Source organism: Bradyrhizobium roseum (assembly GCF_030413175.1).
Taxonomy (GTDB): Bacteria; Pseudomonadota; Alphaproteobacteria; order Rhizobiales; family Xanthobacteraceae; genus Bradyrhizobium; species Bradyrhizobium roseum.
The window spans coordinates 3956374-4014044 of sequence record NZ_CP129212.1; the positions used below are offsets into that span (position 1 = coordinate 3956374).

Sequence of the window (57671 nt, forward strand, 5' to 3'; positions counted from 1 at the left end):
ACCTCTCCGCGATCAGCTCAAGGTGCCGCCTTCCGATCTCACCATATTGGCCAGGAACAACAACGGGACTTTTCCCGCGACCGCGCTCTACGAAACCATCGATGGATCGAGAGCCGTGCCCGCCCACGGCAGTCGCGAAATGCCGATTTGGGGCGAACGGTTCAACCCCATTGTCAACCTGCCCCACTCTGTGGACCCGTCCTATTGGAAGCTGGCCGGGCCGGAGCAGAGCCCGGAAGTCGTGGTGCGGAAACGCATCCTCGCCGTGATCGACTATCTCGGGCGTATCCAGCAGAAGTAGTGGCGACAGGCAACGGCTTCTGCTGCATCAAGCGAACTGCTCGGGCAGTCCGGCTTTCCGCATGGCCTCGACGGACCTCTCCATGTGCTCCGGCCGGTGGGCGGTCGGACGTGCCATCACTGGCAGAGGCGATCGTGACACACGCGAAGTCAGGCGAGACGGCCGCAGATATCCAGGCGATCATCGACGACGGAATCGCGCACCTCTACTGAACGGCGATGGCTGCCCCGGAGGATCCACCTCGTGCTGGATCACGCAGACTCTTCCGGGCCTGCGCGGAATCGGCCGGGCGGCGCGCGCGAGCGGCCATGCCGCCGGCGACGCCGACGCCCAGAACGTAGACCCACCCCTCGTGGAAGTCGAACAGATGGGAATTCAGCAGCGAACTGATGAAGTTCTGCACCACGACCACCAGCCCGACCCATGATGCGAAACCTGTCCCGAGAAACAGCTTCAAGTGAAAGTACCACATCGCATAGAGGACGAGGCAGCCGAGCACGCCCCACTGGATCGCAACGTACAGCGTCTGGTTATGTGGATTGCGAACGATATTGGCCCATTCGCCGCTCTTGCCTTCGGCTTCGCTTCTGAAGAGCTGCTGGGTCGATCCGGTGCCGTGGCCGAGCACCGGCGCCTCCGACATCGCCCGCAAGGAAACCCGCCAATACGCCAGCCGCAAGCCGTTCGAAGTGGCGGTAGCCGTGGTGGTTGCCGTGGCGGTGGCGGCGGTGGTGGTGGCGACGGTGGTGGTGGTAGTAGTGGTAGTGGTCGCCGCGGCGGCATTGGCATCGCGAACCGCTCTGGTCTCGCGATCGACCTTGTAGTCCTCCACCGTGCGCACGACCCGGTCGCGCAGATAGGGCGATGAAAGCAGAACGGCGCACTCGACGGCCGCCGCAAGCAGCAGGAAGCAGATGGCGCGCCGCCGGTTCAGATATTTGACCGCGAACAGGATCAACAGGATCGGGAAGTAGACCAAGGCGGTGCGCGAACTCGCGACAAATCGCATGTCGAGATAGAAGCCGACCATCACGGCCGCGAAGGCCAGGGTCCACGCGCGATTGCCCTTGGCGGCCAGCGACAGCAGCAGCGGCGCCATGACGAACAGGCACAGCGCGAATTCGTGGCTTTGATCGATGTAGTTTCTGACGGGTACGCCGGCCATTCCGCCCGGCTGCATCTTCCAGTCGGCGAAATACGTCACCCAAGACACTCCCATGAGGAGAGCACAGGCAGCCAGGAACGCGAGCAGCACCCAATGCCCGCGTTCGGAGCGTTCGAAGTGATAGAGCAACAGCGGGACGGCCAGTAGCTTCACCACCGGCAGGATGCCTTGAATGCCGGCCGGCCAGCTTTCCCGGGTCCAGAGCAGGCCCGCCAGCGCCAACGCGAAGAAGGCCAGCGGCAGATAGCTCGCCGGCGCGCGCAGCGCCTCGAAGAACGCCGGCCAGCGGATCGTGGGGAGCAACACGATCAGCCACAGCACCATGAACACGGAAACCGCCGTCGTCGACCACGGCAGAGAGGCAGCGGCCAATGCAGGGTAGAGATCGACACTCAACCGCCAGAGCTGCGCTTGCGGCCACGAAGCGATCTGCGCGGGGATCGCCAGCCGTACGGCGGGAGCGGCAGTCAGGTCAGACATTGTGCGGCCCGGCCGGGAAGACGATCTGGACGGAAGTGCCGCGGCGGCGCGGCGATTGGCCGGGATCGAACGTCCGAGATACGCACATACACCTACACCTGCCCGAATACATACTTCAGGTTGCGCGCCTTCGCCTCCCGGCTCGCGCCCCCCTTAAAACCCTCCCATTATCATTAGGCACAGACGGCGATTTAGTGAATAATTTCAGGCAGATTTTGGTCATCCAGCGCTGGGGGCCAAATTATTCCAAATACCCCACCTTCGGAGTGCCGCATCCAATAGTTGCGTCAACGCCCGTACGCATGGTGAGGGCGATCAGCGCCGGAAACTCTTGATCTCCGACACGCTGCCGTCGCGGTAGGTCAATTCCACCGAAACCGACCTCGTCTGTGGCGCGAGCTTTAGATAGGGCGTCGCTTCATGCGGGATCGCGCTGGGGTCGCGCATATCGCAGGGCGGCATTTTCAACACCTTGTCGGGCACCGTGGAATCGATGCCGACGCGCACTTCGCGGATCGCGCAGCGATACGACATCAGATGCGTGTAGTAGACCAGAAGACCGTTGAACTCGCGGAACGACAGCCAGCTCGTGGCGGTCATGTCGAGGATCTTGCGCTGGTCGCGGATCAGCGCAGCTTCAGGGTCGAACCGGATCGGGAACGGCCCCTGCAGCTCGCCATTGGTGTCGACATAGCGCACCTGGATCATGGCGGCCGGGGCATCCGCCGGCAGTTCAATCGAGGGGTTGGGCATCCGCTTGCGGGTCCGCGGGTCGAGCGTGTCCATGAAGCCGGTCTCGCGAAAATCACCGGCCTCCCCCATCCGCCAGGAAATGCCGAGGGTCGGATCGGCGATCGAGAACACCACCGTCCAGCCGCCATTGTGGCGCGAGAACATCGCGATCGGCGCGTTGACGGAATCGTTCTGCGGCTTGAGCTGCTGCACCGGCGGCAGCGCCGCCAGCTTCGGCTGCGGCTCGGCCGGCTTCATCGCGGCTTCCGGCGGCCCCTTCGAAACACCGTTGAGGAAGACGTCGTCGACCATCTGGTCGAAATAAACCGGGATCTGCTTGTGGCGGACCGTCTCGGCCAGTTCGTTGACCAGCCTGCGCGTGCGCTGCGCGACCTGAACCAGATTGGCGCCGGGCTGCGTCAGCTCCTTGGCGAAGGTGCGCGTGAACACCGAATTGGGATTGGCGTCGTCGTTGGAGAGCCGATCCAGCGCGGTCTGTCGCGGCCCCGCCGAGAAGATCGAGAACACGCCTTCCGGCAGTTGCGTCATCGGCGCCAGGCCGCCGCCGCCGGCGACCGCGCGCGTGCCCGAACGCTCGAACGGATTGTTGCGGCAGGCATCGAACACCAGGATCGCGGTGCGCACCTTGCGGTTCTGCAGCCGCTCGATGATGCGATCGGCGAGCACCGAGGCGTCGCGCACCAGTTCTTCCTGGCCTTCGGTCGCCGCCGGCACGTCGGTCGGCAGCAGGAAATTCTGGCCGGCGATCTCAAAACCGTGGCCGGCATAGAAGAAGAACGCGGTGTCGCCGGCCTCGACCGCCTTGTCGAAGGCAAGCAGCGTCTGGCTGAACGCCTGCCGGTTCTGGTTTTCCGCCACCATCACGGTGAAGCCGAGCTGCTTGAGCGTATCGCCCATGGTGCGGGCGTCGTTGACCGCCTTCTGCAGCTTGGGCACGTTGCGGTAGTCGTTGTTGCCGACCACCAGCGCGACGCGCTTTGCCGCGCAAGCGGGCGCGGCTGACAGCACGAGCGCGATAGCCATTCCGGCCACCACCAAAAAGCTCGAAATCAAAGGCCTCATCGAAGTTCCCCCGGCACGACAAATCCGCCTGCTGCGGCCGTTTCATGACATAGTCGACATCGCCGAAGCGACGGTTCAATCCCCAGTTCCGCCGCTGCGCCAGGCGCTGCCCGCGGCGGCCGCGCTACCACGGATCCGCTCATTTGACCGGCAAATGACAGTTTCGGGTTTATTCGTTCGAAAACATTAAGGCTTTTCGGCCATTGGGGCCGTTCCCAGATTGACTTTGGCCATTTCGACCCTATGTTCCCCTGCAATGCGGCCTTCGATCGAACACGATTCCCAAGGTTAGCCGCTCGTCTGCGTAAGTCAGAGCCCCCAGCTTTTCGAAAGCGCGCCGTTTCGGGGCAAAACGCGACAGCCTTTTTACCCTCGATTCCGAACGGCGGTGTCGACTAGAGGCTCAATGTCTTTTTCCCATCTCGGCCTTTCCGATAAGGTCCTCGCCGCTGTTGCGGCCACCGGTTACACGACCCCCACCCCGATCCAGGAACAGGCGATCCCCCACGTTCTGGCCCGCCGCGACGTTCTCGGCATCGCCCAGACCGGCACCGGCAAGACCGCGGCCTTCGTCCTGCCCATGCTCACGCTGCTGGAAAAGGGCCGCGCCCGGGCACGAATGCCCCGCACCCTGATCCTCGAACCGACCCGCGAACTCGCGGCGCAGGTCAAAGAGAATTTCGACAAATACGGCGTCGGCCAGAAACTCAACGTCGCCCTCCTGATCGGCGGCGTCTCGTTCGGCGACCAGGACTCCAAGCTCACCCGCGGCGTCGACGTCCTGATCGCAACCCCCGGCCGCCTGCTCGACCACACCGAACGCGGCGGCTTGCTGCTCACCGGCGTCGAGCTCCTGGTCATCGACGAAGCCGACCGCATGCTGGACATGGGCTTCATCCCCGACATCGAACGCATCTGCAAGCTGGTGCCGTTCACGCGGCAGACATTGTTCTTCACCGCGACGATGCCGCCGGAAATCAGCCGCATCAGCCAGGACTTCCTGCACAATCCCGAGCGGATCGAGGTTTCCAAGCCTGCCACGACCGCGGTGGGCGTATCCCAGTTCCAGGTTCGCGGCGGACGCGAGGCACACGAGAAGCGCGACATCCTTCGCCGTCTGCTGCGTGACGCCAAGGATCTTCAGAACGCGATCATCTTCTGCAACCGCAAGCGCGAAGTCGCCGTCGTGTACAAGTCGCTGCAGAAGCACGGCTTCAGCGTCGGCGCCCTACACGGCGACATGGACCAGTCGGCGCGCACGGCAGCACTGGATCAATTCCGCAAGGGCGAGATTCCGCTGCTGGTCGCCTCCGACGTCGCCGCCCGCGGCCTCGACATTCCCGCCGTCAGCCACGTCTTCAATTTCGACGTGCCGCATCATGCCGACGACTATGTGCACCGCATCGGCCGCACCGGCCGCGCCGGTCGCGCCGGAACCGCAATATCGATCGTCAGCCCGCTCGACAGCAAATCGATCGCCGCGATCGAACGGCTGATCGGACAGAACATTCCCCCCGCCGAAGGCGATTATTCCGTCGCGGCCGATTCGTCCGGCGAAAGCGATCAGCCGCGCGAACATCGCTCGCGCGAGGGTTCACGGGAAGGTTCGCGCGGTGGCCGCAAGCCGCGCCGTGAGCGCGAGCCGCGCGCTGCCAACGTCGGTGACAAGGGCGCTGAACGCGAGCCGCGTGCAGCCAGGGGCGACGAGCGCGAACCGCGTGCAGCCAAGGGCGGTGAGCGCGAACCGCGGCATCCGAGGGGCGCAGGCCGCAATGTACCTGCAAAGCCCGAGGCAGCGACAGCGACGTTCAAGCCGCCGGGCGCAGCCCAGCCGTCGCGCGTGCCCTCGATCGGTCGCCCCGAGCCGCGCCGTCCCCAGCGCGAGGTTGAATCGGAGCCCGCCGATCACTCGCATCTGCCGGCCTTCCTGCTGCGACCTGTCCGCGCCCGCGTCTGAACCGGCGCGCCCCACGACGCAACGGCCGGAAGCGTTTACCGGCCGTTCATCATCCTCCCCTAACCTGCCCGCTATAATTTAGTCATTGCGGTAAAGGCTACGAGCGGCGCTGCTCGATTTTGGGGACGGATCAGTGGTCAATCTGCTGGACGAACACGAGCGCACTTTGGCGTTTGCCGAAGTAGCCTTGGGCCAGATCAAGTCCCTTCAGCAGACCGCCGTCCCGCGCAACTACGAAATCTGGTACGTCTACGCGACCGGATACAACGCGCCCCTCAACAAGATCATCAACGAGACGCTGGCGCGCAACGGCAGGCTGAGCGAGTCCGATCTCGAACAGGTCTACGAAACCTATCTCTCCCACATCAAGGCTTCCGACCGCATCGACAAGGTCGGGGCGCGCGTGATCGGCGAAATCGATGACGTCATGGGCCTGATCGTCGATGCGTTCGGCATGTCGCGGACCTACGACGCCCAGCTCGACGGCGCCAACGAGAAACTGCGGAGCGCCAAGAATCCCGATCAGATCAAGGTCATCGTCGACGGCCTGCTGAAGTCTACCCACGAGATGCAGAAGACCAACAAGGCGCTGGAAGACCGGCTGGCGCAGTCGAAGACCGAGATCTGCAACCTGCAGCACAGCCTCGAGGCGATCCGCGCGGAGAGCCTGACCGATCCGCTGACCGGCCTCGGCAACCGAAAATATTTCGACCGCTCGGTCGAGATGGCGGTGCGCACCGCGCAGGCGAACGGAGAGCCGCTGTCGCTGCTGATGTTCGACATCGATCATTTCAAGTCGTTCAACGATTCCTACGGCCATCTCACCGGCGACCAGGTGCTGCGGCTGGTGGCGATGTCGCTGAAGCAGAGCATCAAGGGCCAGGACATCACCGCCCGCTACGGCGGGGAGGAATTCGTGGTGGTGCTGCCGACCACTGCGCTGCGCCAGGCGCTGACGGTCGCCGACCAAATCCGCCGCGCCGTGATGGCGAAGGAACTGAAGAAGAAATCCACCGGCGAAATTCTCGGCCGCGTCACCCTCTCGGTCGGCGTCGCCATGCTGAAGCCGGACGACAGCACGGATTCGCTGATCGAACGCGCCGACGCCTGCCTCTACGTCGCCAAGCGAAACGGCCGCAATCGCGTCGTCGGCGAGGTCGATCCCGAATACGCCGCCGAGACGCACAGCCGGGTGGCCTGATCTCATCTCGTCATGGTGAGGAGGCGCGCCAGCGCCGTCTCGAACCATGCAGATTCGTGCTCGCCTGCGGCCATCCTGCGAGACGCCCGCTTCGCGGGCTCCTTCAGGATGACGACCGTTTTCTTGGCTGCGGCTTTTTCTTCGAAATGGCCTTTTTAGTGGCTGGCTTCTTCACAGCCTTTGTCGCGACCTTCTTCGCGACTTTTGCCTTCGCGGCCTTCCGCGCCTTCGGCCGCTTGCGCAACGCCGCACGCTGTGCCGCCGCCAATGCGGCTCTCGCCCAGTCCGACAACGCCTCGGAATCGTCGAACAGACGCGCCGGCAATTCCCAGTACGAGTTCACGGTCACCGTCTTGGCGCGTGTCTGGTATTGAAACGGTTTCGACCCCTCCGCCTCGAACTGCGGGATGGTCTGCTCGTCAGCACGGAAGAACAACCCGGCGCGCAGCGCCAGCGCGAAGTTGACGCCGTCGGCGGAAATGCCGTAGCCGGAAAACATTTTGCGGATGGTGACGGGGCCGAAATCGGCGAACAGGTCGATCAGGAAATCGCGGTCCATATCGCCTCAGCCCCAGTGTGAGTCCCTCATCATCCTCCCCTGGAGGGGTCCGAGACGCGAAGCTCGCTCGTGGATCGGTTCGCATGCAATGCAAACCGAGGTGGGGTGACGGTCTCTCCACTCGGAACACTGTTGGATGTGGAGAGACCGTCACCCCACCCCGTCACGCATCTTGCGATGCGTGCCGACCCGCCCCCTCAAGGGGCGGGTGAAGTTCTAAACCTTCGCGGCCGTCAGTTGTACCGACTCGCCGCAGCCGCAGGCGGAAATCTGGTTCGGGTTGTTGAAGATGAACTGGGCCTGCATCTTGTCGGCCTTGTAGTCCATTTCGGTGCCGAGCAGGAACAGTACGGCTTTGGGATCGACCAGGATCTTCACACCCTTGTCCTCGACCACCTCGTCGGTGGGGCGGACCTCATGGGCGTATTCCACCGTGTAGGACTGCCCGGCGCAGCCGCCGTTCTTGATGCCGACGCGCAAGCCGACGATCTCGGAATCGGCACGCTGGGTCAGTTCGGTGATGCGCTGCGCCGCCGCCTCGGTCAGCTTCATGACCTGCGGACGTGGCCGCGGCTTGGCAATCGTGGGTGAAGGAGAGTTCATGCTAGACATGTCGTCATTCCCAACGGCAAATCAATGCCTGTCATCTTTCCGTAAATCGGTTAAGCCCGCACGCACTCACCACATATTGAGGACGAGGCGCGCCTCGTCGGACATCCGGTCCGGCGTCCAGGCCGGATCCCACACCAGGTTGACATTGACCACGCCGACGCCGGGTACGCTGGCGACCGCGTTCTCCACCATCGTCGGCAGTTCGCCGGCTGCAGGGCAGTTCGGTGTGGTCAGCGTCATCAACACGTCGACGCTGCGGTCATCCTTGAGGTCGACCTTGTAGATCAGGCCGAGCTCGTAGATGTCGGCCGGAATTTCCGGATCGAACACCGTCTTCAGCGCGGCGACGATTTCGCCTCCCAGCCGTTCGGTCTCCTCGGGCGGCAGCGCCGACTGGGTTTCCATATTGGCTGACTTGACTTCGGCCGTGTCACTCATGCGAACAATTCCCGCGCCTTGAGCAGCGCCTGTGCCAGATGGTCGACTTCTTCACGTGTATTATACATGCCGAACGAGGCCCGGCAGGTAGCTGTGACATTGAACCGCTCTAAAAGCGGCATCACGCAATGGGTGCCGGCGCGCACCGCGATGCCCTGGCGGTCGATCACGGTCGCGACGTCATGGGCATGCGCCCCCTTCATCTCGAACGAGATCACCGGTCCCTTGCCGCGCGCGGTGCCGATCAGGCGCAGCGAATTGATCTCGCGCAGCCGGTCCTGGGCGTAGTTCAGAAGGTCGTGCTCGTGCGCGGCAATGCGCTCCTTGCCGATCGAATTGACGTAGTCGATCGCCGCTCCCAGCCCGATCGATTCCACGATCGCCGGCGTGCCGGCTTCGAACTTGTGCGGGGGATCGCCATAGGTGACCCGGTCCTGTGCAACTTCGCGGATCATCTCGCCGCCGCCGTTGAAGGGACGCATCGCAACGAGATGCTCATGCTTGGCGTAGAGCACGCCGATGCCGGTCGGGCCGTAGAGTTTGTGACCGGTGAAGACGTAGAAGTCGGCGTCGATGTCCTGGACGTCGATCGCCATATGCACCGCGGCCTGGCTGCCGTCGACCAGCACCGGGATGCCGCGGGCGTGCGCCAGCTTCACCACGTCCTTGACCGGCACGATGGTGCCGAGCGCGTTCGACATCTGCGTGATCGCGACGATTTTGGTGCGATCGGTGAGGAGCTTTTCGAACTCATCGATCAGAAAATTGCCCTCATCGTCGACCGGCGCCCATTTGATCACGGCGCCATGCCGTTCGCGCAGAAAGTGCCAGGGCACGATGTTGGAGTGATGCTCCATGATGGAGATCACGATCTCATCGCCGGCCTTGATGTTAGGCTCGCCCCAGGACGACGCCACGAGGTTGATCGCCTCGGTGGCGTTGCGGGTGAAGACGATCTCCTCGGTACGCGCCGCGTTGAGGAATTTTGCGACTTTGACGCGGCCGCCTTCGTAAGCCTCGGTCGCGGCATTGGCGAGGTAATGCAGGCCGCGATGCACGTTGGCGTATTCGGTCTTGTAGGCTTCCGTCATACGGTCGAGGACGGCAGTCGGCTTCTGCGCGGAAGCGGCGTTGTCGAGATAGACCAGCGGCTTTCCATAGACCTTCATCGCCAGCGCCGGAAAATCCTCGCGCACGCGGGCAACATCATAAGTGCCATTCCTGACGGCCGGATGCTGGGTCATGCACGTGCCTCCAGCCAGCGCTGCGCGGCCGAGATCGCAAGCTCACGCAGATCGTCATTGACGATCGATTCAATCGCTTCGCCGACAAACGCCTGGATCAGCAGCGCCTGGGCCTGCTTCTCGGACAGGCCGCGGGCGCGCAGGTAGAACAGCAGGCTCTCGTCGAGCGCACCGGTGGTCGCGCCGTGACCGCAGGTGACGTCGTCGGCAAAGATTTCCAGCTCCGGCTTGTTGTCGGCCTCGGCCTCGTCGGACAATAGCAGCGCCCGCGTCATCATCTTGGCATCGGTCTTCTGCGCGTGGGGACGCACGATGATGCGACCCTGGAACACCGAGTGGCCGCGGTCGTCGGCGACCGCGCGAAACACCTCGCGGCTGGCGCAGTTCGGCACCGCATGGTCCATGAACAGCGTGGTATCGGCGTGCTGACGGCCATTGAGCAGATTGACGCCGTTGGTCTCGACCTTGGAATGCTCACCGGCGAATGCGATGGTCGCCTGATAGCGGCTGACGGCGGCGCCGGAGGTCATGCCAAAGGTGTTGTAATGCGCATGCGCGCCCAGCGTGATCACGGCAGAGGAAATGTTGAAGGCCTCGCGGGCATCCTCGACCAGGCGGACATGGTCGAGCCGCGCATTGTCGCCGATCGAAACAATCAGGGCATCGTGGACCTGATAGGCCGTCGCGCCCTCGGCCGCGATATAGCTCTCGATCAGCGTCGCGCCGGCGTTCTTGCCGAGGCGCAGCAGCGAGCGGGTGAACATCGCCGCGGGAACGGTGCCCGTCGCGACATGAATGATCTGCACCGGCTGCGTCAGCACGACGCCATCGGCGATCTCGATCACCACGCCGTCGGTCATCATCGACGTGTTGAGCGCGACCATCGGATTGGCGTTGTCGGGCGCGAGCAGTTGCGCCTGCGGGCCGGCGTCGCCGCCCTCCAGCACATCCCGCAACGTGCGGATCGTCAGGCCCTTCTCAAGGCCGTCCAGTTCGGAATGCTTTGGCGCGAACACGCCATCCACCAGCACCAGCCGGCGCGCACCCTTGACCGCCTGAAGCTTCAACGCGGCTGCGGCCAGCGTCAGCGCGGCAGCATCCGGCGCAGGCGCGAGCGGCAGCACGTCGCGCATCAGCGCGCGCAGATCGGTGTATTTCCAGTCCTCGATCCGGCGGTGCGGCAGGCCCATACGCTCATAGGCTTCGAAGGCAGCGCTTCGCGCCTCGGCGACTTTCCCGGTGCCCGGCAGCCGGTCGCGAGCGACGGCAAAACTGTCGCTCAGCCCGCGCCCGGTTTCGTTCTTTGCCAACGCCAAATTCATCACACTACCTGTCAGGCCGCGTCTTCGAACTGCGCGTAGCCGGAAGCTTCCAGCTCCAGCGCCAGCTCCTTGCCGCCGCTCTTCACCACCCGGCCCTTCGACATCACGTGCACAAAGTCGGGCACAATGTAATTGAGCAGCCGCTGGTAGTGGGTGATCACCACCATGGCCCGCTCGGGCGAACGCAGCGCGTTGACGCCGTCCGCGGCAACCCGCAGCGCGTCGATGTCGAGGCCGGAATCCATCTCGTCGAGGATGCAGATGGCCGGCTCGAACAGCGCCATCTGCAACACCTCGTTGCGCTTCTTCTCGCCGCCGGAGAAGCCGACATTGACGCCGCGCTTGAGCATGTCCTGCGGAATGTTCAGCGATTTGGCGACCTCGCGAACCTTCTTGAGAAAGTCCGGCGTGGAGAATTCGCTCTCGCCGCGCGCCTTGCGCTGCGCGTTCAGCGCGGTGCGCAGAAAGTTCATGGTGGCGACGCCGGGGATTTCGACCGGGTACTGGAACGCCAGGAACACGCCCTTGGCGGCGCGCTCGTTGGGCTCCATCTCCAGCAGATCCTCGCCCTTGAACAGGATCTCGCCGCCGGTGACTTCATAGCCCGGCTTACCGGCGATGACGTGCGAGAGCGTCGATTTCCCGGAGCCGTTCGGCCCCATGATCGCGTGCACCTCGCCCGCGTTCACGGTGAGCGTCAGTCCGTGGAGAATCTCGCGTTCCTCGACACGAACCTTCAGGTCTTTCACTTCAAGCAACGCAGTCATGTTGTTTCCTTGTGGGCCTAGATCGCCGCCCGAATTAATCCCGGAAGAAGTAGCCAGGCGAAGAAGCCGAGAGCACCGCCGCCAGCAGCCAATTTTCCGAATTCTGTTACCTCAACCCATCCCGACAAACCGCCGATCAGCGCAGCAACAGCCCCAGCGAGCGCAACAAACAAGAAGATCGCAAGTGGCGCAAACCGAACAACTGCGAAAATGTTGCGGATCATCTGGCCTATCCGACGCTGCCTTCCAACGAGATCGAGATCAGCTTCTGCGCTTCCACCGCAAACTCCATCGGCAGTTGCTGCAGCACGTCCTTCACAAAGCCGTTGACGACCAAGCCGACAGCCTCCTCCTGCGAAAGACCGCGCTGGATGCAGTAGAACAGCACGTCCTCGGAGATCTTCGACGTCGTCGCTTCGTGCTCGAACTGCGCCGTCGAGTTCTTGGCCTCGACATAAGGCACGGTATGCGCGCCGCACTTGTCGCCGATCAGCAGCGAGTCGCAGGCCGTAAAATTGCGCGCGCCGGTGGCCTTGCGATGGGCGGTGACGAGGCCGCGATAGGTGTTTTGCGACACGCCGGCGGCGATGCCCTTGGAGATGATCCGGCTCGTCGTGTTCTTGCCGAGATGGATCATCTTGGTGCCGCTATCGACCTGCTGGTGACCGTTCGAGATCGCGATCGAATAGAACTCGCCGCGCGAATTGTCCCCGCGCAAAATGCAGCTCGGATATTTCCAGGTGATCGCCGACCCGGTTTCGACCTGGGTCCAGGAGATTTTTGAGTTGTTGCCGCGACAGTCGCCGCGCTTGGTGACGAAATTGTAGATGCCGCCGACACCCTCGGAGTTGCCGGGGTACCAGTTCTGCACCGTCGAGTATTTGATCTCGGCGTCGTCGAGCGTGACCAGTTCGACCACGGCGGCATGCAGCTGGTTCTCGTCGCGCTGCGGTGCGGTGCAGCCTTCGAGGTAGCTGACATAAGCGCCCTTGTCGGCGATGATCAGCGTGCGCTCGAACTGGCCGGTGTTGCGCTCGTTGATGCGGAAATAGGTCGACAATTCCATCGGGCAGCGCACGCCCGGCGGCACGTAGACGAACGAGCCGTCGGAGAACACCGCCGAATTCAGCGTTGCGTAGTAATTGTCCGAGGTCGGCACGACCGTGCCGAGATATTTCTGCACCAGCTCGGGATGCTCGCGGATCGCCTCCGAGATCGGCATGAAGATCACGCCGGCCGCCTTCAATTCCTTCTGGAACGTGGTCGCCACCGAAACCGAATCGAACACGGCATCGACCGCGATCTTGCGCTCGCCTTCCGGCCTGACGACGCCTTCCAGCAGTTCGACTTCCCGCAGGGGGATGCCGAGCTTCTCGTAGGTCTTGAGGATTTCCGGATCGATCTCGTCCAGCGAGCCGATCTGCTTCTTCGGCTTCGGCGCCGAGTAATAATAGAGATCCTGGTAGTCGATCCTGGGATAGCTGACGCGGGCCCAGGTCGGCTCGGTCATGGTCAGCCAGCGGCGATAGGCCTCCAGCCGCCATTCCAGCATCCAGGCCGGCTCGTTCTTCTTGGCGGAGATGAAGCGGACGGTATCTTCCGACAGCCCCTTGGGGGCCTTGTCCGATTCGATCAGGGTCTCAAACCCATATCGATACTGGTCGACGTCGATACGCTTCACGCGCTCGACCGTCTCTTGTACGGCTGGCATTCACATCCTCCGCTCGCGGTTTCAAGGACCGCGGTGGAATAATTCAAAGTCGGTGACGAAGCGTTCCGGCGAAACGGACTTAGAACGTTTCAAGCCGTGTTTCGTCGTCCCTTAAGTAAGGCATCGGCAAGCTTTCGCCAAGCCTGAAGGGCCAAATCAATCCCCGCCTCCGACGTAGACCAGCCCAGACTGAGCCGCACCGCTCCCTGGGCCAGTTCCCGGTCGAAGCCCATGGCCTCCAGCACGTGCGACGGCTGGACCTTGCCGGACGAGCAGGCCGAGCCGGAAGACACTGAAACTCCACCTAAATCGAAGCCAATCACGGCCGTTTCGGCCTTGATCCCGGGAACCGTGAACAGCGTGGTATTGGGTAGCCGCGGCACGTCCCCGGAGAACACGATCATACCTGGCGTCTCCCGCAGGCCCGCCTCAAGCCGGTCCCGCAACGCCCGAATCCGGGCCGCGTCTCCTTCCAGAGCAGCCATGGCAGCCCGCACGGCCGCACCGAAGGCGGCTATTCCTGCGACATTCTCGGTGCCGGCCCGGCGGCCCAGCTCCTGGCCGCCGCCCCGCAGCAGCGGCGCCAGCCCCTGCACTCCGTCAGCCAGAACCAGCGCCCCGACGCCCTTGGGGCCGCCGATCTTGTGCGCGGAAAGCGTGACCAGATCGGCTCCTATCATGCTGATATCAAATGGTATTTTTCCAAGCGCCTGGATCGCATCGACGTGCAGCAGCCCGTTGGCTTCATGCACGATGTCAGCGACCTCGCCGACCGGCTGAAGCGCCCCGGTTTCGTTGTTGGCCAGCATGACCGAAACCAGCGCGGGCGGCCCATCCGCAACCAGCCTTCGGAGGTCGTCGAGGTCGATCAGGCCAGACCCGGTAACCCGGATGGTACCGATCGCCTCCGGGAAGAAACGGCCGCCCGACAGCACCGATGGATGTTCGATGGCCGAGAGCAGCAGGCGCCGGACCGGTTCGCCGGAGCCCCGGCGCAATCCCGGCATCAGCGCCAGCGCGTTCGCCTCGGTCCCGCCCGACGTGAACACCACGTCCGGCGCGCGGGCGCCGACGGCCGCCGCGACCGCGGCGCGAGCATCCTCGACCAGCCGGCGCGCCTGACGTCCCTCGGTGTGGACGGACGACGGATTGCCCGCCGCCTCCCACGCAGCCGCCATCGCCTGCCGCGCCTCGGGGCGCAGCGGCGTCGTCGCATTCCAGTCGAGATAGACCCGCTCGGGCATCCGTACAATATTACCTGAATCGGCTGGCGACGATCACCGGCCTCGGCCTCGGGCTAACGCCAGACGCCTTATGCCAATTGGGGATCGCGCCGTCTCTTGCAATCATGGCCTAACGCCTTGAACCACCTTCCAGATGTTCAAGATGCTTGCTTTTTGCCCCTTGCCTCATGCTAGAAGGCCGCGACCAGTTCACGGGAGCGCCCGTCCGCGCATCGCCCAACGACGCATGATCGCATTCTTCTCGCCGCCAGATCACGTCCGTTGCCCAAGGAAGCCTTCCAAGGATCATCAATGCCTGAAGTCATTTTCACCGGCCCCGCTGGCCGCCTCGAGGGCCGCTATCACCCGGCCAAGCAGAAGAACGCGCCGATCGCGATGATCCTGCACCCGCATCCGCAGTTTCACGGCACGATGAATCACCAGATCGTCTACCAGTGCTACTACGCGTTTGCGCATCGCGGCTTCTCGGTGCTGCGTTTCAATTTCCGCGGCGTCGGCCGCAGCCAGGGCTCGTTCGACCACGGCACCGGCGAACTCTCCGACGCGGCGTCCGCGCTCGACTGGGCTCAGACCATCAACCCGGAAGCGCGCGCCTGCTGGGTCGCCGGCTTCTCGTTCGGCGCCTGGATCGGCATGCAGCTGCTGATGCGCCGCCCCGAAGTCGAAGGTTTCATCTCGATCGCACCGCCCGCCAACCTCTACGACTTCTCGTTCCTCGCGCCCTGCCCGTCCTCGGGCCTGATCGTGCACGGCGAGAAGGATGCGGTGGTGCCGCCCAAGGACGTCAACACGCTGGTCGAAAAGCTCAAGACGCAAAAAGGCATCGTGATCGACCAGCAGATCATCCCCGGCGCCAACCACTTCTTCGACGGCAAGCTCGAGCCGCTGATGGAGACGGTGACGGGCTATCTGGATATGCGGCTCGCCAACGTGCGGTAAGGGTCGGGTGGGATGGGGTGAATTCGTGCGGTCACCCCTGAGGCTTGCTTTTTCTGGCGAGTTGCTCCGAAAACGTTCCAGGCTCTGGCCTGGTTGGCAGCTACGCTATCAATCACCGCGGAGACACCGCGACCCTGACCTTGAGGGCTGACCACACTTACACGCACACCGTCCTCGTGAATGGCAACAAGGTCGAGGAACAAAATTCAACGTGGAGCGCCAACCAGTCGAAATTTGGGACGGACCTCCGTTTTGAGAAGTTCGTCGCGGCGCCATCGTATCGAAGAAACCAGGGCGAGGATGACGTGCCTTCAACCAGGACCCCCACCGCCGACCGCAGTTGGTTGGGGAAGATAGAACTCTGCTTCAATTCGGATGTTGGATACTGCTACGCTAAGCAACGTTAGCAAGCGTAGAGCGTGAGAAGAAATTGTAGCCCGCATGAGCGTTTGCGACATGCGGGATGCCGCTGGCGCCGGTCCCGCATATCGCTGCGCTCATGCGGGCTACAGAATTTGATGGGTTTCGCAAGAGCTAATTCACCCTATACCGCTACAACTCGCCTCATGAATAAATTCACCTACGACAGTTCGGTACGAGTCAAGATGGGCGCGCCCGATCATCTGCGTCCCGGGCAACCCGCTTCAGTGTTCGGAGTTTTCCTTCCGCCGGATCGGGAGGGATCATATTTCGACCAGTTCGCACCCGGCGTGGTGTATTCCATCGAATACGAAGACGGTGAAGCTGCAGACGTTCACGAGGATCTCCTCGAGAGCCTGTAGCCACCTGCCATCCGTCGACTACGCCGCCAGCTTCAGCATGTGCGCGTCATGGCGCACCAGGAACGCGTGCAGCAATTGCGGATAGTCTGGGCTGACCGCCGTGCGCACGCTCGGCCGTTGCGCCAGCGCCTTGCGCCAAGCGCGCACCTTGGGTGTGTCGGCGAAGACCGAAAGATCAGTGAGTTCGTCGAACACGTCGAAATAGCGGAAGATCGGTGCGAACACCGCGTCCACCAGGCTGAAATCCGCGCCCGCAAAGAACGGCCCCGCCCCGAGCGTCTTCTCGACCTGCGCGAATTTGGCGGCGACCGCCTGGCGCTTGGTTTCAAACATCACGGGATCGCCCGTCGTTTCCAGCCCCCAAAGCTCGCCCAGAATCGTCGAGCCGAACTCCATCCAGGCGCGGTGCTGCGCACGCTGCAGTGGATCCTGCGGATGAAGTTTTGCCCCGCCTTGCGTGTCCTCGATGTACTCGCAGATCACGTTGCTCTCGAACAGCGCCACCTCGCCGTCCCCAGTCTCAACCAGCAGCACCGGCACCTTGCCGAGCGGCGAAACCTTCAGGAACCAGTCCGGCTTGTTGGCCAAGTCGATATCGACCCGCTCGAACGGGATGCCCTTTTCGGTCAGCGCGATCACCGCGCGCTGCACATAGGGACACAACGTGTGACTGATCAGTTTCAGGGCACCGGCCATAGTATCCTCCGATTAATGCATCTGCATCCACTTAGATGCAAATGCATCAACCTGTCAACCATTGCCGCCCGTGGTCGAACAACAGGGCGTGCGTGCGCCGTCCCCCGGACGCAAGCGGCGCGGACGGCGCAAACGGGCGCGTGATTCCTACTGTGCATGGGGTTGTTTTCGATATTTTGGTTTAGAGCCCAACGGGCACCTGCCCTCAAGGCCGCGCGATCATACCGCCGGTCATGGGAAACGGTACCCCGGTCGTGGCGGGATAGCTCAGCGGCAGGCCCTTCAGGCCCCGCGCCGCCAGGAAGCCGAACGCTTGCGCCTCGATGGCATCCGACGCCCAGCCGAGCGTGTCGGCGGCGCGGACGGTCGCGGGTTGCAGGCATTCGCGCAGCATCCGCAGCATGGTCAGGTTGCGGGCGCCGCCACCGGCCACGATCCAGTTCTTCGGCTCCTTCGGCAGATGCGGCACCACGCGGGCAATCGCGGCGGCGGTGAAGGCGGTCAGCGTCGCTGCGCCGTCCTCCGGCGGCACGTCGCCGAGCTTGAGGCCGGCGAACTCGTTGCGGTCGAGCGACTTCGGCGGCGGCAGCGCGAAGAACGGCAGCTGCAGCGCCCGGTTGATCCAGGCCGCATCGACCCGGCCCAGCGCCGCGGTGCGGCCCTCGGCGTCGAAACGCTGGTTCAGCCAGCGAAACATGTGGTCGTCGAGCAGCGCATTGCCCGGGCCGGTGTCGCACGCGATCAGGGTGTCGCCGTCGATATAGGTGATGTTGGCGACCCCGCCGATATTGACCACCACCGTCGGCCCTTCCCAGTCCAGCGACTGCGCCAGCGCGCGGTGATAGACCGGCACGAACGGCGCGCCCTGCCCGCCGGCATCGACGTCGGCGGCGCGGAAATCGTACATCACGGGAATGTGGAGCGTCTTGGCGAGCGAGGCCGCGTCGCCGATCTGGACGGTCAGTCTCTTCTCCGGGCGATGCAGCACGGTCTGGCCGTGGAAGCCGATGATGTCGATGTCGTCCAAGCGTAGGCGGTTTTGCGCGGTAAAGGCCGCCACCGCTTCCGCATGGGCTGACGTCACGATCCGTTCGGCCTCGCGCAGGCAACCGGGCCGCGCGGTGCGATCCGGCAGGTCGGCGGCCTCGTACAGCGCCTGGCGCAGCACGCCGCGCTCCGCGTCGGTATAGGCGCGGTAGCCGGACGGCCCAAGCGCATTCACCTTGCGGCCGTCGGTCTCGATCAAAGCGACATCGACCCCGTCAAGCGAGGTGCCACTCATCAGACCCAGTGCCGTCAACATCATGTTAGATCGTGCCTCTGCAACACCCTGCTCGAACCGTCCCGCCGACGACGATCAGCTTGTGCCAAACACGGACATCTTATAATGCCACAGCGCCCGGTTTTGCGGCAGCCTGTTTCATCCGGGTTCCGCAAACTGTTACAATTACAGTGAAAAGAGAATGATCAGAGTCCCCCGCCCATGACCGCATTTAAATCGGATTTCCTGAACATTTTAAGCGAACGCGGCTTCATCCACCAATGTTCCGATTTCGACGGACTCGACGCGCTCGCCGCCAAGGGCCAGGCGACCGCCTATGTCGGCTACGACTGCACTGCACCCTCGCTCCATATCGGCAACTACCTCACCATGATGATGCTGCACTGGCTGCAGCAGAGCGGCAACAAGCCGATCACGCTGATGGGTGGCGGCACCACCATGGTCGGCGACCCCTCGGGCAAGGACGAGTCGCGCGCCATCCGCTCGATTTCCGAAATCGAGGCCAACAAGGCGTCGATCCGCGGCGTTTTTTCGAAGGTATTGCGCTATGGCGACGGCGCCAGCGATGCTATCATGCTCGACAACGCCGAGTGGCTGACCAGGCTGAACTGGATCGAGATGCTGCGCGATATCGGCCGGCATTTCTCCGTCAACCGCATGCTGACGATGGACTCCGTCCGCCTCCGCCTCGAGCGCGAGCAGGAGATGAGCTTCATCGAGTTCAACTACATGGTCTGCCAGGCCTACGACTTCGTCGAGCTGGCGCGGCGCACCGGCTGCCGGCTGCAGATGGGCGGCTCCGACCAGTGGGGCAACATCGTCAACGGCGTCGATCTCGGCCGCCGCATGGGCACGGAGCAACTGTATGCGCTGACCACACCGCTGTTGACCACGGCCTCGGGCGCCAAGATGGGCAAGACCGCGCAGGGCGCGGTGTGGCTCAACGCCGACCAGTTCAGCCCTTACGATTTCTGGCAATACTGGCGCAACGTCGAGGACGCCGACGTCGTCAAATTCCTGAAACTGTTCACGATCCTGCCGATGGCCGAAATCGCCAAACTGGCTGCGCTGCAGGGCGGCGAGATCAACGAAGCCAAGAAGGTGCTGGCGACGGAGGCGACCGCGCTGCTCCACGGCCGCGACGCCGCCAATACCGCGGCCGAAACCGCCCGGCAGACCTTTGAGCAAGGCGCGATCGCCGAAAACCTGCCGACAGTGGAAATTTCTTCCGGCGAACTGGAATCCGGCGCCGCCGTGCTGGGCCTGTTCGTGAAGGCGGGCCTCGTCGCATCGAACGGCGAGGCGCGGCGCCAGATCAAGGGCGGTGGTTTGCGCGTCAACGATGCAGCCGTCACCGACGAAAAAATGGTCCTGACTCCGTCCAACCTCACCCCGGAAGGCGTCATCAAGCTTTCCATGGGCAAGAAAAAGCACGTGCTGCTCAAGCCGGCATAGAGCATGATCCCGGAAAAGTGGACACCGGTTTTCCGACGAGATCATGCTAAAATCAAAATCCAGCGCCCGTCCGCATAGGCGCATTCATTTTTCACGCTTGCAGGGATGGGCGGAAGCGCGCTCCCTGCTGGCATGAACGAAAAGACGCCAGCGGCAGACGCGGTAGCCAAGGCGCCTAAACCGGCGCACACCGCGCTCAGCGTGCTGGCGCTGTGCTTCGTGATGCAGATGGTCGGTCGCGGCCTCGGCGACAGCTTTACGGTTTTCCTGAAGCCAATCGCGGAAAGCTTTTCGTGGGACCGCGCCGAGGTGGTCTCGGTCTACTCGCTGACCTGGCTCGCCGGCGGATTGATGGCGCCGTTCGTCGGCCGGCTGTTCGACCGCTCCGGTCCCCGCCTCACCTATTCGCTCGGGCTGTTGCTGCTCGCCGGCGCTTTCCTGGTGTCGTCACGCGCGCAAACGCTCTGGCAGTTCCAGCTGTCGACGGGACTGTGCGTCGGGATCGGCATTGCGCTGACCGGTAACGTGCCGAATTCGATCCTGCTCGGTCGCTGGTTCGGCCGGCGGTTGCCGACGGCGATGGCGGTTCTCTACTCCGCCGCGGGCATCGGTACCCTTTTGCTGTTGCCGGCCTCGCAGCTTTTGATCGACCGCATCGGCTGGCGCGACGCCTATCATTGGTTCGGCATCGCAGCGCTATGCACTCTGGCGCCGCTATTGCTGCTGCCGTGGCGGACGATCGCCATGGGTTCGCTGCAGGTGGCGCAGAAAACGGACGCCGGTTTCGTCGACAATGGCTGGACGTTGACGAGCGCGATGCGCCACCACACCTTCTGGGCGCTGTTCTCGACCTTCTTCTTCACGGCGATTGCGATGTACGCCGTCACGGCCCAGATCGTCGCCTATCTCATCGATGCCGGATTTGCGCCGTTGCAGGCCGCGACCGCCTGGGGCTTTTCCGGCGTGGTGCTGCTGTTCGGCATGCTCGGCATCTCGACGCTCGACGGCATCATCGGCCGCCGGCCGTCGGTGCTGTTCAGCTACGGCGTCTCGATCGTCGGAATCATTCTGCTCTGGTTGCTGCAATATTATCCGAGCTACTGGCTGCTGACGGGGTTCGTCATCACCTTCGGCAGCATGATCGGTTCGCGGGGCCCGCTGATCACCGCGACTGCGCTGAACATCTTTCGCGGCAAACGCGTCGGCACCATCTACGGCACCATCTCGATCGGCAGCGGCCTCGGATCCGGCTTGGGGTCGTGGGCCGGCGGCCTGATCCACGACTGGACGCATAGTTATGACGCGCTGTTCGTGTTCGCGCTGATCAATCTTGTGCTGGGATTGATTCCGTTTCTGGTGGTGCCGGCGCTGCGGCGTTAGTTGTTCGGCGGCAATTCCACCGGGCCGTTGTTCTGCTTGCCGGTGTTGAATTCCATGATCTTGCGCGTCACGCCGGGGAACATCGCCGAGATCGGATTGACGCGCAGCACGGGCTGCCCCGGCGTACCGACCACCTCGTAGGTCACGCCGATCAGGCCCTCGTTGCTGCCCGCGCCGAGTATCGGGCCCAGCAGGGGAATCTGACCGAACATGTTGTTCAGCCCGTACATCGGAATGAAGGTGCCGCTCATGCGGACCTGATTGGCGGCCGTATCGATATTGCCCTCGATGGTCGCGCCGATCATCGGCCCCTTCACGACGCCGTCCCTGATCGAAAGCACGCCGCTCTGCCGGGTGAACTCGGCGCGCAACGCCGAAAACGAAACGCCGCCTTGATTGCCGGTGGAATTGCCCGCCGCGACGCGGTCCAGCGAGGCCTCACCGCGGATGGTGAAGTCGCGGACATTGATCAGGCCTTCCTTGGCGGTGGGTTCGACCGTCGGCGGCTCCAGGGCGAGCGACAATTGTCCGCCGACCACCTTGGAATACATGTCGGTGAAGCGGAAGAAGGCGCCGGCATCGTTGGTCTGCAGCATGATGACTTCGCGCCCCTGACCCGCGCTGCGGCCGCGCAGATCGGCGGTCAGCGGCGTATCACGACCGACCTTGCCGGACAGGGCGAAGGCCCTCACGACGCCGTTGCGCCGCGAGAACTTGCTGTCGATGCTGCGCAACGCCTCGCCGTTGAAGCCGGCGACGGCGCCGAGCTTGAGGTCGACATCGAGATCAATGCCCCTGGTCTTGCTCTTGGGATCGGAATCCTTGCCTGAGATCGCCGATTTCAGGAAGCCGCGGCCGTCGAACACCTCACCGCGCATTGTGACCTTGACGACGCCATCGGCGCCGCGTTCCGCCTTCAGCGTGGTCTTGTCGCCATCCGACGGTGCGTAGGTCGGGAAATTCGCGCTCATCAGGTCGCCGTTCTGGTCGACTTCCAGCGAGCCCTTGATCGACACGCCGCCGCCTTCGACCACGATGTCCTGGAACAGCGTCGACTGTTCCTTCTTCACCACGATGAACGTCGCCTTGCCCGACTTGCCAGGTACCTTGACCCAGCCCGGCAGGATGTTGTCGAGCCTCAACGAAGTGAGATCGGCTTCGATACCGACGCGGCTGTCGTTCTCGCCTATCTTGCCGATCACCTTGACCGGAATAGAGCCGGTCACCGCGGATCCCAGATCGATCCCGAGCCGCGCGCGGCTGGCATCGTCCAGCGTCGCCTGCAGGCGAATATCGGCATCTCCCGCGCTCGGCTTGCGATAGTCCAGCGAGGCCGGCTGGCCGTTGATCTTGACGTCGCCCTTGACCTGATAGCCGGCATTGTTGGCCACCACCTTCAGCGTGTTGGCTTCCAGCTTCTGGTTCATCACCAGCTTGTCGGCGGAAAATCCGGAAAGATCGGCCGTGACGGCGTAGATGGTTTCCGCTTTGGTCATCGAGCCCTTGACCGGCATGCCCATTGAAATTGAGGCCGTGATGTTGCCCTTGCTGGAATTCGGGTCGATCAGGGTGCCGGAGACGTCGCTGAGGCGGTCGGAGGCCAGAATCTCGGCGGCCGCCGCCACCGGCGCATCGACCCTGAACTTGACCTTCGACGGCGACGGCTTTGGCGCCATGTCCGGCACCTCGAACGTGAAGTCCGAGATATTGATCTTGCGGCCGGCCGGCGTGTCGGCGATCCCTTGCCCGATCGTCACAAGCGCGGTTCGCCCGGTGACCCGCGCCTTCAGGTCGGCGTCGCGAACCGACGGCATTTCGTCTACCGGACGCACCGTGACGCCCGACGCCACGATGTTGACGGCCAGGCCATCATCCGGAATCGGCGGTCCCTTGCGCGACAGGTTGCGCACCGGCGAGTTGACGCCGACCTCGATACGCTGGAGCGTGCCCTTCTCGATCCGGTCGATCACCCATTCGCGCACTTCCGGCACGATCAGGATCGGCCACATCCGCTTCAGCGCCGCCGCCGACATCGGCGTGCCGGCAAAACCGAGCTGAAGCCGTGCTTCATTCGCATAGTCGACGCTGCCGGTGCCCGCGATACCGATCTCGCCATTGCTGATATCGGCCTGGGTGAGCAGCACGCGCTTGCGGTCGGTGTCGAATTTCATCCCGATCGAGATGCGGTTGAAGATCAGCGGCGCCTCGTTGCCGGTGCCGGCCAGCAAAATCGTGCCGCCGCTGAAGCCGGCCTGCCATTCGTTTGTGGCGCCGTTCGGCGGTTCGAGATGGGCCAGCAGCGTGATCCGGTTTGCGCCGGACACGACCTTGAAGGGCGCGACCAGCACGCGCCGTCCGGCGTCCCATTCGACGCTCAACTCGGCCGAATCGATCGGCATCGGATAGTCGGGCGTGTCGGTGTCGATCAGGTTGCCGGCGCCGGCCAGAACCTTGCCGCGGAAATAGGTCGGCAGGCCGTCGCGGCCCAGTTCGCCCTTCAGTTCGCCGGACAGCGGCAGGTCGGCGCTGTAAGTGAGATCCTTGACCCGCATCGCCAACAGGATGTTGGCGGCCGGCACCTTGTCCGCGCGAAGGTCGACCGAGCGCACGCCGTTCTGCGGCGGTCCGATCACGACCTTCAGCGACCACGGCCGCGCGCCCTCCTCGCCAAGGCTCACCGCGACGCCGCCGCCGCTCGGCCGGCGCATGCTCAGGCTGATATTTTCAAACGTCCATTTGTTGCCGCGCTGCTGGTCGTCGACGATGAGATTGCCGTTCTTGAGGCCGATCTCGTTGAGGTTCTGCCCGTCGAGGCCGGTCAGGCTGAGACTGTCGAGCCAGTCGAGGCCGGCCAGCAATCCGCTCTGCGCCGTTTCTGACGCCGTCGCTCCCGGCGCGGGAGCAGGCGCCGAACGGGGGAACGTCGGCGCCAAGCCGGCATCGCGCTTGGAAGCGACGCCGGTCGCGAGCGGTTTGGCGGTGTCGCCGGCAGACACCGAAACCTGACCGTCCGGCGTGATCTTCACTGCCAGTTCTGCATCGACCAGATTGAGGCTTTCGGCGCGCAGCCGCCCCATCATGAGCGCCATGCCCGACAGTTTCACCTCGGCCTTCGGCGCGGTGGCGACGACGACCTGATCGCGGTCGCGCACCACGATGTCGCGGATTCGCACCGCGATCCTAATCCGCCCGGCACGCTCGATCTGCGTGCCGCCGACTTCGACCGTATTGCCGTGACCGATATTGTCCTCGATCGCGGCGGCCAGCCAGGGCGTCGCCATATCGAGGTTGATCGGCCCGGCGCCGAGCCGCATCCACAGGCCGCCGAAGCAGGTCGTGAAGATGAACGCGAGTACCCCAACCACGATGGCGAGACGCTTGACCCAGCGTTCTGTCAGCCGCCGCTGCAGCGCCTCGAACCGACCGCCCAGCCGATGAAATCTGGAACTTGGACGGGACAATAGTCGGCGCGCGCGATAGCGCCCCGCCTCATCGGGCTCCTGATCCCAGCCGGCCGCATCATCCCATTGCGAGATGTGGACCTCGGCGCGCGGATTCGACCCCTTGGGCGAAGTATTCCTAGCCATTGCCTCTCGGTGCCGGCGCTGAGGTTGACCGCCGCCAGAGGCGCGCTCTTCGATTCTGATCGAACGCTCCCGTGCCGGCATCGCTGCCATTCCTCGATTAATACTGTTACTCGTGGTCGGGCCCAAGGACTCATTGGGCGTTCCCATCGACGAGCGGACGGGGGTAGCGTCGAATTCCTTGTAACCGTACTCCCGGGTCATCAAACTTGCCCAGCGGCCGGAGCGAATCCGACGGTCCGAGACACGACCCGCAATACCCTAATGGTTGATCTGCGGAAAGCGACGAAAGGAAGGCGTATGTCCAAGAAAACGCGCAAGAAATCCTCCAAGCCAGCCCCCAAAAGCCGCAAGACGCCCGCCCGAAAACCACCCGTCGCCAAGACCGCAAGCAAGACCGCCCGCACCGCGGCCAAAAAGCCTGCTGCCAAAACCTCTGCCAAGCCAGCTGCAAAGACCGCCGGCAAGCCCGCCCGGCCCGCCGCCAAGGCGACTGTCAGCAAGCCGGTCAAAGCGGCCAAATCCGCTTCCATTCAATCGTCGCACAAGCCGACATCGAAAAAGTTAATAAAATCCAACCAATCGGCTCCGCCGGCGCCGGTTGCGGGAACCGAGATGGTCGTGGGCGCTGTCGCTTGGCCCTTCAGCCTGCCGCGCAATGGCGGCGGCCATGTCTCGCTGGCCGACCATGCGGGCAAAAAACTGGTGCTGTTCTTCTATCCCCGCGCCGACACCCCCGGTTGCACCCGCGAAGCAATCGATTTCACCCGGCTCGAGAGCGCCTTTGCCGACGCCGGAGCGGCCGTGCTGGGGATCTCCGCGGACACCGTAAAGGCACAGGAGTCGTTTTCCGCCAAGCATCAGCTTTCGGTTCCTCTGATCTCGGATGAACAGCATGAGATGCTGGAGGCGTATGGCGCCTGGGGCGAAAAATCCATGTACGGCAGGAGTTTCATGGGAATCATTCGAACAACGGTTCTGATCGGGGCCGACGGACGGGTAGCCAGAATCTGGCGCAACGTTCGGGTCGACGGCCATGCCGAGGAGGTGCTGGCCGCAGTCCAGGCCATGTGAGCGGAGGCATTCCATTTCCCAAAAATTAACCATGAGAGGGTCAAATCGGCGGGTAAATTGAGCCGTACGGAACTCGCGTCCGACCGGCGCGGGAGTGCCGATGTCGTACCGTTCCGGTCACCACTATTCCGACCATCACCATCCTCACGATCACGGCCGGACCCCGCCGCGCCGGCCCGCCGCCTATGCGGCAAAGGCGGCTGCGATCGACGGCGACGGCTACACCATCGCGCATGCCGGCAAGCAGGTTCGGCTCGGCCCGATCGTGTTCTGGATCGTGGTCGGCACGATCGTGCTGCTTGGCATGTGGTCGGCTGCGACCGCGACTTATTTCGCGTTCCGCGACGACGTCCTGACCCGGCTGATCGCGCGCCAGGCCGAGATGCAATATGCCTATGAGGACCGAATCGCGGAACTGCGCGCCAAGGTCGACCGCACCACCAGCCGCCAGTTGCTCGACCAGGAACAGTTCGACCAGAAGCTCGACCAGATCATGCGCCGCCAGACCGCGCTGGAATCGCGGGCCACGGCGCTCGGCGCGATCCCGGATGTCGCGGCGACCGGCTCGATCAGGCCTCCTGGACGCGGCGCGGCTGTGGAGACGCCGGCGGCGGCCGGTCCGCTAAAACCCTCCCCGATCAGCGACACCGTGATCTTCGTGGCGCCGCCGGATCGCGAGGCGCGGCTGGAGTCGCGCACGCCGCTCGTCGCCAAGCCGCAGCCGAATCAATTCGCCAAGGTTCAGGGCGTCGACAACGTGCTGGTCCGCCTGCAGAGCTCGCTCGATTCGATCGAGCGACGCCAGATGGCGGCCTTGAGCTCGGTCGAGGACGGCATGGAATCGCGCCTGCGCCGGATGCGCGGCGTGTTCACCGATCTCGGCCTCGACTTGGCGCAGCTCGAAGCGGCGACGCCGCGCTCCGCCATCGGCGGGCCGTTCGTGCCGGTGAAGCTTTCAGCCGATTCCGGCGCGTTCGAGCGCCAGCTCTACCGGATCAACATCACCCGCAGCCAGATGCAGCGCCTCAACGCGACACTGGCGTTGGTGCCCTATCGCAAGCCCGTCGTCGGCGCGGTCGAGTTCACTTCGGGTTTCGGCGTGCGCAGCGATCCCTTCCTCGGCCGTCCGGCCATGCACACCGGCCTCGACTTCCGCGCCGCCACCGGCGATCCCGTCCGCGCCACCGCCAACGGCAAGGTGGTGTCATCGGGATGGATGGGCGGCTATGGCCGCATGGTGGAGATCGACCACGGCAACGGGCTCTCGACTCGCTACGGCCATCTCTCCGAAATCCACGTCAGGGTCGGCGACGTCGTCAAGATCGGTCAAGTAGTCGGCGCCGTGGGCTCCACCGGCCGCTCCACCGGACCGCATCTGCACTATGAAACCCGGATCGACGGCGAGGCCGTCGACCCGCAGAAGTTTTTGCGCGCGGGCGTCAGGCTCAGCGCGGGATAGGGCCGTTTCCCAGCTGCCGTTTATTCGCCATTCTGCGTGGAACCGACGCGCGCTCTGCGTCGGAAAATCTTTAAATCCCGTGTCGGATCGCGGACAGCCCCGCCGTCCTTGTGACAGAGCCTGAGCTAATCTGACCCAACTCTGCGAGATGCTCCGCTCAGTCATGGAGAACCAGCGTCATGTCCGAAGGCAATACCGTTCGTCTGCACCGCGTCTTCGCCACCAAGCCCGAAAAGGTCTTTCGCGCCTTCCTCGATGCGGACGCGATGGCCAAGTGGCTGCCACCCTACGGCTTCACCTGCAAGGTTCATCATTTCGAGCCGAAGGTCGGCGGCACCTTCAACATGTCGTTCTCGAACTTCACCACCAACACGGGCCATGGGTTCGGCGGCGAATATCTCGAAATCGTGCCCAACGAGCGGATTCGCTACACCGACACTTTCGACGACCCCAATCTTCCCGGAGTCATCGAGGTCACCGTCACGCTGAAAGCGGTCTCCTGCGGCACCGAGGTCAACATCGAGCAAACGAACCTGCCGACGGTGATTCCGGTCGAATCCTGCTATCTCGGCTGGCAGCAATCGCTCGCCCAGCTTGCACTGCTCGTCGAGCCTGACATTCCCGGATAGCGCCACCAGTTGCAGGATGGTTGAGCCCTTCGCGAAACCCATCACCTTCCGAGCAAGGATTTGATGGCTTACGCAAGAGCTCCACCCATCTTGCGAAACTGCGCGTTGGTTCAGTGCCCGACCTCGCCGGTGATGATGTCGCCGAACAGCTCCCAGCTTTCGCCGTTGAACTTCATCAACTGCATCTGCTCGATCGGGAAGAAGTCCTTCGCCGCCGTATTGATCTTGATGCCGGGCAACAGCACGTCGCTGGTAAAATCCTTCAAGCTTGAGGCCTGCTTCATCACGTTCTCGCGCGTGAGATTGTCGCCGCACTGCTTCAACACCTGAACCATGGTTTGCGCCGTCGCATAGCCGTAGACGTTGTTGTTATTGGTCTTGTCGCCGTCCGGAAAATACTTGTCCATGAACGCGAGCCAGGCCTTGATCCCGGGATCGTCCTTCCACAGCGGATCGGTTGGGTCCTTGATGTAGGCCGTCGAGATGATGCCCTTGGCATTTTCGAGGCCAGCCGGCTTGAGCACGGTTGCGACCGATGTAGAGACATTGCCCAAGAGATAGACCGGCTTCCAACCGAGTTCCGCGACTTTCCGGATTGCCTGCGCCGCTCCCTTGGGCGCTGCCCATGTCATGAAGATATCAGCGCCGGAATCCTTCAGCGCGACGATCTGCGAATCGATGGTGGGATCGGACACCTCGTAGGATTTGTCCGAGATGATCATGCCGGCCTTGTCGCCGAGGCCGTCGCGCAGTCCCTTCATCTGGTCCTTGCCGGCGTCGTCGTTCTGCCAGAGCGCCGCGATCTTGCCCTTTGGAAAATTCTTCAGGATATAGGCGGCGTAGATGCGCCCCTCGCTCTGGTAGTTCGGCTGCCAGCCCATGGTCCACGGAAAATTCTGCGGATCGCCGAACTTGGTCGCGCCGGTCGCGACGAACAGTTGCGGCACTTTCTTTGAATTCATGTATTTCTGGGTAGCCGAGTTGGACTGCGTGCCGAGCGGCTGGAAGATCAGCAGTACCTCGTCGCTTTCGACCAGCTTGCGCGCCTGCTCGACCGCCTTCGGAGGGCTGAACGCGTCGTCATAACTGACGAAGTTGATCTTGCGGCCGTTGATGCCGCCCTCGGCGTTGATCTTGTTGAAATAGGCCGCCTGCGCCTTTCCGATCGTGCCATAGGCCGACGCCGGGCCGCTATAGGGCATGATGTTGCCGATCTTGATTTCGGTATCGCTGGCGCCGGGATCGTATTTCTTCTGCGCCTGGGCTGTGGTCGCGACCATTGCGGCGACGGCGAACGCCATCACGGCCGCCAGGTTGGGCATGCGAACCGGCATCGTTTTCTCCCTTGTTTTTCTTGTTCTGACGCAGTCTTGGAAGGGAGTGTCGCAAGCGGATTCGCCTGTGGCAAGCACGCGCTTATTCCGCATGACGAAACGGCATTGTTGCCCGGCGCCAATTGTGATTGATGCAGGGTCACGTCATTACCAAGCGTGCAAAACCATGCGCGCGAGGCCCCGAGGTTGGACACGTTGAAACCAGGCATACGAATTGGCCCGCGGCATCCTAGACTCGCCGCCGCAGGCTTCCGCTTCGCGCGCTGGCTGGCGGCGAAGACCATGGGGGCTGCGGGATTCCACCAGCTCGGCTCGGCTTTTTGCGACGAGCGGATTGCACAGGTGCGTGCAAAGCTCGCGCGCGGCGAGACCGTCTATCTCGCCGGCCTCGGCGCGCCCGGCACGCATAACTCGGGTGTTGCGCTGATCGAGGTGACGCAGGCGAACGGGCCGCGGTTGATCGTCAACAACGAGGAAGAGCGCTTTTCCGGCAACAAGCACACGACCGAATATCCAAGACTGTCGATCGACGCTGCGGTGGCGACGCTGCGTGGCATGGGCCGCGATGTCGGCGATATCGATGCCTGGCTCACGAGCTGGGATTATCCGACCCTCGCCGGCACGCTGGCGCGTTCGGTGCTCGAGGAACTGCCGCAGAGCATCAAACTGGTGCGCACCACGGAGGCCGCCGGCTTCGACGGCCGCCGCCTCGACCAGATGACGCGAACGCCAAAAATCCTCGCCCGCCAGCTCGGGCTTGCCGAGCGCGTGCCGCTGATATGTTTGCCGCATCACGACAACCACGCCTGGTTTTCGTATGCCGCCTCGCCCTTCGCCGACGACGGCGAGCCTGTGGCAATTGCCGTGCTCGACGGCACTGGCGATCGGGGCTCGATCTCGCTTTACGTCGTCGAGCGTGGCGCGATGCGCCGGCTCTATTGCAACGACAGCATGTTCGATTCACTCGGCGCTTTCTACAGCGTGATCTCCTCCACGCAGGGCGGCTGGACCTGGCTGTCCAGCGAAGGCCGCTATATGGGCGCCGCCGCGTGGGGCGACATGGACCGCGCCAGCAATTCGTATTACGCGCGGCTGCGGGAGGTGCTGCATTTCGGCAGCGATGGCGAAGTCCGCCTCAACCGCGCGATGGCCAACTGGTACTGCGACCCGTTCGATCATCCCTACAAGCAGGCGCTGACGGACATCCTCGGCGAACCGCTGCGGCCGGACCAGCTTTGGAATCCCGATGCGGTGCTGCGGGCCGAGGACATCCATCACCGGCCCGACACCAAGGACCGCCTCGACAAGGCGGCCGCAACGCAACTGGTGTTCGAGGACGCGATGATACATGTCGTCGATCACCTGCTGCGCTCCACGGGCGCTAGCCGGCTGGTGCTGACCGGCGGCGTCGCGTTGAACGCGGTCGGCAACATGCGGTTGCTCGAACATTTCGATGAGGCCTGGTTTGGCAAGGCGCAGCAGCGCAACGCGCGCCTGCAGCTGTGGGTGCCGCCAGTCCCCGGCGATCCCGGCGTCACCATCGGCGCGGCCTGGCTGTTCGCGCATCTGGCCGGCGCCCCGCGCGGTGCGCCGATGACCCACGCGTTCTATTGCGGCACGGCGCCAACACAGAGCGATATCGCCAACGCGCTTGCGGCCGACGACATCGCCTCGCAACGTATCGGCGACATCTCGACCGCGGAGGGCCGCGATGCGGTCGCCGATCTGATGGCGTTCATGGTGGCGCAAGGCGGCGTCATCGCGCTCTATCAGGGCGCGGCGGAGACGGGCCCCCGCGCGCTCGGCCACCGCTCGATCCTTGCGAACCCCTGCGATCCCCTCGCGCGCGAGCGGCTCAACGAACGCGTCAAGTACCGCGAAGCGATCCGCCCGCTGGCGCCGATGGCGACGCTGGAGGCGGCACAGCAATATTTCGACCTGCTGCCCGGCGCCTCGGACGCCGACTACAACGCCTATAATTACATGGTGCTGACGGCGCGCTCAAAACCGCACGCCCGCGAACAAATCCCGGCGGTCATCCACGCCGACGGCACCGGCCGGATTCAGATCGTGCGTACCGAAGACGATCCCCTCACCTACGCCTATCTCAAGGCGCTCGGCCGCCACATCGGCGTCGAACTGTCCGTCAACACGTCGTTCAATGTCGCGGGCCCCATCGCGCAGACCCCGCAACAGGCGATCGATACGCTGCGCCGCTCCAAGGGGCTCGATGTTGTCGTGCTGGTGGCAGGCGACGGCGAGGTCCATGCGGCCTGGCACGGCGGCGAACGCGACAGCGGAAGATTCACCGGCTGGTATTCCGATTGGGCGACCTGAAATCACGACGTCGTCCCGGCGAACGCCGGGACGACGTCAACTTCTTCAGCGCTGAAAGGATCTCAGTACGCGCCCGTCGATCAGCAGTAACGCGCTGCCGATCACCAGCGCGCCCGCAATCTCCCGCGGTGAGATTGTTTCGCCGAGCACCAGGCCCCCGAGCAGGATCGCGGTCACCGGGATCAGCAACGTCACCAGCATGACATTGGTGGCGCCGGAGCGCCGCAGGATCTGAAAGAACACGATATAGGCGAGCGCCGTCGACAGCCCGGCAAGCCCGATCACAGCGAGCCATGTCGTGGCTCCCGGCATCGGCAATTGCCAGGGACGCTCGACGAATCCTGCGACCACCGTCATCATCGCGGCCGAGGCCAGCATCTGGAACGTCGCGGTACCCAGCGCAGGCGAATTCGACAGCAGCCGTCGCGCCAGCAGCGCTGACACACCATAAGAAAAGGCAGCCGCCAGACACAGCAGAATGCCGAGCCCCTGGCCGCGCTCCAGCCCCACGCTATCACCGTACAGAATGACAACGCCGATCAGGCCCGCGACGACGCCGCCGATCCGCCGCGCGGACAGATTTTCCGCGCCGGCCACCGCTATCACGACCACCGTGAACAGCGGCGTCGTGGCATTCAGGATCGAAGCCAGCCCGCCCGGGATATAAGTCTGTCCGACCACGATCAGCGAGAACGGCAGCACGTTGTTGAACAGCCCGATCGCGATGAACGGCATCCATCCGGACAGGCCAGATGGAAAGCGGATGCGATAGAGCCAGAGCAACGGCAGCAGCATCAGCGCCGCGAGCGCCACGCGCAAAAACACCAGCGTGAAAGGCGGCAATTCCTTCAGCACCACGCCGTTGAAGAAGAACGACCCGCCCCACAGGATCGAGAGCAGGCCGAGCAGCCACCAGTCGCGGGCGTCGATCGAAGCGTCTTTGGCGATCATGTCATTTGATATCTGCGATCTCGCAGATTTATTCCGACGCGCCCGGCTTTCCCACCCGATTTCCGGAAATGGACTTGCGGCGGGCTATTTCGGCCGCGAGACCAGTTCGATCATCCGGCCCTCGTCGTCGTCGGGCATCTCGGCCTTCGCCTTCGCATAGGCCTCGACGGCGGCTTGCCCGACCAGCGGGGGTTCTGCCAGCAGGCTCTCGGCCAGTCTCACCGCGTACGCCGCATCCTTGTAGCGAAGCGCTGTGGTGAACGATGCGCCGGAGAAATCGCGCGCCACCATGCGTTTGGAATGCCGGATCACCTGCGGACTGGCCACCGCGCCGGTCGCCAGCGCTTCCGCCACCAGCTTCATGTCGAGACCGGCCTGCTCGGCCATAGCGACGCCTTCGGCGAGGCTCGCGATCTGCACCGCGCCCATCAGATTGTTGATGAGCTTGAAGACGGTGCCGGTGCCGACAGCACCGAAGTGCCTGATCACGTCGCCGATCGGCGCGAGGAAGGGCTTTGCGGAAGCGAGATCGGCGGGTTCGGCGCCGACCAGCAAGGTCAGTTTTCCAGAGGCTGCCGCCTGCGGCAGGCCGGTGACGGGACAGTCGATATAGACGAGACCGCGGCCGCGCAGTTCGCGCGCTATGTCGAGCACATGCTGATGCGAGACGGTCGAGCATTCGATGACGAGGCTGCCTGCCTTCATCGATGCCGCCGCGCCCTCCTTGCCGAGCCAGACGTTGCGCGACGCCTCGTCGTCCGCGACCATGGTCACGACGGCGTCGGCGCCATCGGCAGCATCCGCAGGCGACCCCGCCCAGCGCGCGCCGCGCGCGATCAAATCTTCCGCCTTGGCTTGGCTGCGATTCCATACCGCGACGTCAAAACCCGCCTCGAGATAGCGGCCGGCCATGCCATGGCCCATGCGGCCGAGCCCGATGAACCCGACCTTCGTCATGCGCTAGTCCACATCCTCGACCGCGCCGGGCGAGGTGCCGAAGGCGCGCTGCGCCAGCGTCGCCGCCATGAACTCGTCGAGGTCGCCGTTCAGCACGCCCGACGTGTCCGAGGTCTGCACGCCGGTGCGCAGGTCCTTCACCATCTGGTAGGGCTGCAGCACATAGGAGCGGATCTGGTGGCCCCAGCCGATGTCGGTCTTGGCGGCCTGGTCGGCGGCGGCCTGTTCCTCGCGCTTCTTCAGCTCGATCTCGTACAGCCGCGCCCGCAACATGTCCCAGGCCTGCGCACGGTTCTTGTGCTGCGAACGGCCGGCCTGGCAGACCACGGCGACGCCGGTCGGGATATGCGTCAGGCGCACCGCGGATTCGGTCTTGTTGACGTGCTGGCCGCCGGCGCCGCCCGAACGCATCGTGTCTGTGCGGACGTCGGATTCCTTGATGTCGATCTTGATCGAGTCGTCGACGACCGGAAAGATCGCCACGGAAGAGAACGACGTATGCCGCCGTGCGTTGGAATCGAACGGCGATATCCGCACCAGGCGGTGCACACCCGCCTCGGTCTTCAGCCAGCCATAGGCATTGTGCCCGCTGATCTGGACGGTCGCCGATTTGATGCCGGCTTCTTCGCCGGGGGTTTCTTCCAGATACTCGACCTTGAAACCGTGCTCCTCGGCCCAGCGCGTGTACATGCGCAGCAGCATCGCGGCCCAGTCCTGGCTTTCGGTGCCGCCGGCGCCGGCATGCACTTCGAGGTAGGAATCGAACCGGTCGGCCTCGCCCGACAGCAGCGCTTCGAGTTCGCGGCGCGCGACTTCCTTCTTCAGCGCCTTCAGGGCGTTCTCGGCCTCGACCACGACGCCTTCGTCGTTTTCGGACTCGCCGAGCGCAATCATCTCGACATTGTCGTCGAGTTCGCGTTCGACCTTGCCGATGCCCTCGAGCGCATCCACCAGCGAGGTGCGCTCCTGCATCAGCTTCTGGGCCTTCTGGGGATCGTTCCAGAGATTGGGATCTTCGGCGAGCTTGTTCAGCTCGGCGAGGCGCGCCGTGGATGCATCGACGTCAAAGATGCCTCCTCAGCAGCCCGACCGACTGCTTGATCTCTTCTACGAGGCGTTCGACTTCGGCGCGCATGATGCCTTCTGTCTGCGGTCAAAACCGCGGCTGGATCGATATTCAACGGGCGGGATGTAGCGACGTACGCAACAAAGCGCAATCCGCTAATAGATCCTGCCGGTGCCGGGCCGCATGATGCTGCCGGCATCAGGAGATCCTCCCTGAATGCTGGCGGCTTCCGGCGGATATCCCTGCGGCACGCGTCCATCGCCCTCGACGACGCCGACGGCGGCGGCCGGCATGTAATTCTCCGGCGGCGCAGTGCCCGGCTTGAAGGCTTCCAGAACGGTACGGCCGGTATCGCCGGGTGCGGGGCGCATGCCGCTCTTCGAATCGATGCGAACCAGCCTGATCCCGGGAGGCACCTTGAAGGGGGTCGGCGGCTTGTCGGCCAGTGCGAGCTTCATGAAGTCCTTGGCGATCGGTGCGGCGATTCGGCCGCCCTGCGCGGACCTGCCCAGGCTACGCGGCTTGTCATAGCCCATATAGAGACCGACGACGAGATCGGGCGAAAAGCCGACGAACCAGACGTCTTTTCCGTCGCTGGTGGTGCCGGTCTTGCCGGCGATCGGCTTGCCGACCTCGCGCAGGATCGTCGCCGTCCCACCCTGCACCACGCTCTCCAGCATCGACGTGATCTGGTAGGCGGTCAACGAGTCGAGCACCTGCTCCCGGCGATCGACGAGCTGGGGCTCGGGCTGGTTCTTCCAGCCGCCGGGCGCGTCACAGCCGCGGCACTCACGCTGGTCATGCCTGAAGATCGTGCGCCCGTAGCGGTCCTGGATGCGGTCGATCAGCGTCGGCTTCACCCGCCGGCCGCCATTGGCGAACATCGAATAGGCCGTCACCATCCGCATGACAGTGGTTTCGCCGGCGCCGAGCGAATAGGAGAGATAGTTCGGCAGCTCTTCGTAGACCCCGAAACGCTTGGCGTATTCGCCGATCAGGGGCATGCCGACATCCTGCGCCAGCCGCACCGTGACGGTATTGAGCGACTGTTTCAGGGCGTCGCGCAGCGTAATCGGCCCCTTATAGCTGCCCACCGAAAAATTGTCCGGCCGCCAGACGCCGTTGCCCTGCCCCTGGTCGATCTCGATCGGGCCGTCGATCATGATCGTCGCCGGCGTGTAGCCATTGTCGATCGCCGCCGAATACACCAGTGGCTTGAACGTCGATCCCGGCTGCCGATAGGCCTGCGTCGCGCGATTGAACTGGCTCTGGTCGAACGAGAAGCCGCCGACCATCGCCACCACGCGGCCGGTCAACGGATCCATCGCGACCATGGCGCCGGATACTTCGGGGATTTGCCGAAGGCGATACTGCCCCTCGACCATCTTGCCATCCTTGTCGAACAGCGGATCGGCGTAGATCACGTCACCCGGCGAGAGAATCTGCGATACCGAAGCCGTCGCGGGTTTGCCGCGCACTGCGGCAGCGACCGGCTTCGCCCATCGCACACCATCCAGCGTGATCAGACCGGTTTGCCGTTCCTTGGAAATGGCGCCGCCGAGTTCGCGGCCCGGCTGGAAGCCGATCCGGGCTGACTGGTCGGATGTTTCGAGCACCACCGCCATCCGCCAGGGCGAGATGTCGCTGAGCGACCTGATTTCGGCGAGCTTGACGCCCCAGTCGCCGGATATGTCGAGTTTGCTCATGGCGCCGCGCCAGCCCTGCGCCTCATCGAAATTGACGAGGCCGGCGGCGACCGTCTTGCGCGCCATCACCTGCAGTTTTGGATCGAGCGTGGTGCGGACCGACAGGCCGCCTTCATAAAGCTTCTTCTCGCCGTAGCGCTCAAAGATGTCGCGGCGGACTTCCTCGGCAAAATATTCGCCGGCAAACGTATGCGCGGCGTTGGACCTGGAGGCCACGATCAGCGGCTCCTTGCGCGACTTCTCGGCATCCGCCTGCTTGATCCAGCCGTTTTCAAGCAAACGGTCGATCACGTAGTTGCGGCGCTCGACCGAGCGATCCCGGTTGCGCACCGGATGCAGCGTGCCCGGCGCTTTCGGCAGCGCGGCGAGATAGGCGGCTTCCGCGACCGTCAGCTCGTTCACGGATTTATCGAAATAGACGAGCGACGCAGCGGCGATGCCATAGGCGCCGAGGCCGAGATAGATTTCGTTGAGATAGAGCTCGAGGATGCGGTCCTTCGAATAGGCGCGCTCGATGCGCATCGCCAGCAGGGCTTCCTTGATCTTGCGCGTGAACGACACCTCGTTGGTCAACAGGAAGTTCTTGGCGACCTGTTGGGTGATCGTCGAGGCGCCCTGCGGGCGCTTGTTGGAGCCGAGATTCTGCACATACGCCACGACCGCACGCGCCATGCCGGTGAAGTCGATGCCGCCGTGCTCGTAAAAATTCTTGTCCTCGGCCGCGAGGAAGGCGTTGGTGACGAGTTTGGGCACCGCCTGGATCGGCAGATAGAGCCGGCGCTCCTTGGAATACTCGCCGAGCAGCGCGCCGTCGGCGGCGTGCACGCGCGTCATCACCGGCGGCTCATAATCCTGAAGCTGCGAATAGTCGGGCAGGTCCCTGGAGAAGTACCAGATTCCGCCCGCGACGCCGGCCACGCCGACCAGGAACATGATCGTCCCGACGGTAAACAGGAAACCCAAAAATCGGACCACAAAGCGCATTACCGAAATTCCATTCCAACCTTTGCGCCGTGACAGTCAGCGCGTGTTCCCGTGTCCACCGGAATTCCCCACCCGTTACGGACCCACGAATCCACCGGGTTCAAACATTTCATCCTACAGTGTTCGAAGATGGGCCTTGCAGTTGAAAATGCTGCGAGCGGTTCACCAAAGCCCGCCCGGCCGCATGATATTGCCGCTTTCAGGCTGATAGGCCGGCGGATATCCCGGCTGATAGCCGCCTTGCGGATATCCCTGTTGCGGCATCCGGCCGTCGGCATCCGCCACGCCGATGACGGAGTAATTATCCGGCGGCGCGGTGCCCGGCTTGAAGGCTTCGAGAATGCCGCCGCCGCCCGGACCGGCCCGCATGCCGCTCCTGGGATCGACGCGCACCAGCTTGATGCCGGCCGGCACCTTGAAGGGGATCGCCGGCTTGTCGGCGAGCGCGAGTTTGAGGAAATCCTTGGCGATCGGCGCGGCCAGATGGCCGCCGGTCATGCCGCGACCGAGATTGCGCGGCTTGTCGAAGCCGACATAGATGCCGACCACGAGGTCCGGCGAGAAGCCGATGAACCAGGCGTCCTTTTCGTCGTTGGTGGTGCCGGTCTTGCCGGCGATCGGCTTGCCGACTTCCTTGACCACGGTCGCTGTGCCGGCCTGCACCACATATTCCATCATCGAGGTGATCTGGTAGGCCGTCATCGGATCGAGCACCTGCTCGCGGCGGTCGACGAGCTGCGGCTCGGGCTGGTTCTTCCAGCCGCCCGGCGCATCGCAGCCGCGGCATTCGCGGGCGTCGTGCTTGAAGATGGTATGGCCGTAGCGGTCCTGGATGCGATCGATCAACGTCGGCTTCACCCGTCGGCCGCCATTGGCGAACATCGAATACGCCGTCACCATCCGCATCACCGTGGTTTCGCCGGCGCCAAGCGCATAGGAAAGATAGTTCGGCAGATCGTCATACACACCGAACCGCTTGGAGTATTCGCCGATCAAGGGCATGCCGATGTCCTGCGCCAGCCGCACCGTCACCGTGTTCAGCGAATTCTTCAGCGCGTTGCGCAGGGTGACCGGGCCCTGATATTTGCCGGAGGAATAGTTTTCCGGACGCCAGACGCCGGCACCCTGCCCCTGGTCGATCTCGATCGGCGCGTCAACCACGACGGTCGACGGCGTATAGCCGTTGTCCATCGCCGCCGAATAGACCAGCGGCTTGAAGGACGATCCCGGCTGCCGATAGGCTTGCGTGGCGCGGTTGAACTGACTCTGGTCGAACGAGAAGCCGCCGACCATCGCGAGCACGCGGCCGGTCCAGGGGTCCATTGCGACCATGGCGCCAGACACTTCCGGCAACTGGCGCAGCCGGTACTGGCCCTCGACCGGCTTGCCTTCCTTGTCGAACAGCGGGTCGGCATAGATCACGTCGCCGGCGGCGAGCACCTGCGCCACCGAGGTCGGGGTCCTGCCCTTTGCGGGTCCTGAGGCGGCCCTGGCCCAGCGCACGCCGTCGAGGGTGATGATGCCGGTCTGGCGCTGCTTGCTGACCGCGCCACCAAGCTCGCGGCCCGGCTGGAAGCCGATCCGCGCCGACTGGTCGGAGGTCTCCAGCACCACCGCCATCCGCCACGGCGAGATATCGCTGAGCGCTTTGACGTCGGAGAGTTTGACGCCCCAGTCGCCGGAGATGTCGAGCTTGGACGGCGCGCCGCGCCAGCCGCTGGCTTCGTCATACTTGACGAGCCCGGCGACCATGGCCTTGCGCGCCATCACCTGCATCTTCGGGTCGAGCGTGGCGCGGACCGACAGCCCGCCTTCATACAGCTTCTTTTCGCCGTAGCGCTCAAAGATGTCGCGGCGGACTTCCTCGGCGAAATACTCGCCGGCGAAGATATGCGCGCCGTTGCCGCGGCTGGTGACGTTGAGCGTTTCCTTGCGGGCCTTGTCGGCGTCGGCCTGCTTGATCCAGCCGTTTTCGACCAAACGGTCGACCACGTAGTTGCGCCGCTCGACCGCGCGGTCGCGGTTACGCACCGGATGCAGCGCCGCCGGCGCCTTGGGCAGTGCCGCCAGATAGGACGCTTCCGCGATCGTGAGCTCGTTTACCGACTTGTCGAAATAGACCAGCGATGCGGCGGCGATTCCGTAAGCGCCAAGGCCGAGATAGATTTCGTTGAGATAGAGCTCGAGGATGCGGTCCTTCGAATAGGCGCGCTCGATGCGCATCGCCAGCAAGGCTTCCTTGATCTTGCGCGTGAACGACACTTCGTTGGTCAAAAGAAAGTTCTTCGCGACCTGCTGGGTGATGGTCGAGGCGCCCTGCGGACGCCTGTTGGAACCAAAGTTCTGCGCATACACCACGGCCGCGCGCGCCATGCCGGTGAAGTCGATGCCGCCATGCTCGTAGAAGTTCTTGTCCTCGGCCGCCAGGAACGCGTTGATGACGAGCTTCGGCACCGCCTGGATCGGCAGATAGAGCCGGCGCTCCTTGGAATACTCGCCCATCAGCGCGCCGTCCGACGCATGGACGCGTGTCATCACCGGAGGTTCGTAATCCTGAAGCTGTGAATAGTCGGGCAAGTCCTTGGAGAAATGCCAGATCGCGCCCGCCACGCCGGCTACGCCGACCAGGAACACGACGGTCCCGGCGGCGAACAGGAAACCCAAAAACCGGACCAGCAAGCGCATTATCGAAGTTCCGTTCCAACCCTGTCCGCCGAAATCTGCGGCGTCCATCCTAACACGGCCACCCCGGTAAACGGGCCGCCGTCACGCGGTCGAACATATCAAAGGGTCCGGCGGACAATATTGACCGATTCCGAAGACCAGCAGTCGATTTTCTATACCGTTGCCGCTGTGGCCAAACTAGGGCTTCGGCCACTGGAAAGCACGCTTATCCGCCTGCGCTTACGTCAGGCGTACGGCAATTTTTACTTGGCCGGCCCGGCAGTTGCCAGCCGCTTGGCCAAAAATGCATCAATCGCCTGCGCCATCGCCCCGACCGTCCGGTTCCGCCAGCTTTCCGAGACCAGGTGTTCGAGGTCGCCCTTGTTCGAGACGTAGCCGAGTTCGACCAGGACAGAGGGCACGTCGGGGGCCTTCAGCACCCGAAAACCGGCCGATTTCAGCGGATGCTTGTGCATGCGGACCGTGGTCTTCATTTCACCCATCAGCACCCGCGCGAACCGGTTCGAGAAGGTCTTGGTTTCCCGCTGCACCAGATCGATCAGGATGTCGGCGACGTCGGTCGGCTCGTCGGCGAGACTGACCCCGCCGATGGCGTCCGACTTGTTCTCCGCGTCTGCCAGCCGCTCGGCCTCGCTGTCGGTCGCCTTTTCCGACAGCGTATAGATGGTGGCGCCCTGGGCGTCGCCCTCGCCACGCCGCAAGGCATCGGCATGGATCGAGATGAACAGCGCTGCCGCCTCGTTGCGCGCGATCTTCACGCGGTCGCCGAGCGCAACGAAGGTGTCATCCGTCCGGGTCATGACGATACGGTACTTGCCCGACTTCTCGAGCCGGTCGCGCAGCGCCAGCCCGAACGTCAGCACCAGGTTCTTTTCCATGATGTCGTTGCCGCCGGCCTCGGTGCCGTTGTCGGCGCCGCCATGACCGGGATCGATCACGACCACCGGCCTTTTATCCGGCGGCGACGCCGGCGCGGCCGGCGCGTCGACCTTCGCGACCGCGGCGTTGGCCTCGGCAATTCCCGGACGCAATTCGGGCCGGTTTTCGGGCGCCAGCGCTTGCACAAAGGCGGTGCGGTCGACCTCCTCGAATTCGAGCACCAGCCGCGGCGGCTGGCCGTTAGCCGCCTCCAGCACATAGGATTTGGCGATTCTGGCCGGGCCGTTCAGGTCGAACACGATCCGCGACCCGCCCGGCATGACCAGACCGTAGCGAAACGCCTTGACCAGCCCCCGCCCTGTCGCGCCGGCTGCAGCCGGAAGCTGGAAATTGATCTGGTTGAGGTCGACGATCACGCGATACGGGTCCGCGAGCGTGAACGCCCGAAACTGAACCGGTTTGTCGAGATCGAGAATGAAGCGGGTCTGTTTGGCATCGCCAGCCAGGCGCGCGTCAGAAGCGACGGGGAAGTTCGATACCGGCGCCGGGCTCGGGATGACGGCCGGCCCCTGATAGAGAGGAGTCTGATAGGCGGGCGGCGGTTGATAGGCCGGTGCCTGCGCAAAGCTGGGGCCGATCAACGGGACGCACAGCAATGCTGCGGCGCACAATAGACCACATCCCAGCAAAACAGGCTGATTTGAACGGCTCGCCAACGATTCGGTGCCTCCGGAAGAGCCTTCACTTACCGCAATAGGAGTGCAGGGTTAATTGGACCTTAAGGGCGAATCTGTGAAAAGAGGTGAGTGTTGCTGCCCTGCGACGCTTGGAAGCGGGTTCCATTGCGCTTCCCTTGCACGCAGGCGCCAATCCACGTATGTACGAGGTGCTGACGGCTAATACTCCCGGTTGTGTCGCGTTCAGCCTCCCGGTGCAGCGCCGGAACCTTCGAAGCCGAAGGAACCTGCGTCTTTCCCGACCCCTCCCCAGCCAGCGCCGCGCGCGGCTGACACGGAGGGGCGGTTTCGAGCCCGAGCGGCGTCCGGTCCCAGGTACTTTATGAGTACTTTTCCAGGGACGGTTTGAGACAAGGCAGAACCGAATATCCGGACCCCACACGGTCCGATATGCGATGGCCGGTGGGCGTTCACGCGCCGAACCGGGCCTTCAGCGAAAGATACGGCGGTATCGTTCCGCCAACATGTTCAGACGGGCCGACGCTTGATGCGCCAGACTGTATTGCCGACCAGGTTCCACGGAAAGATCGCGCCGACGCGAAGCGAAAGCTTCGCACGTCGCCTCGCTCCGGCGGCTCCCCGATCGGCGCGGCGCCAAGATGTGCGTTTTGGCCTTCCCCTCACCCCCGAATCAGGTGGACCGTCGCGTCACCGGGCCGCGCTACTTGCGCGCGCCATGCACCGCGCCCGCCGCCGTCAAGAGTTCCAAAATGCCCAACAAGATGTTGATCGACGCCACCCACCCGGAAGAGACCCGGGTCGTTGTGGTCCGCGGCAACCGCGTCGAAGAATTTGATTTCGAGACCGCCCAGCGCAAACAACTCCGCGGCAATATCTACCTCGCCAAGGTCACGCGCGTAGAGCCGTCGCTGCAGGCGGCGTTCATCGAATATGGCGGCAACCGCCATGGCTTCCTAGCGTTCAGCGAAATTCACCCGGATTATTATCAGATCCCGGTCGCCGACCGTCAGGCGCTGATCGAGGCCGATGAACGCGCGCATCGCGAGGCCGAGGAGGAAAGCGAGAATAGGTCGTCCAGCCGCCACCGCGGCCGGTCGCGCCACCGCAATGCCCGTCGCCGCGGCCATGGCGACCGCGTCCAGAGCGGCGTCGTCGAAGGCGCCGGCCAGGACCTCGCGCAGGCGGCCCAGCCCTATGAAGGCGAAGGCGACGCGCATCTGCACGACGGCGCCTATGTCGGCGAAGTGCATCCGCACGATGCCGAGCATCGCGAGAATGATGCTGTGCATCATGAAGACGCGGCGCATGATCACGACGCGCTTGGTCGCGATCACGACCATTCGCACGATCATGATGCTCACCACGACCGCGATCACCACCCCGAACAGGATTCGCAAAGTGCCGACTCACGGGCGGATGCCGCCGGTGAAAACCCGGCCCTGGAACCGGAAACCGGCGCGTCCGCCGGGGTGCCGGTAGAGGCGGCCGCCGCCGAGACGCCGGCCGAAGCCGTGCATGATCTGCACGCCCATGACTTGCACGCCCATGACGAGCATCATGACGACGAACTGGCGCGTGAGAACGCGGCCTATGCCGAGGACGCGGCGCATGTCGAGCACGCCGGTGAGGGATACGCGGTTGCGTCTTCCGACGAAGCCCGAGCGCCCGAGGGTGACGACGACGACGAAGACGACGAGGACGCCGAAGAGGAAGTCGTCGAATCGGTCGGCGGCGACGACGTGCTCGAGGAAGTGCCCGAGCGCGCCTTCCGCCCACGCCGCCAGTACAAGATCCAGGAAGTCATCAAGCGCCGCCAGGTGATGCTGGTCCAGGTCGTCAAGGAAGAACGCGGCAACAAGGGCGCCGCGCTGACAACCTATCTGTCGCTGGCCGGCCGCTACGCCGTGCTGATGCCGAACACCGCCCGCGGCGGCGGCATCAGCCGCAAAATCACCTCGGCCCAGGACCGCTCGCGGCTGAAGGAAGTGGTGCAGGATCTCGACGTGCCGGAAGGCATGGGGATCATCCTTCGGACCGCCGGCGCCGCGCGGACCAAGCCCGAGATCAAGCGCGACTTCGAATACCTGATCCGGATGTGGGAAACCGTCCGCGACATGACGCTGAAGTCGCAGGCCCCCACCCTCGTTTACGAGGAAGGCTCGCTGATCAAGCGTTCGCTGCGCGACCTCTACAACAAGGAGATCGACGAAATCCAGGTTGCCGGCCAGGCCGGCTACGACGAAGCCCGCGATTTCATGAAGATGCTGATGCCCTCGAACGTGCGGGCGGTGAAGCAGTATCGCGACGGCCAGCCGCTGTTCTCGCGGATGGGCGTCGAGAGCCAGCTCGACGCGATGTTCTCGCCGACCGTGCAACTGCGTTCCGGCGGCTACATCGTGATCAACCAGACCGAGGCGCTGGTCTCGATCGACGTCAACTCCGGCCGTTCGACCCGCGAACATCACATCGAGGACACTGCGCTCAAGACCAATCTGGAGGCGTCCGAGGAAGTGGCGCGGCAGTTGCGCCTGCGCGATCTCGCGGGCCTGATCGTCATCGACTTCATCGACATGGACGAGAAGCGCAACAACCGTGCGGTCGAGCGCAAGCTCTCCGACTGCCTGCGGCAGGACCGCGCGCGCATCCAGGTCGGCCGCATCTCGCATTTCGGCCTGTTGGAAATGTCGCGCCAGCGCATCCGCGCCAGCGTGCTGGAAAGCTCGACCGAGCCGTGCGCGATGTGCGGCGGCAGCGGGCATGTCCGTTCGGTCTCGTCGGTGGCGCTGCAATTGCTGCGCGGCATCGAAGAAATCCTGATGAAGGGCGCGACCCACAATCTGGTGGTGCGGACCCGCACCGACGTCGCGCTCTATGTGCTGAACCACAAGCGCGGCCACCTGCGCGATCTGGAAAACGCTTTCAAGGTGTCGCTCGCCGTCAACGCTGATCCGACTGTGGCCGGCCAGCAATCGTTCATCATCGACCGCGGCGAACAGGTGCACACGCTGGAAGCCGCCAAGGCGTTGCTGGTGGCGCAGGCTGCAGCCTCCCCCCCGCAGGTCGAGGAGGCGTATGACGACGACGACGTATTCGACATCGAAACCGAATCCGAAGTCGAAACCGAAGAGACCGAGGGATTGACCGACGATGCCGCCGAGGCAGCCTCCAGTGAAGGCGAAAGCGAAGGCGACGGTCACCGCCGCAAGCGCCGCCGGCGCCGGCGCGGCCGCGGCGAGCCGCGCGATGGCGCCGCTCCGCGCGAGGACGGTGACGCGATGCCCGTTGCCGGCGAGGCCGTCGAAGGCGCGGCCGCCGAAGACGGTGAAACCGATGAGGATGAAGGCGACGAACAGCCCGGCACGCCCCGTGGCGATCAGGCCGCCAATGGCGAGCGACGTCCGCGCCGCCGCGGCCGTCGCGGCGGACGCCGCCGGCGTGGCGGCGAGCTGGAAGACGGACTGGCCGGATCGATCGCAGACGAACTGGGGCCGACACCGGCTCCGGAAGTGACCAGCGCTGTTGCCGATTTCGATGGCGGTTCGTTTGAGCCCGCACCATCGCTGGTGCAGGCCGCCGTTTCGTCCGAACCTGTCTCGCGGCCCACTGAGTTGCCGCAGCCTGCGGCCTACACCCAGCCTGAGCCGGTGGTGGTGAGCACGCCCGTTCCGTCGGCTCCCGCACCGTCCAGTGAAGAAGCCACGCAGGAATCCGAACGCGCCGCGGCGCCGCGGCGCTCGACCGTGCGCGAGAAGGTCAGCTTCGTGACCAGCGCGCCGGCCGAACCGACGCCCTCCGTAAGCCACAGCGCGCCTGAACCGGTCCATTCACCCGCTACGGCCGAGCCGGCGCCAGCGGCATCAGACGAATCTGCGCCGCGCAAGGCGGGCTGGTGGTCGCGGCGCTTCGGCAGCGGCGAGTAAGGATCGGCAGAAAAGAAAACCGCCCGGCGAAAACCGGGCGGTTTTTTTGTACGTCTCGCAGGGATGCGCTCCCTCTGATCGCCGTCGCAGGCGGCGTAGTGGCCGAGGCTCAGCCGCGCGGGTCGAAAAACCGCCGCACCGCCGGTACCAGCGCGGCGCCGAGCGCGTTCTTGATCAGCGACGCCGCGATGAACGGTGCGATGCCCACCAGCCACGCCTTTTCAACACCGAGTTTCATGCCGAACGCCAGCCAGCCGAATCCGGCGGCGAGAATGAGGATGTGTCCGAGCGCCATCGCCACGAACAGCCGAAACACCGACCGGTCCCAGCCGCGCTCCGCCAGCCATCCCGTCACGAAGGCCGCAGCCACGAAGCCGAAGAGATAGCCGGCCGTCGGACCAACCAGCGGCGCGAGACCGCCGACGGGGCCTGCGAACACCGGAAATCCGATCGCGCCTTCGGCGAGATAGGCGACGGTCGTCGCACTGCCGAGCCGCCAGCCATAGGTCGCGCCGATCACCAGCACGACCAGCGTCTGCAGCGTCATCGGCACATAGGGCAACGGGAGATTGACCTTGGCCGACAAGGTCAACAGCGCCGTTCCCAGCACGACCAGAACCACGCTGCGCAACAACGCGGACGAACCGTCGGCGCGATGCGGCCACAGCACGGCGGCAAGCGGATAATGCGGCGACACGACGGATTCAGGCAGGATTCTCGCAGACATGTAGGCTCCGGTTGATGGCAGGTGAGAAAGATTCGGTGACGGACGGACGGCGCTATCCCAGCCAGCGCGCGATGCGCGCCACCGCTTCATGCATCTCCTCGGCAGAGCGCGCGTAGGAGAAGCGAATGAAGTGGCGGCCGTGGATCGGATCGAAGTCGACGCCGGGCGTCGCCGCCACATGCGCCTTTTCCAGCATGCGGCCGGCGAATTCAAAGCTGTCGGCGGTGAAATCCGAAACGTCGGCGTAGAGGTAGAAGGCGCCGTCCGCCGGCAGGAATTTGGTGAGGCCGGCCTTCGGCAGCCCCTCGATCAAGATGCGGCGGTTCTCCTGGTAGCCCCGCTTGATCGCCTCCATCTCCTCGCGGCCTTCAAAGGCCGCTTCAGCCGCGATCTGCGACAGCGTCGGCACCGAGATCGACAGGTTCTGCTGCAACCGCTCGATCGGCCGCACCAGCGGCTCCGGCACCACCATCCAGCCGACCCGCCAGCCGGTCATGCAGAAATATTTCGAGAATGAGTTGATCACCAGCGCTTGCGGTGAAAGCTCCGCCGCCGTCACCGCCGGAAACGCGTAGTCGAGACCGTGATAGATTTCGTCGGAGATGAAGCGGATGCCGGCGCCTTCCGCCGCAGTGATCAGCCCGGTGAGCGCTTCGCGAGACATCATCGTTCCGGTCGGATTGGCGGGACTGCCGACCAGCACGCCTTTCAGCGGCGCCTGGCGGTGCGCGGCCAGCAAGGCCTCGCCGGTCAGCGCATGACGCGTCGCACTCGAAGTCTCGATCAGCACCGGCTCGCAGCCGAGCGCGGTCAGGATGTGCCGGTACGGCGGATAACCCGGCACCGTCACCGCGACCCGGTCGCCCGGCTCGAACATCGACAGGAACGCGAGAATGAATCCGCCCGACGAGCCGGTCGTGATCACGATGCGCTCGGGATCGACCGCACAGCCGTACGTATCGCGATAGTGTTTCGCGATTCGCACGCGCAGCGAGGGAATGCCGAGCGCCGATGTGTAATCGATCCGTGTCGAATCGAGCGCCGCGTGCGCAGCCGCAATGGCGACCTTGGGAGCCGGCGCCGCCGGTTGTCCCACTTCCATGTGAATGACATGGCCGCCGGCGGCTTCGATGCGGGCTGCCGCCGCCATCACGTCCATGACCATGAAAGGCGGAACATCGCTTCGGGCGGAAGGCGTGAGCAACGGCGCCGCGCGGTCTCTAAGTGTCGATTCCAGCATCGATAACTGCTATTTGCACAGGACGCAGCCCATTCAGGTTCCCGACCGGCAACCGCCCCAGACTGGCCGTATTCGGTGGCTTGTTATAACCTTTTCCAGCGAAGCGCTACCGGCTCGGGCGAAAGAAACGCTTTGAACGAGCAGACCGGGACCCGTTTCTGATCTAGTTGAACATCGAACCGGCGACCGGGCAGATCCGGACGTGCCGCCAATCGCCAAAGACCGCTCATGCCGCTCCGTATCGTCTTACGCAAGATGCCACTGAAGTCGACCGCGCTGATGCTGGCGGTCTCGCTCGTCGCTGCGCCGATGGCTGCCGTGGCGCAGCAGGCCAAGGGTCCGCCGGTGCTCCGCGACACCGAGACGGAGCAATTGCTGCGCGAATATACCAGGCCGATCCTGCGCGCCGCCGGCCTGGAAAAGCAGAACATCCAGATGGTGATCATCAACCAGGGCGTCTTCAATGCCTTCGTTGCCGACGGCCGCCGCATCTTCGTCAACTACGGCGCGATCATGCAGTCGGAGACGCCGAACCAGATCATCGGCGTGATGGCGCACGAAACCGGCCACCTCGCCGGCGGCCATCTCGCCAAGATGCGCGAGCAGATGGCGCAGGCCCAGACCCAGATGATCATCGCGATGCTGCTCGGCGCCGGCGCCATGGTGGCCGGCGCGCAAGGCGGCGGTGGCAACAGCGGGCTGGCGAACGCCGGTGCTGCGATGTTCTCGGCGCCCGGCGAAATCATCCGCCGCAACCTGCTCTCCTACGTGCGCCAGCAGGAAGAGAACGCCGACAAGGCCGGCGTGAAATTTCTGAACGCCACCGGGCAATCTTCGCGCGGCATGTATGAGACCTTCAAGCGCTTCACCGAGGAAAGCCTGTTTGCCGCGCGCGGCACCGATCCTTACGTCCAGTCGCACCCGATGCCGTCGCAGCGCGTCGCTGCGCTGGAAGAACTGGCGCGGTCGAGCCCCTACTGGGACAAGAAGGACGACCCCGCCCTGCAGCTGCGACATGAAATGGTGCGCGCCAAGATCTCGGCCTTCATGGAGCGGCAGGAGACCGTGTACCGGCGCTATCCGCTGTCCAACAACAGCCTGCCGGCGCGTTATGCCCACGCGATCTCGACCTACCTGCATGGAGATTTGCGCAGCGCGCTTTCCCAGATTGACGCGTTGATCCAGCAGCAGCCTAACAATCCGTATTTCCACGAGGTGCGCGGCCAGGCGCTGCTCGAGGGCGGCAAGCCGCAGGAGGCGATTGCGCCGCTACGCAGGGCAGTGCAGCTTTCCAATAATTCCCCGCTGATCGAGATGATGCTCGGACAAGCCCTGGTGGCGACCAACAACAACGCCTACACCGACGAGGCCATCTCCATCCTCCGTGCCGCGGTCGCGCGCGAGACCGAGGCCCCGCTCGGCTACATGCAGCTCGCAATGGCCTATGGCCGCAAGGGCGACTACGCCCAGGCGGATCTGGCATCCGCGCAGGCCGCGTTTCTTCGCGGTGACAACAAGACGGCGCGCGACCTGGCGTCGCGGGCAAAGACGCGTTTCGCCATCGGGACGCCCGGATGGGTGAAGGCTGACGACATTGTGAGCGCCAAGCCGCTGCCCGGCCAGAAGAGCAACTAGAAATCACCCGCTTTCGGCTATATTCCGGCATATTCTCCGGGAGCCGGCTCAGCAGAATTGCCCGGGACCCGCCGCATAAGGATTAACCGATGTCCTCGTTCCGTTTCCTGACTTCCACGTTGTTCGCCCTGGCGCTATGCGGCGCGCCGGTATCCGCTTCCGCGCAGAGCTTCAATGACGCGCAGCGCAGCGATATCCAGAAGATCGTGCGCGAATACCTGATCGCAAACCCCGAAGTGCTCGAAGAGGCGATGACCGAGCTCGGCAAGCGCCAGGCCGCCGCGGAAGCCGCCAAGCACGAAGCCGGCGTCGCCAAAAACGCCGACGCGATCTTCAACTCGGCGCGCAACGTCACGCTCGGCAACAAGGACGGCGACGTCACCTTCGTCGAGTTCTTCGACTACAATTGCGGCTACTGCAAGCGCGCGATGACCGACATGATGGAGTTGATGAAGTCCGATCCGAAGCTGAAGGTGGTGCTTAAGGAGTTCCCGGTGCTGGGCGCGGGCTCGGTCGAGGCCGCCCAGGTCGGCGTCGCCATCCGGATGCAGGATCCGTCCGGCAAGAAATATCTCGACTTCCACCAGAAGCTGCTCACCGGCCGCGGCGCCGTCGACAAGGCGCGCGCGATGGCGGTCGCCAAGGAAGTCGGCCTCGACATGGCGAAGCTGGAGAAGGATCTTGCCAGCGCCGAGGTGCGCAACACGCTGGAGGAGAATTTCAAGCTCGCCGAAGCGATGGGTATGAACGGCACGCCGAGCTACGTGATCGGCAAGCAGGTCGTGATCGGCGCGGTCGGCGTCGAGAGCCTGCGCGAAAAAATCAGCAATGCCCGTTGCGGCAAGGCGACCTGCTGAGGACTTTGCCAATAGCCCACCCGCGACGAAGGCCGGCCTGACAGCCGGCCTTTTGTTTACGGTGCCAAACATCCGCATCAGTTCACCCGGCATTCACAAAACAAACCCCTCGGAACCGCCGATCCGCCGGAACATCAGACACCTCCTCACGTTGTCGGTCGGGCAATGCAGAAACATGTGAGGAGACATTCTGATGAACAATCGCTTTTTGATTTCGGTCGCGACCGCGGCTCTGATCGCGGGAACGGGTTTGGCCAACGCGCAGGGCACGGGCGGCGGCGCAGGGTCGGCGGCACCCGCGGCGCAGCAGAGCGCGCCACCTTCCGGCGGTGCCTCGTCCGGCGGCGCGATGCAGCGTGACACCGGCGGCAGCTCCGGCATGAAGGGCGCTGAATCCGGCATGAAGGGTGAATCGGGCATGAAAGGCTCCGAGCCCGGCATGAAGGCTTCTGATTCGACCGATAAGGCACCGTCCGGCAGCAAGAGCGCGCAGGACGGCAACCGGATGCAGGGCGAGAAGTCCAAGAGCATGCAGTCGGAAACCGATTCCAAGGGCGGCAAGGACATGAAGGCCGACGGCCGCGACAGCAAGGGCGGCACCACGACCACTGAAAGCCGCGACGGCAAGACCGACACCAAGTCGGGCACGGCTGCCAGCGATACCAAGTCGCAGACCACGGGCAACGCCGCCACCTCGGCGACCGCTGCTCCGCCGGCTGAAAAGCGTACCCAGATCAACACCGCCATCAGGTCGGCGAAGATCCAGGAAACCACCAACGTGAACTTCAATATCTCGGTCGGCACCGCGGTGCCCGCGTCGGTCCGCTTCCACCCGCTTCCGCCCCGGATCGTCGAGATCTATCCGGAATGGCGCGGCTATGAAGTGATCCTGGTGAATGGACGCTACGTCATCGTCCGCCCGCAGACCCGCGAGATCGTCTACATCATCGAGGGCTGACGAACTTCGGTCGCAGATTCTTCGCGCAGCAATCGGGGGTGGGCAGAGATGCCCGCCCCCTTTTTCTTGCGAACCCAATGTCCAAAAATTGGTTAACGAATGATTTCCACAGGTTCCGCGCGGGTTTTTACGAATTGGATGAGGCATTTGGGCGGCATTCCGGCCGACCGGAAGGCTTCCCCTTGGCCGCGTTGTTACCTATAACCCCGCGACCTGCACCACCCCTCTTTGCTGGAATCCGGATGGCCCAAGGAAGCGCCCAAGCCCCCGCCGCGACGATCTACGTCCTCAACGGCCCGAACCTCAACATGCTGGGGACGCGCGAGCCTGAAACCTATGGCCATGCGACGCTCGCTGATGTTGAAAGACTGTGCGTGGAAACCGCCGCGCAGTTCGGGCTCAAGGCGGATTGCCGCCAGTCGAACCGCGAAGGCGAATTGATCGACTTCATCCACGAGGCGCATGCCAAGAAGGTGGCCGGCATCATCATCAATGCCGGCGGATATTCACATACCTCGATCGCGTTGCACGATGCGCTGGTGGCAGTGAAGATCCCCACGGTGGAAGTGCATGTCAGCAACATCCACGCCCGCGAGAGCTTTCGTCATCACTCCTACACGGCCATGGCCGCGTTTGCCTCGCTTTGCGGCTTTGGCATCGACGGCTACCGGCTCGCAGTATCCGGCCTTGCCGCCAAGCTCGGCGCCAAGACCAAGACCTAACGTCAAACCTGACGTCGACCGACACCACGCCTGACGCTTCAGCCGTCACCCACATCGAGAATTCCGGATCAAGAGCATGGCCCGCCAGCCCGACAACAAGTCAGCGGACAAAACAGCCGCAAACCTCAAAAGCGACGACAGCGCGCTCATTCGCGAGCTTGCCTTGCTGCTGGATGAGACCAGCCTGACCGAGATCGAAATCGAGCGCTCCGGCCTGCGGGTGCGGGTCGCCCGCAACGTCACCGTGTCGGCGGCGATGCCGGCGAGCTATCAGCCGGTGGCCGCCGCAGGCGCCGCCCCCGCGGCGGGCGCAGATCTGGCCAAGCACCCGGGCGCGGTCCCCTCGCCGATGGTCGGCACCGCCTATTGGGCGCCCGAGCCCGGCGCCAAGCCGTTCATCGACGTCGGCAGCAAGGTATCGGCCGGGCAGACGCTGCTGATCATCGAAGCCATGAAGACGATGAACCAGATTCCGTCGCCGCGCGCGGGCACCGTGACGCAGATACTCGTCGAGGACGGCCAGCCGGTCGAATTCGGCGAGCCATTGGTAATTATCGAGTAGAGCGCGAACGGCGAGTAGCGAATAGCGAATGGGTATCTCCCACTAATTCGCTACTCGCCATTCGCTACTCGCCTGCGGGGACTGCATGTTCGACAAGATTCTCATAGCCAATCGCGGCGAGATCGCGCTCCGCGTGCTGCGCGCGTGCAAGGAGCTCGGCATCTCCACGGTCGCGGTGCATTCGACCGCCGACGCCGACGCCATGCATGTGCGGCTCGCCGACGAAAGCGTCTGCATCGGGCCGCCGCCGTCGAAGGATTCCTATCTCAACATCCCGGCGCTGCTCGCGGCCTGCGAGATCACCGGCGCCGACGCCGTGCATCCCGGCTACGGCTTTTTGTCGGAAAACGCCCGCTTCGCCGAAATCCTCGCCGAGCACAATCTGCATTTCATCGGCCCGAAGGCCGAACACATCCGCCTGATGGGCGACAAGATCGAGGCCAAGAAGACAGCCAAGCGGCTCGGCATCCCCGTCGTGCCCGGCTCCGACGGCGCGGTTTCCCCCGAAGACGATGCGCTGGCGATCGGCAAGGCGATCGGCTTTCCGGTGCTCGTGAAGGCGGCCGCCGGCGGCGGCGGGCGCGGCATGAAGGTGGCGCACTCCGCCGACGACCTGTTGATGGCTCTGTCGACCGCGTCCAACGAAGCCAAGTCGGCCTTCGGCGACGCCTCGGTCTATCTCGAGAAATACCTGCAGAAGCCGCGTCATATCGAGATCCAGATTCTCGGCGACGGCCGGGGCGGTGCGATCCATCTCGGCGAGCGCGATTGCTCGCTGCAGCGCCGTCACCAGAAGGTCTGGGAGGAAGGCCCCTCGCCCGTGCTTTCCGCCGCCGCCCGCGCCAGGATCGGCGAGACCTGCGCCCAGGCGATGCGCGACATGAAGTATCTCGGCGTCGGCACCATCGAATTCCTCTACGAGGACGGCGAGTTCTATTTCATCGAAATGAACACCCGCATCCAGGTCGAGCATCCCGTCACCGAGAGCATCACCGACATCGACCTCGTGCTGGAGCAGATCCGCATCGCCGCCGGCGGCGACCTGCCCGCCAAGCAGGAAGAGATCGCCATCATCGGCCATGCCATCGAATGCCGCGTCAATGCGGAAAATCCGCAGACCTTCCGGCCCTCGCCCGGCAAGATCACGCAATTCCATCCGCCCGGCGGGCTCGGCGTGCGGATCGATTCCGCCGTCTATCAGGGCTATGTCATTCCGCCCTATTATGATTCGCTGGTCGGCAAGCTGATCGTGCACGGCAAGACCCGCGCCGAATGCCTGATGCGGCTGCGAAGGGCGCTCGACGAGATGGTGGTGGACGGCATCGAGACCACCCTGCCGCTGTTCCGGGCGCTGGTCCGGGAGGCCGACATCATCAACGGCGACTACCACATCCATTGGCTTGAGCAGTACCTCGCCGGCCAGCCGGCAGATGGCCAGGCGCGGTAGCAAAATCCCCGCCACGATGGAACCAATCAGGCCCTGCGGCATTATCGCAAGTTGGGGATCCCTTGCGGGGCAGTTCTATTTCGATGACCCGAGATCGTCGTGACGCCTGAGGCCCAGCGTCAGCGCGCTGTTTGGCAAGTCCTGCTGCTGTCGGCGGGACTTCTGGTGCTGGTCGCCGTCAGCGTCACCTCCGTCCTCCTGGTCAACAAGGCCCGCGACGCCAGCAGCCTCGTCGTCCATACGGTGGAGGTTGAAAGCCAGCTGTCTAACCTGCTGTTGGAAATTCGGCGCGCAGAGAGCGCCACGCGCGCCTACCTTCTGACATCGGCGCCGCAGTTCCTCGCTGAATACGAAGCAGCTGCCAGCAACATCCTGCCCGCCGCCGATCGGCTTGCAAAGATTACCAGCGATAACCCGGTTCAGGTCCGGAACTATGCCAAGCTGCGTACCGCGATCGAGCAGCGCCTGACCGAATTCGCGCGCGGCATCGACCGCGTCAAGAACAACGACGTCGCCACCAGCGTCACGGTGTTGCGCAACGGCACCTCGACCAGCGCCGTGCGGGCGATCGCCGAGGCCGGGCGCGACATGCGCGCCGAGGAAGAACGCTTGTTCGCCATGCGGACCGTCGACGCCGATCGAACGCAGGTACTGGCGTCTTCCGTGACGATCGCCGGCTCTGGGCTCGTCATCGCATTGGGCGGACTCTCGGTTTTCCTGGTGCGGCGCTCGTCGCGTGCACGCGACGAGGCCGAAGCAAGCCTGCGCGATAACAACCTTAACCTCGAGGCCGCGATCGACGAGCGCACCGCGGATTTGCGCGAAGCCAATGACGAGATCCAGCGCTTCGCCTACATTGTCAGCCACGATCTGCGTTCACCGCTGGTGAACATCATGGGCTTCACCAGCGAGCTGGAGGAATTGCGCGGCGACATCTTCAGGCGGATCGCGACGCTTTCCCGCGGGCAGTCCCCCGAACCGGCCGTCCCGGAAAACGCCACCGATACTGCCGAGCCCGTGCTCGAAGGCGCCGACAAGCAGCTCTCTGAAGAATTCACCGAGGCGCTTGGGTTCATCAAATCGTCGATCGGCAAGATGGACCGGCTGATATCGGCGATCCTCCATCTCACCCGCGAAGGCCGCCGGGAATTCCAGCCGGTCCGGATCGACACCCGTGAGTTGATGGAGGGCATCGTGTCGACCGTGGCGCATCAAATCGCCGAGGCCCAGGCCAAGATCCGGATCGACGAATTGCCCACTATCGTCAGCGATCGCCTTGCAATGGAACAAATCTTTTCCAATCTGATCGACAATGCGCTCAAATACCTCAAGACTGGGGTTCCCGGCGAAATCGCGGTGCGCGGCCGCACCAAGCTCGGTTTTGCGATCTTTGAGATATCCGACAATGGGCGCGGCATCGACCCAAAGGACCATCAGCGCATTTTCGAGCTCTTCCGCCGCGCCGGAACCCAGGACAGGCCGGGACAGGGCATCGGCCTTGCCCACGTCCGGGCCTTGGTGCGGCGGCTGGGCGGAACCATGTCGGTCGCCTCAGAACTTCATCAGGGCAGCACGTTCACGATCACGTTGCCCATCAAATGGTCTGCCAACCGGAACACAGAGACATGAGCAATCCAGTCACCATCATCATGATCGAGGACGATGAGGGCCATGCCCGCCTGATCGAACGCAATATCCGTCGATCCGGTGTCAACAATGAGATAAAGCCGTTCACCAATGGTACAGCCGCGCTGGAATACCTGTTCGGCCAGGATGGAACGGGCCTCGACCACAAGGGCAACGCGCTCCTGATCCTGCTTGATCTCAATCTGCCCGATACGACCGGCATCGACATCCTGAAGCGGGTCAAGGAAAACAAATATCTCAAGGCCACGCCGGTGGTGGTGCTGACCACCACCGACGATTCCCACGAGATCAAGCGCTGCTACGAACTCGGTTGCAACGTCTACATCACCAAGCCGGTGAACTACGAAAGTTTTGCCAACGCCATTCGCCAACTCGGCCTGTTCTTTTCCGTCATCCAGGTACCTCCTGCAGCCACATGAAACCCGCAACGCCGACATTGCTGTATATCGACGATGACGCCGGCCTTGCCCGGCTGGTCGACCGCGGCCTGACGCGGGCAGGCTTCAAGGTCGTTCACGCAGCGGGCGGCGAGCAAGGGCTGGCGCGGCTGGCGCAAGGCGGCATCGATGTGGTCGCGCTCGACCAGTACATGCCGGGGCTCGACGGTCTCGAAACGCTGGAAAAGATCATGGCGACGGCGGGCGCGCCGCCCGTGGTGTTCGTCACCGCCTCGCAGGATTCGGCGATTGCCGTCACCGCGTTGAAGGCCGGCGCCGCCGACTATCTGGTCAAGGATACCCAAGGCGAATTCATTCCGCTGCTCCAGGTCGCCTGCAATGGCGCGCTGCGGCAGGCCGAGATTCAGCGCGCGCGCGACGAGGCGGAAGCCGAGGTTCACCGCTCGCGCGACCGCTATGCGGCGCTGGCGGCCGAACGCGAGGTGTTGCTGCGCGAAGTCAACCACCGCGTCGGCAACTCCCTGCAGATCATCGCCTCGCTGCTGCACCTGCAGGCCAACTCGACCACCCAGGACGACGTCAAGGCCGCGCTGACCAATGCGATGGGCCGCGTGGCCGCGGTCGCGCAGGTTCACCGCCGCCTCTATACCTCGCACGATCTCAAGAGCGTGCTGCTGAACCAGTATCTCGAAGCGCTGCTTGAAGACCTCCGGCGGTCGGCCGAGGGCAACAAGATGTCACGGCTGACACTGAAGGCCGAACCGATCGAGATCGACCCCGACCGCGCGGTCGCGATCGGCATCATCGTCAACGAACTGGTGATGAACGCCGTCAAATACGCCTATCCGGATGGCTCAGGGCCTATTCACGTCGAACTGCAGCTCGACGGTGAAGATATCCTGGTTGCGATTGCCGACGATGGTGTCGGCCTCAATGTCAAGGTCGACCCGCGCTCCACCGGCATGGGACAACGCATCGTGAGCGCGATGGCCAACAAGCTGGACGCCACCGCCGAGCGCGATCCCAATCATCACGGCACCAGGATCGTGCTGCGCTTCCGACGCACGCCGAAACCAGCCCCAAAGCCGAGCAGCGCCGCAGCGGGCTAGTTCAGGACGGATCGCTATTCAGGATTCCGCGCGAAATGTAAGCGGCGGAGCCGCCGCCAGCCTAACGACCTTATGTGTTGAAAATCGCAATCATGGACCGATATTGTCCGATCTGGTCAATCGTACCCGGATCCATCGTCACCTGCCATGCCCTTCTACCAGCTCAAAGAAGAAGGTCTTCATCCCGACGATGATTTCGATCCCGAGGACGTGCCCCGCGCCATCGCGGCCGTCGGGTTCGACATGTTCACCAAAGGCGTCGAGATGCCCGTTCACGCGCACCGGAAGGCCCAGCTCATCCTGACCTTGCGCGGCGTCGTCAGGTGCGAGGCCGGTAACGGCGTCTGGATCGTGCCGCCACGCTGTGCACTGTGGATTCCCGGCAACCTTCCCCACAGCGTGACCGCTGCCGGAAATGTCGAGGTCTATCTGCTGTTCGTCGAACCGGATGCGACGCCCGCGTTGCCGAGGCAATGCTGCACGCTGTCGATCTCGCCGTTGCTCGAACGCTTGCTGCTGCATGTCACCCAGATGCCGGTGCTGTACGATGTCGGCGGCGCCGACGGCCGGATCGCCACGGTGCTGCTCGACCAATTGTCTGTCGCGCCCGTCGAGAAGCTGAACTTCCCGATGCCGGTTGATGCCAAGCTGCGTAAGATCGCTGCCGCGATGATGGCCAATCCCTCCGACCGCGCGACGATCGACGACTGGGGCCGGCGCACGGCCGTCGCGCCGCGGACCTTGACCCGGGCGCTG

General features: G+C 63.9%; 45 protein-coding genes (2 of these 45 only partly in view). 22 read left to right on the forward strand and 23 right to left on the reverse strand.

The window, feature by feature from the left end; all coding sequences use genetic code 11:
• On the forward strand, window positions 1-301 hold the 3' portion of the coding sequence (locus QUH67_RS19065) for a c-type cytochrome (RefSeq protein ID WP_300940343.1). 149 nt of this gene lie to the left of the window's left edge; only the last 301 of its 450 coding nucleotides appear in the window; the start codon falls outside the window, past its left edge; its stop codon occupies window positions 299-301.
• Window positions 302-506: 205 nt separating this feature from the next.
• On the opposite strand, the gene QUH67_RS19070 is transcribed toward QUH67_RS19065, so the two are convergent.
• Window positions 507-1946, reverse strand: a complete 1440-nt coding sequence (locus QUH67_RS19070) for an O-antigen ligase family protein (RefSeq protein ID WP_300940344.1) — start codon at window positions 1944-1946, stop codon at window positions 507-509.
• Window positions 1947-2261: 315 nt separating this feature from the next.
• Window positions 2262-3722, reverse strand: coding sequence for a caspase family protein (locus QUH67_RS19075; protein ID WP_300940346.1), 1461 nt, complete (start codon window positions 3720-3722; stop codon window positions 2262-2264).
• A gap of 445 nt (window positions 3723-4167) precedes the next feature.
• On the opposite strand from QUH67_RS19075, the gene QUH67_RS19080 reads away from it, so the two are divergent.
• Both QUH67_RS19080 and QUH67_RS19085 read left to right on the forward strand, forming a co-directional pair.
• Entirely contained in the window at window positions 4168-5718 is a 1551-nt protein-coding gene (locus QUH67_RS19080; RefSeq protein ID WP_300940347.1) for a DEAD/DEAH box helicase, read from the forward strand.
• A 133-nt stretch (window positions 5719-5851) separates the two neighbouring features.
• Window positions 5852-6919: a GGDEF domain-containing protein gene (locus QUH67_RS19085; RefSeq protein ID WP_300940348.1), complete on the forward strand. Its 1068-nt coding sequence runs from the start codon at window positions 5852-5854 to the stop codon at window positions 6917-6919.
• Window positions 6920-7022: 103 nt separating this feature from the next.
• On the opposite strand, the gene QUH67_RS19090 is transcribed toward QUH67_RS19085, so the two are convergent.
• The 9 genes from QUH67_RS19090 to QUH67_RS19130 all read right to left on the reverse strand — a co-directional run bounded on the left by QUH67_RS19090 (window position 7023) and on the right by QUH67_RS19130 (window position 14816).
• Complete coding sequence (locus tag QUH67_RS19090; RefSeq protein ID WP_300940349.1) at window positions 7023-7478, reverse strand: TfoX/Sxy family protein; 456 nt, start codon at window positions 7476-7478, stop codon at window positions 7023-7025.
• Between the two features lie 216 nt (window positions 7479-7694).
• The gene (locus QUH67_RS19095; protein WP_407080466.1) at window positions 7695-8081 is read right to left on the reverse strand and encodes a HesB/IscA family protein; all 387 of its coding nucleotides are present in this window, start codon (window positions 8079-8081) and stop codon (window positions 7695-7697) included.
• A 75-nt stretch (window positions 8082-8156) separates the two neighbouring features.
• A complete protein-coding gene (locus QUH67_RS19100; RefSeq protein ID WP_300940351.1) occupies window positions 8157-8528 on the reverse strand; it encodes an SUF system Fe-S cluster assembly protein in 372 nt (123 codons plus the stop codon).
• Window positions 8525-9772 (reverse strand): cysteine desulfurase, encoded by a 1248-nt coding sequence (locus tag QUH67_RS19105; RefSeq protein WP_300940353.1) that lies wholly within the window; start codon window positions 9770-9772, stop codon window positions 8525-8527. Before QUH67_RS19105 ends, QUH67_RS19100 begins: the two co-directional genes overlap by 4 nt.
• Window positions 9769-11094, reverse strand: coding sequence for a Fe-S cluster assembly protein SufD (gene sufD / locus QUH67_RS19110; RefSeq protein ID WP_300940355.1), 1326 nt, complete (start codon window positions 11092-11094; stop codon window positions 9769-9771). The genes QUH67_RS19105 and sufD overlap by 4 nt, the downstream gene beginning before the upstream one ends.
• Window positions 11095-11105: 11 nt before the next feature.
• Window positions 11106-11861 carry a Fe-S cluster assembly ATPase SufC gene (gene sufC, locus QUH67_RS19115; RefSeq protein ID WP_300940357.1) on the reverse strand — a complete coding sequence of 252 codons (756 nt, stop codon included), beginning with the start codon at window positions 11859-11861 and terminating at the stop codon, window positions 11106-11108.
• Between the two features lie 17 nt (window positions 11862-11878).
• Window positions 11879-12085, reverse strand: coding sequence for a hypothetical protein (locus QUH67_RS19120; protein WP_300940358.1), 207 nt, complete (start codon window positions 12083-12085; stop codon window positions 11879-11881).
• Window positions 12086-12090: 5 nt separating this feature from the next.
• Window positions 12091-13572, reverse strand: a complete 1482-nt coding sequence (gene sufB, locus QUH67_RS19125) for a Fe-S cluster assembly protein SufB (RefSeq protein ID WP_300940360.1) — start codon at window positions 13570-13572, stop codon at window positions 12091-12093.
• Window positions 13573-13661: 89 nt separating this feature from the next.
• Window positions 13662-14816 (reverse strand): cysteine desulfurase family protein, encoded by a 1155-nt coding sequence (locus QUH67_RS19130; RefSeq protein WP_300940362.1) that lies wholly within the window; start codon window positions 14814-14816, stop codon window positions 13662-13664.
• A 291-nt stretch (window positions 14817-15107) separates the two neighbouring features.
• On the opposite strand from QUH67_RS19130, the gene QUH67_RS19135 reads away from it, so the two are divergent.
• Entirely contained in the window at window positions 15108-15755 is a 648-nt protein-coding gene (locus QUH67_RS19135; protein ID WP_025589847.1) for an alpha/beta hydrolase, read from the forward strand.
• 566 nt (window positions 15756-16321) lie between these two features.
• On the forward strand, window positions 16322-16537 hold the full coding sequence (locus QUH67_RS19140; protein WP_300940367.1) for a hypothetical protein: 216 nt from the start codon (window positions 16322-16324) through the stop codon (window positions 16535-16537).
• An 18-nt stretch (window positions 16538-16555) separates the two neighbouring features.
• Here the strand turns inward: QUH67_RS19140 and QUH67_RS19145 are convergent, their stop codons facing one another.
• Both QUH67_RS19145 and QUH67_RS19150 read right to left on the reverse strand, forming a co-directional pair.
• Complete coding sequence (locus QUH67_RS19145) at window positions 16556-17233, reverse strand: glutathione S-transferase family protein (RefSeq protein WP_300940368.1); 678 nt, start codon at window positions 17231-17233, stop codon at window positions 16556-16558.
• Between the two features lie 205 nt (window positions 17234-17438).
• Window positions 17439-18539, reverse strand: a complete 1101-nt coding sequence (locus tag QUH67_RS19150; RefSeq protein WP_300940370.1) for an anhydro-N-acetylmuramic acid kinase — start codon at window positions 18537-18539, stop codon at window positions 17439-17441.
• A 177-nt stretch (window positions 18540-18716) separates the two neighbouring features.
• On the opposite strand from QUH67_RS19150, the gene tyrS reads away from it, so the two are divergent.
• Entirely contained in the window at window positions 18717-19970 is a 1254-nt protein-coding gene (tyrS, locus tag QUH67_RS19155) for a tyrosine--tRNA ligase (RefSeq protein WP_300940371.1), read from the forward strand.
• A 132-nt stretch (window positions 19971-20102) separates the two neighbouring features.
• Entirely contained in the window at window positions 20103-21350 is a 1248-nt protein-coding gene (locus tag QUH67_RS19160) for an MFS transporter (protein ID WP_300940372.1), read from the forward strand.
• Here QUH67_RS19160 and QUH67_RS19165 read toward each other — a convergent pair.
• Window positions 21347-25018, reverse strand: coding sequence for a YhdP family protein (locus QUH67_RS19165; RefSeq protein ID WP_300940373.1), 3672 nt, complete (start codon window positions 25016-25018; stop codon window positions 21347-21349). The two genes, QUH67_RS19160 and QUH67_RS19165, sit on opposite strands and share 4 nt — an antisense overlap.
• A 216-nt stretch (window positions 25019-25234) precedes the next feature.
• On the opposite strand from QUH67_RS19165, the gene QUH67_RS19170 reads away from it, so the two are divergent.
• The 3 genes from QUH67_RS19170 to QUH67_RS19180 all read left to right on the forward strand — a co-directional run bounded on the left by QUH67_RS19170 (window position 25235) and on the right by QUH67_RS19180 (window position 28096).
• Window positions 25235-26008 (forward strand): peroxiredoxin, encoded by a 774-nt coding sequence (locus QUH67_RS19170; RefSeq protein WP_300940374.1) that lies wholly within the window; start codon window positions 25235-25237, stop codon window positions 26006-26008.
• A gap of 100 nt (window positions 26009-26108) precedes the next feature.
• Complete coding sequence (locus QUH67_RS19175; RefSeq protein WP_300940375.1) at window positions 26109-27467, forward strand: M23 family metallopeptidase; 1359 nt, start codon at window positions 26109-26111, stop codon at window positions 27465-27467.
• 179 nt (window positions 27468-27646) lie between these two features.
• Complete coding sequence (locus QUH67_RS19180) at window positions 27647-28096, forward strand: SRPBCC family protein (RefSeq protein WP_300940376.1); 450 nt, start codon at window positions 27647-27649, stop codon at window positions 28094-28096.
• Window positions 28097-28206: 110 nt separating this feature from the next.
• Here the strand turns inward: QUH67_RS19180 and QUH67_RS19185 are convergent, their stop codons facing one another.
• The gene (locus tag QUH67_RS19185) at window positions 28207-29430 is read right to left on the reverse strand and encodes an ABC transporter substrate-binding protein (protein ID WP_300940378.1); all 1224 of its coding nucleotides are present in this window, start codon (window positions 29428-29430) and stop codon (window positions 28207-28209) included.
• A 282-nt stretch (window positions 29431-29712) separates the two neighbouring features.
• Here QUH67_RS19185 and QUH67_RS19190 point away from each other — a divergent pair, with 282 nt between their 5' ends.
• Complete coding sequence (locus QUH67_RS19190) at window positions 29713-31767, forward strand: carbamoyltransferase C-terminal domain-containing protein (protein ID WP_300940379.1); 2055 nt, start codon at window positions 29713-29715, stop codon at window positions 31765-31767.
• A 45-nt stretch (window positions 31768-31812) separates the two neighbouring features.
• Here the strand turns inward: QUH67_RS19190 and QUH67_RS19195 are convergent, their stop codons facing one another.
• The 6 genes from QUH67_RS19195 to QUH67_RS19220 all read right to left on the reverse strand — a co-directional run bounded on the left by QUH67_RS19195 (window position 31813) and on the right by QUH67_RS19220 (window position 41711).
• Window positions 31813-32718 carry a DMT family transporter gene (locus tag QUH67_RS19195; protein ID WP_300940381.1) on the reverse strand — a complete coding sequence of 302 codons (906 nt, stop codon included), beginning with the start codon at window positions 32716-32718 and terminating at the stop codon, window positions 31813-31815.
• 84 nt (window positions 32719-32802) lie between these two features.
• Window positions 32803-33675: an NAD(P)-dependent oxidoreductase gene (locus QUH67_RS19200; RefSeq protein WP_300940383.1), complete on the reverse strand. Its 873-nt coding sequence runs from the start codon at window positions 33673-33675 to the stop codon at window positions 32803-32805.
• Window positions 33676-33678: 3 nt separating this feature from the next.
• A protein-coding gene (prfB, locus tag QUH67_RS19205; RefSeq protein ID WP_300940384.1) for a peptide chain release factor 2 occupies window positions 33679-34810 on the reverse strand; the annotation gives its coding sequence in 2 pieces (ribosomal slippage) (window positions 33679-34740 and window positions 34742-34810; 1131 coding nt in all).
• An 86-nt stretch (window positions 34811-34896) separates the two neighbouring features.
• Complete coding sequence (locus tag QUH67_RS19210; RefSeq protein ID WP_300940385.1) at window positions 34897-37431, reverse strand: penicillin-binding protein 1A; 2535 nt, start codon at window positions 37429-37431, stop codon at window positions 34897-34899.
• 162 nt (window positions 37432-37593) lie between these two features.
• Window positions 37594-40116 (reverse strand): penicillin-binding protein 1A, encoded by a 2523-nt coding sequence (locus tag QUH67_RS19215; RefSeq protein ID WP_300940387.1) that lies wholly within the window; start codon window positions 40114-40116, stop codon window positions 37594-37596.
• 242 nt (window positions 40117-40358) lie between these two features.
• Window positions 40359-41711 carry an N-acetylmuramoyl-L-alanine amidase gene (locus QUH67_RS19220; RefSeq protein WP_300940388.1) on the reverse strand — a complete coding sequence of 451 codons (1353 nt, stop codon included), beginning with the start codon at window positions 41709-41711 and terminating at the stop codon, window positions 40359-40361.
• Between the two features lie 731 nt (window positions 41712-42442).
• Here QUH67_RS19220 and QUH67_RS19225 point away from each other — a divergent pair.
• On the forward strand, window positions 42443-45613 hold the full coding sequence (locus tag QUH67_RS19225; RefSeq protein WP_300940390.1) for an Rne/Rng family ribonuclease: 3171 nt from the start codon (window positions 42443-42445) through the stop codon (window positions 45611-45613).
• Window positions 45614-45722: 109 nt separating this feature from the next.
• Here the strand turns inward: QUH67_RS19225 and QUH67_RS19230 are convergent, their stop codons facing one another.
• Window positions 45723-46340 carry a biotin transporter BioY gene (locus QUH67_RS19230; protein WP_300940391.1) on the reverse strand — a complete coding sequence of 206 codons (618 nt, stop codon included), beginning with the start codon at window positions 46338-46340 and terminating at the stop codon, window positions 45723-45725.
• Window positions 46341-46392: 52 nt separating this feature from the next.
• On the reverse strand, window positions 46393-47580 hold the full coding sequence (locus tag QUH67_RS19235; RefSeq protein WP_300940392.1) for a pyridoxal phosphate-dependent aminotransferase: 1188 nt from the start codon (window positions 47578-47580) through the stop codon (window positions 46393-46395).
• Window positions 47581-47808: 228 nt separating this feature from the next.
• On the opposite strand from QUH67_RS19235, the gene QUH67_RS19240 reads away from it, so the two are divergent.
• The 10 genes from QUH67_RS19240 to QUH67_RS19285 all read left to right on the forward strand — a co-directional run.
• Window positions 47809-49215: a M48 family metalloprotease gene (locus QUH67_RS19240; protein ID WP_300940393.1), complete on the forward strand. Its 1407-nt coding sequence runs from the start codon at window positions 47809-47811 to the stop codon at window positions 49213-49215.
• An 89-nt stretch (window positions 49216-49304) separates the two neighbouring features.
• Window positions 49305-50072, forward strand: coding sequence for a DsbA family protein (locus QUH67_RS19245; protein ID WP_300940394.1), 768 nt, complete (start codon window positions 49305-49307; stop codon window positions 50070-50072).
• A 193-nt stretch (window positions 50073-50265) separates the two neighbouring features.
• Complete coding sequence (locus QUH67_RS19250; RefSeq protein WP_300940396.1) at window positions 50266-51030, forward strand: DUF1236 domain-containing protein; 765 nt, start codon at window positions 50266-50268, stop codon at window positions 51028-51030.
• Window positions 51031-51272: 242 nt separating this feature from the next.
• Entirely contained in the window at window positions 51273-51752 is a 480-nt protein-coding gene (gene aroQ / locus QUH67_RS19255) for a type II 3-dehydroquinate dehydratase (RefSeq protein WP_300940397.1), read from the forward strand.
• A 76-nt stretch (window positions 51753-51828) separates the two neighbouring features.
• Entirely contained in the window at window positions 51829-52314 is a 486-nt protein-coding gene (gene accB / locus QUH67_RS19260; protein WP_300940399.1) for an acetyl-CoA carboxylase biotin carboxyl carrier protein, read from the forward strand.
• Between the two features lie 85 nt (window positions 52315-52399).
• The gene (gene accC, locus QUH67_RS19265; protein ID WP_300940400.1) at window positions 52400-53761 is read left to right on the forward strand and encodes an acetyl-CoA carboxylase biotin carboxylase subunit; all 1362 of its coding nucleotides are present in this window, start codon (window positions 52400-52402) and stop codon (window positions 53759-53761) included.
• A 99-nt stretch (window positions 53762-53860) separates the two neighbouring features.
• Window positions 53861-55390 carry a sensor histidine kinase gene (locus QUH67_RS19270; protein ID WP_300940401.1) on the forward strand — a complete coding sequence of 510 codons (1530 nt, stop codon included), beginning with the start codon at window positions 53861-53863 and terminating at the stop codon, window positions 55388-55390.
• Window positions 55387-55827 (forward strand): response regulator, encoded by a 441-nt coding sequence (locus QUH67_RS19275; RefSeq protein ID WP_300940402.1) that lies wholly within the window; start codon window positions 55387-55389, stop codon window positions 55825-55827. The genes QUH67_RS19270 and QUH67_RS19275 overlap by 4 nt, the downstream gene beginning before the upstream one ends.
• The gene (locus QUH67_RS19280) at window positions 55824-56915 is read left to right on the forward strand and encodes a sensor histidine kinase (RefSeq protein WP_300940403.1); all 1092 of its coding nucleotides are present in this window, start codon (window positions 55824-55826) and stop codon (window positions 56913-56915) included. Before QUH67_RS19275 ends, QUH67_RS19280 begins: the two co-directional genes overlap by 4 nt.
• A gap of 147 nt (window positions 56916-57062) precedes the next feature.
• A protein-coding gene (locus tag QUH67_RS19285) for an AraC family transcriptional regulator (protein WP_300940404.1) crosses the window boundary here: on the forward strand, window positions 57063-57671 show its 5' portion. 207 nt of this gene lie beyond the right edge of the window; only the first 609 of its 816 coding nucleotides appear in the window; its start codon is at window positions 57063-57065; the stop codon falls past the right edge of the window.

Excerpts from the sequence above, each read along its gene's own strand:
- QUH67_RS19070 (WP_300940344.1), bottom strand. The coding sequence starts at position 1,946 with ATGTCTGACCTGACTGCCGCTCCCGCCGTACGGCTGGCGATCCCCGCG.
- QUH67_RS19075 (WP_300940346.1), bottom strand. The coding sequence starts at position 3,722 with ATGGCTATCGCGCTCGTGCTGTCAGCCGCGCCCGCTTGCGCGGCAAAG.
- QUH67_RS19080 (WP_300940347.1), top strand. The coding sequence starts at position 4,168 with ATGTCTTTTTCCCATCTCGGCCTTTCCGATAAGGTCCTCGCCGCTGTT.
- QUH67_RS19090 (WP_300940349.1), bottom strand. The coding sequence starts at position 7,478 with ATGGACCGCGATTTCCTGATCGACCTGTTCGCCGATTTCGGCCCCGTC.
- QUH67_RS19095 (WP_407080466.1), bottom strand. The coding sequence starts at position 8,081 with ATGAACTCTCCTTCACCCACGATTGCCAAGCCGCGGCCACGTCCGCAG.
- QUH67_RS19100 (WP_300940351.1), bottom strand. The coding sequence starts at position 8,528 with ATGAGTGACACGGCCGAAGTCAAGTCAGCCAATATGGAAACCCAGTCG.
- QUH67_RS19105 (WP_300940353.1), bottom strand. The coding sequence starts at position 9,772 with ATGACCCAGCATCCGGCCGTCAGGAATGGCACTTATGATGTTGCCCGC.
- sufD (WP_300940355.1), bottom strand. The coding sequence starts at position 11,094 with ATGAATTTGGCGTTGGCAAAGAACGAAACCGGGCGCGGGCTGAGCGAC.
- sufC (WP_300940357.1), bottom strand. The coding sequence starts at position 11,861 with ATGACTGCGTTGCTTGAAGTGAAAGACCTGAAGGTTCGTGTCGAGGAA.
- QUH67_RS19120 (WP_300940358.1), bottom strand. The coding sequence starts at position 12,085 with ATGATCCGCAACATTTTCGCAGTTGTTCGGTTTGCGCCACTTGCGATC.
- sufB (WP_300940360.1), bottom strand. The coding sequence starts at position 13,572 with ATGCCAGCCGTACAAGAGACGGTCGAGCGCGTGAAGCGTATCGACGTC.
- QUH67_RS19130 (WP_300940362.1), bottom strand. The coding sequence starts at position 14,816 with ATGCCCGAGCGGGTCTATCTCGACTGGAATGCGACGACGCCGCTGCGC.
- QUH67_RS19135 (WP_025589847.1), top strand. The coding sequence starts at position 15,108 with ATGCCTGAAGTCATTTTCACCGGCCCCGCTGGCCGCCTCGAGGGCCGC.
- QUH67_RS19140 (WP_300940367.1), top strand. The coding sequence starts at position 16,322 with ATGAATAAATTCACCTACGACAGTTCGGTACGAGTCAAGATGGGCGCG.
- QUH67_RS19145 (WP_300940368.1), bottom strand. The coding sequence starts at position 17,233 with ATGGCCGGTGCCCTGAAACTGATCAGTCACACGTTGTGTCCCTATGTG.
- QUH67_RS19150 (WP_300940370.1), bottom strand. The coding sequence starts at position 18,539 with ATGATGTTGACGGCACTGGGTCTGATGAGTGGCACCTCGCTTGACGGG.
- tyrS (WP_300940371.1), top strand. The coding sequence starts at position 18,717 with ATGACCGCATTTAAATCGGATTTCCTGAACATTTTAAGCGAACGCGGC.
- QUH67_RS19160 (WP_300940372.1), top strand. The coding sequence starts at position 20,103 with ATGAACGAAAAGACGCCAGCGGCAGACGCGGTAGCCAAGGCGCCTAAA.
- QUH67_RS19165 (WP_300940373.1), bottom strand. The coding sequence starts at position 25,018 with ATGCCGGCACGGGAGCGTTCGATCAGAATCGAAGAGCGCGCCTCTGGC.
- QUH67_RS19170 (WP_300940374.1), top strand. The coding sequence starts at position 25,235 with ATGTCCAAGAAAACGCGCAAGAAATCCTCCAAGCCAGCCCCCAAAAGC.
- QUH67_RS19175 (WP_300940375.1), top strand. The coding sequence starts at position 26,109 with ATGTCGTACCGTTCCGGTCACCACTATTCCGACCATCACCATCCTCAC.
- QUH67_RS19180 (WP_300940376.1), top strand. The coding sequence starts at position 27,647 with ATGTCCGAAGGCAATACCGTTCGTCTGCACCGCGTCTTCGCCACCAAG.
- QUH67_RS19185 (WP_300940378.1), bottom strand. The coding sequence starts at position 29,430 with ATGCCGGTTCGCATGCCCAACCTGGCGGCCGTGATGGCGTTCGCCGTC.
- QUH67_RS19190 (WP_300940379.1), top strand. The coding sequence starts at position 29,713 with ATGGGGGCTGCGGGATTCCACCAGCTCGGCTCGGCTTTTTGCGACGAG.
- QUH67_RS19195 (WP_300940381.1), bottom strand. The coding sequence starts at position 32,718 with ATGATCGCCAAAGACGCTTCGATCGACGCCCGCGACTGGTGGCTGCTC.
- QUH67_RS19200 (WP_300940383.1), bottom strand. The coding sequence starts at position 33,675 with ATGACGAAGGTCGGGTTCATCGGGCTCGGCCGCATGGGCCATGGCATG.
- QUH67_RS19210 (WP_300940385.1), bottom strand. The coding sequence starts at position 37,431 with ATGCGCTTTGTGGTCCGATTTTTGGGTTTCCTGTTTACCGTCGGGACG.
- QUH67_RS19215 (WP_300940387.1), bottom strand. The coding sequence starts at position 40,116 with ATGCGCTTGCTGGTCCGGTTTTTGGGTTTCCTGTTCGCCGCCGGGACC.
- QUH67_RS19225 (WP_300940390.1), top strand. The coding sequence starts at position 42,443 with ATGCCCAACAAGATGTTGATCGACGCCACCCACCCGGAAGAGACCCGG.
- QUH67_RS19230 (WP_300940391.1), bottom strand. The coding sequence starts at position 46,340 with ATGTCTGCGAGAATCCTGCCTGAATCCGTCGTGTCGCCGCATTATCCG.
- QUH67_RS19235 (WP_300940392.1), bottom strand. The coding sequence starts at position 47,580 with ATGCTGGAATCGACACTTAGAGACCGCGCGGCGCCGTTGCTCACGCCT.
- QUH67_RS19240 (WP_300940393.1), top strand. The coding sequence starts at position 47,809 with ATGCCGCTCCGTATCGTCTTACGCAAGATGCCACTGAAGTCGACCGCG.
- QUH67_RS19245 (WP_300940394.1), top strand. The coding sequence starts at position 49,305 with ATGTCCTCGTTCCGTTTCCTGACTTCCACGTTGTTCGCCCTGGCGCTA.
- QUH67_RS19250 (WP_300940396.1), top strand. The coding sequence starts at position 50,266 with ATGAACAATCGCTTTTTGATTTCGGTCGCGACCGCGGCTCTGATCGCG.
- aroQ (WP_300940397.1), top strand. The coding sequence starts at position 51,273 with ATGGCCCAAGGAAGCGCCCAAGCCCCCGCCGCGACGATCTACGTCCTC.
- accB (WP_300940399.1), top strand. The coding sequence starts at position 51,829 with ATGGCCCGCCAGCCCGACAACAAGTCAGCGGACAAAACAGCCGCAAAC.
- accC (WP_300940400.1), top strand. The coding sequence starts at position 52,400 with ATGTTCGACAAGATTCTCATAGCCAATCGCGGCGAGATCGCGCTCCGC.
- QUH67_RS19275 (WP_300940402.1), top strand. The coding sequence starts at position 55,387 with ATGAGCAATCCAGTCACCATCATCATGATCGAGGACGATGAGGGCCAT.
- QUH67_RS19280 (WP_300940403.1), top strand. The coding sequence starts at position 55,824 with ATGAAACCCGCAACGCCGACATTGCTGTATATCGACGATGACGCCGGC.